Raw genomic sequence first — 57,671 nt, forward strand, 5'->3', positions numbered from 1 at the left:
CGGAACAGGCCCCATCAAGGGTTTTGCTACTACCCTTATCATCGGTATCGTATGCTCATTCTTCACTGCAGTGTTCCTTACCCGTCTTGTATTCATCGGATTTGGAAAGACCGCTCCCTTCCAGCGCTTGACATTCACCACCAAGCTCTCTCGCAATATGCTTACCGACACCAAGATCAACTTCCTTGGTCAGCGTAAGGTTTCATTTACCGTTTGCGGTATATTGGCACTGGTTGTTGTTGCGTCGCTCTTCCTTCGTGGAATGAATCAGGGTATCGACTTCTCGGGTGGTCGCAACTATGTAGTTCAATTTGATCATCCCGTAAAGACTCATGAGATTCAGAGCAAGCTTGCTCCCTCGTTCCCCAATGCATCACTTTCGGTAATCACCATCGACAATGACACCAAGGTGCGTATCTCGACCAACTATAAGATCAATGAGGAAACCGATGGCGTTGACCGTGAAATCACCGAAATCCTCTACAGTGGTCTTAAGGATGAGATAGGCAACATGAGCCTTGAGGACTTCTCGACAACCAATGAGAATGTTGGTATCCAGAGCTCACAGAAGGTAGGTCCTACAATCGCAGCCGACATGAAGAACGATGCTTACATCGCCGTTGTCCTGTCGCTCATCGCGATGTTCCTCTACATCTTGCTCCGATTCCACAATGTAGCATTCTCGGTAGGTGCTCTCGCCGCAGTTGCATTCACCGCATTCACTATCATCGGATTCTACTCGCTCTTCTGGGGCATACTTCCGTTCTCAATGGAGATTGACCAGACATTCATTGCGGCAATCCTTACCGTTATCGGTTACCAGATCAACGATACGGTGGTTGTGTTTGACCGTGTGCGTGAAAATACTCAGCTCTATCCCAAGCAGGATTTCTTCAGCATGATCAACATGTCAATTAACTCGACATTGAGTCGTACAATCATGACATCATGCTCTACGCTTCTTGTGCTTCTGTGTATCTTCATCCTTGGTGGTGAATCTATCCGCAGCTTTACGTTTGCAATGTTGTTCGGTGTAATCACCGGTACACTTGCCACTATCTACGTGGCAGCTCCGGTAGCTTATCTCACCGACCGTCGTCGCAATTCAGGCAAGAAAGCCGCATAATTCAACATTGATATAAATATCGAGAGGCCGTGTCAATTTTGGCACGGCCTCTTTTGTGTATATAACAGGCTGTTAATTATGATGATACGAGCGGGATGTGACAATAAAATCGATGTAATGAAAAATAACTACGAAAATTTCGTAGAAATATTTTGGCGGTCTACGAATTTTTCGTAGATTTGCGTTGTGTAAATTTAATATTGAATCATATTTATGACTCCACTCACTCATCAGGAAGAAGAAATCATGCGTTGCGTGTGGCAACTCGGCTTATGCAATGTAAAGCAGGCCATCGAATTGCTGTCGGTTCCGCGGCCTCCTTACACTACAGTGGCTTCAGTATTTAAGAATCTGGAGCGTAAAGGGTATGTAGCCTCCCGTCTTGAAGGGAACACCTACATATATCGCCCGGCCATTGACGAGCAGGATTACAAGCGCACGTTTCTCGGTAATGTCGTCGGCTCTTACTTCAAGAACTCCTACAAGGAGCTTGTCACCTTCTTTGCGCGTGACAATAAGATATCAAGTGACGAACTTCGTGAAATAATAGATTTGATAAACAAAGGCGAGGAGGATAAGTGATGAATGCAATCCTTTTATATCTGCTTGAGGTCAACATCATCGTCACGGTCGTCTATCTGGCCTATCGTTTGTTGCTGAGTCGTGACACACATTTCCAGTGGAGGCGTGCTTTTATGCTGGCAGGCGTTACGGTGGCTGTTGTGTTCCCGCTTGTTGATTTCGGCGTGACAGCCGAAAAGTTGGGTGGTCGTGTCGCTTATGTCGGCCCTGCATTGCAGGTTGTTCACGGCGCGGTCAGCAATGTCGTTGACAATGTCGCAATTGATGTGCAGTCGCTGCTCGTTGCGCTATATGTGTCGGTCGCTGCTGTTCTGTTGCTCTATCTTGTCGTGAGGGTGGGGAGTGTGTTTGCGCTTGTTAGCCGTTACGATGACATGACGGTTGCCGACCGAAAGCTCTTCGTGATGCCCGGCAATTCAGGCGCATTCTCCTTCTTCGGATTCATTTTTGTGAGCGAAGGCTTTATTGACGATGACAATGTGATATCGCATGAAGCGGTGCATGTCGATCAGCTGCATTCGGTGGATGTGCTGATGTCGGAATTTCTGTCGATATTGTGCTGGTTCAATCCTGTCGCATGGTTGTTGAGAGGCGAAATGCGTGACAATCTTGAATATATTGCCGATTCGCGTGTGATGACGCGTGACAACCGTCGGCAATATCAGATGAGTCTTCTTGCGATGACCGATAATCAGGCTATAGCAAAATTCTATAATAACTTTAATGTATCATCCCTTAAAAAACGAATCAAAATGATGAATCAAAAGAAAAAATCATCAGTGGCGCTTGTGCGCTACATGATTGCAATTCCTGCTGTGTTGGCATTGGCGTTTATATGCTCCAACTGGGCTGATGCCGCTCCTGTTTCCGCTCCTGACACTACCGAAGCATCGGCCACTGAGGAGGAAGTGCCCCAGTTTCCCGGTGGAATGGTGGAATTTCAGAAGTTTATGATGATGAATCTGCACTATCCTGCTGAAGCCTTTGAGGCTAATGAGCAGGGCACGGTAGTTGTGCAGATGTGCATAAATGCCGACGGTTCGGTGTCTGATGCCAAGGTGGTTAAAAGCGTTTCGCCGTCGTTGGATGCCGCTGCGTTGGAATTGATTTCCAAGTGTCCTCGATGGGAGCCGCTTAAAAAGTCCAAATCGGTGTGTGTGAATGTGCCGGTCACATATAAACTTAGCGTAAGTGAGCCTGCTGAAAAAGAGGAGAAGGAGGACGGCGCAGTTCCCGGAACGGTGGCCGTAAGATTTGAATAAGCATCTCGTCGCTACTCTGTAGTCAATACAGTGCGCCGCATCGAGCATGGTGAGGCGTGCTGTTTTGCGGGTTTCAGCAGGGACTTTCTTTTGATGATACATAAATATAAAAGGACTCGTCGGCAATGTCGGCGAGTTCTTTATGATTTTAATAGTTTTGAGTTTCTTATTTCCCCGGCTTCGGCGTTATTGAATTTGGAGCGCCGATGTTGTTCAGTGACTTGACATCCTGCTTTACATCTTCAGGTGTTGCGTCGCTGTAGTATGAATCTTCGATTCCCGGAAGTTCGTCAATGGGGTGGGTCAACTTTTTAGCGTTGATAGGTTGATTGTCAAAAGGCATGGTGTTGATGATTTAGATTAGTAATAGAGTTATATAGGTTTAACAATTGTGTGCCGTAAACGGTTCATTGGTTTAATAGAAAAGCCACGGGTCATCAAAACTCGTGGCTTAAGTAGCAAAGTAGAGATTTGGTAGCCCATAGGAGAATCGAACTCCTCTTTCAAGAATGAAAATCTTGCGTCCTAACCGATAGACGAATGGGCCATGAGAGTTTTGTGCCTTCTAATGGCGCAATCCTCTATTAAGCGTTGGCGAGCTTGTTTACGTGAAGTGCAAGCTTGCTCTTAAGGTTACCTGCCTTGTTCTTTGAGATTGTTCCCTTTGCAGCGAGGCGGTCGAGAAGTGAGCTTACCTTGATATAGGCTGCTGCAGCTTCTGCTTTGTCGGTCATTGCACGAAGACGGCGCACGGCGTTACGTGCGGTCTTGGCATAATAACGATTGCGGAGTCGGCGTGACTCAGTCTGACGGATTCTCTTAATAGATGACTTATGATTTGCCATTATAAAAAAACTCTTTTATACTTTGTGTTTAATTTAATTTGGTAGCCCATAGGAGAATCGAACTCCTCTTTCAAGAATGAAAATCTTGCGTCCTAACCGATAGACGAATGGGCCGACATGCGCTGTGCGCAAAAGCGAGTGCAAATATAGATACTTTTTTTTATTCTCGCAAATAAATCGCGATAAATAGCTCATTTAATGAAATTTTTCATGGCAATGACTATGTTTTTAGTAACTTTAGGGTCGTTTTATGACTGTAAATCCACTATGTTGACCCATCTGAATTGCATCGCTTTGCGCACTGTGAAGTACAGTGACCGCAATAATATACTCACTGCCTATTCGCGGGAAATGGGGCGCGTCGCGTTGTTGATGTCGGCCGGAGGCAGTCGCGAGGCTGTTCGACGCAGGGCTGTCACGATGCCTTTGACTCCCTTTGAATGCATCGCCGATGTAAGACCGGGGCGTGACATATACAATGTACGCGAACCACGGGCCTTGTTGCCACTACATGGGTTGCACTCCAATCCTGTAAAGGGCGCTGTGGCCATGTTCATGGCCGAGCTGCTCGGAACGGTGCTTACCGAGAGCCAGGAGGATGCGGCACTCTATGCCTTCCTGGTCGATTCGATAGAGCGATTTGACTCTATGTCACGCGGGGTGGCTAATTTCCATCTTGCGTTTCTGTATCGTCTTGGTCGTTACATAGGCATTGAGCCCGATGTGTCGACCTACGCTCCCGGGCGTGTGTTTGACATGGTTGACGGTACATTCCGCTCTTCACCGCCGCTTCATCGTCGCTTCCTTCCTCCCGAGGATGCTGCCACGGTGGCCTTGTTGTCGCGCATGACATGGGACAACTTGGCTGCGTTCCGCTTCAGTCGCAACCAGCGTAACTCGACTCTTACGGCTATCCTGGAATACTACACTTTACACTATGCGGCGTTGTCGGGGCTTAATTCGCTCGATGTTATGCGCAGGCTGTTTGATTAGCCTTGGCTATTGAGGGTCGCACTTGCATATTAATGTGGAAATGCTTAACTTTGTCGTGATTCAACCGATGGCCTGGTAGTTCAACGGATAGAATAGAGGTTTCCTAAACCTTAGATAGCGGTTCGATTCCGCTCCGGGCTACAATATCAAACATGTATTAACCGAATATCCGATTCTTGCTTCCATGAACATCATTCGTAAATCTCTCATCACTGCAATTTTGGCCTCCGGGCTTGCTTTCAACGCCACCGCATCATCGGCAGCTCCCGATGAAAAGGACTATGTGGCCTATCTGTTCACCTACTTTACGGGCAATCACATAAAGCAGGAGGCCGTGTGCTACGGCATAAGCCTCGACGGCTATAACTACTATGCCCTTAACGACAATAAGCCTGTGCTCGACTCAAAGGTCATCAGCTCTACAGGCGGCGTGCGCGATCCCCACATTCTGCGCGGTGCCGACGGAAAAACATTCTACATGGTTCTTACCGACATGGTTTCGGGCAACGGCTGGGACTCCAACCGCGCCATGGTGCTGTTGAAGAGTGACGACCTTATAAATTGGAAGAGCTCGGTAGTGAATATGCAGAAGCGTTATGACAACCAGGAAAAGCTTAAGCGAGTGTGGGCGCCTCAAACAATCTATGACGACAAGGCCGGAAAGTATCTCGTTTACTGGTCGATGAAATACGGCGACGGTCCCGATGTTATATACTACGCCTATGCCAACGATGATTTCACCGACTTCGAGGGCGAGCCGAAGCCTTTCTTCCTGCCCGCCGACAAGAAGTCGTGTATCGACGGCGACATTGTTTACAAGGACGGTGTGTACCACCTTTTCTACAAGACCGAAGGTCACGGCAACGGCATCAAGGTTGCCACAACCGACAATCTTACTTCGGGAAAGTGGACCGAGCAGCCCGACTATAAGCAGCAGACAACCGATGCCGTTGAGGGTGCCGGAACATTCAAGCTTATAGGGGAGGACAAATATATATTAATGTATGATGTCTACACCAACGGCCGTTATGACTTTACCGAAACAACCGACCTTACCAACTTCAAGAAGGTTGATTGCCCCGTGACTATGGACTTCCACCCGCGTCACGGTACGGTAATTCCCATCACCAAGGCCGAGTTTGATGCCGTGACATCACGTTGGGGGATGCCCGAAGCTCTTAAGAAGAAATAATGTGATGTGCCCGGAATGTCGGGTGTTCATATAATAAATAGCAGGCGAGAGCCGCAGCGAATATTGGAAATCGTTGCGGCTCTCGTGTCTTTTGTTAACAATAGGCATATTTTATCGGGCATTTTGTTAAGATAAATAATTTTATTTAGTACTTTTGCAAAATAATTTGCTGAATTAGCAGCAAAGGTTAAACAATATGTAAGGTATATAACGTTTATTTGTTGTCAAGAATAAAATAATATGTCAAAAGTAACCAAAGAAATGGCCCTCGAGTATCACCGCGAGGGCAAGCCGGGCAAAATCGAAGTAGTGCCCACGGTGCCTTATTCATCACAGCAGGATCTCGCATTGGCTTATTCGCCGGGCGTAGCTTATCCCTGCCTTGAAATTGAACAAAATCCCCAGGATGCCTATGAGTACACGAGCAAGGGCAATCTTGTGGCGGTGATTTCCAATGGAACAGCCGTACTCGGGCTTGGCGACATAGGCGCTCTTGCCGGAAAACCCGTAATGGAAGGTAAGGCGTTGCTGTTTAAGATTTTTGCCGGACTTGACTGTTTTGACATTGAGGTAAATGAGAAGGACCCCGAAAAATTCATACAGATTGTCAAGGCTCTGTCGCCCACATTCGGCGGCATCAACCTTGAGGATATAAAGGCTCCCGAATGTTTTGAGATAGAGCGTCGCCTCCGTGAGGAGTGTGACATCCCCGTGATGCACGACGACCAGCACGGCACGGCGATCATCTCGGCGGCCGGATTGATCAACGCCCTTGAGATACAGCAAAAGAACATAAGCGACATCAAGCTTGTCGTAAACGGAGCCGGTGCCGCCGCAGTGAGCTGTACGCGCCTCTATATCGCGCTCGGCGTGCGTCCCGAAAATGTCGTGATGTGCGACTCCAAGGGAGTAATCAACCGCAAGCGCACCGGATTGAACGCTCAGAAGCTCGAATTTGCCACCGACCGTGACATCGACACTCTTGAGGATGCAATGAAGGGCGCCGATGTGTTCCTCGGCCTTTCGGTAAAGGATGTGGTGACACCCGAGATGCTCAAGTCGATGAACGACAGGCCCATTGTGTTTGCCCTTGCCAATCCCGATCCCGAGATTGCCTATGATGTGGCAATGGAGTCGCGTCCCGACCTGATATTCGCTACAGGCCGTTCCGACTATCCTAACCAGATAAACAATGTGCTCGGATTCCCCTACATATTCCGCGGCGCTCTCGACTCGGGCGCTACCGTAATCAACGAAACGATGAAGCTCGCTGCCGTAAAGGCCATCGCCGCCCTTGCCAAAGAGCCCGTACCTTCGGTGGTAAATGCCGCATACGAGATGTCAAATCTGCGTTTCGGACGCGAATATATACTTCCCAAACCCCTTGATCCGCGACTCATCACAACTGTGGCTCCCGCTGTTGCACGCGGTGCCATGGAGTCGGGCGTGGCTCGTCGTCCCATCACCGACTGGGATGCCTATAACGACAAGCTCCGTCAGCTCATGGGCTACGACAACAAGCTCATGCGTCGCTTCACCGAGGAGGCTCAGCGCAATCCCAAGCGTGTCGTATTTGCCGAGGCCAATACCGACAACATGCTTCGCGCTGCCGTAAACGCTTACCAGGACGGTATCTGCATACCTATCCTGCTTGGTAACGAGGAGATGATTCAAAAGCGTGCCGCCCGACTCGGTGTCGACATCACCGGACTCGAGATCGTGAATCTGCGTCACGACCGTGAGGCCGACCGCCGTGCCCGTTACGCTATGAATCTCGCCGAAAAGCGTCAGCGTGACGGAATGACCTATCCCGAAGCCCTTGAGATGATGTTTGACCGCAACTACTTCGGTATGATGATGGTTGAAACAGGCGAAGCCGATGCATTTATCGCCGGAACCTATTCGGGAAGTCACACTCCCGCCGAAATAGCGCGTGAGGTTGTAGGCATACGCCCCACTTACAACCATTTTGCTACAATGCACATCCTCAACACCAAGCGTGGTGTGTTCTTCCTTGCCGACACGATGATAAATCACGAAATGGACGAAGAAACGTTGCTCGACATCACCCGTCTTGCACGTAATTCTGTTGAGTATTTCGCTCATGAGCCGGTAATGGCCATGGTGTCATATTCCAATTTCGGTTCCAACAAGGAGGTCGAGCCGCGACTTGTGCATAACGTTGTCGAAAAGATGCACAAACTCTATCCCGAGTTGCCTATCGACGGAGAAATGCAGGTGCACTACGCCATCAACAAGAAAGTGCGTGACTCCAATTTCCCGTTCAGCCGCTTGAACGGAAAGGATGTCAACACTCTCATATTCCCCAATCTCAGCGCAGCCAACACTGCCTATAAGATGATGCTTGAGATGGGTCTTGCCGAAGCCATCGGTCCCATCCAGATGGGTCTTAACAAGCCTATCCACTTCATCAATGTCGATTCGCCGGTGCGTGACATTGTCAACCTCGCTACTGTGGCCGTACTTGATGCCGCCGTACTTGAGAAGATAGGCAACGACCATGACAAATAATTATCGCTATAATTAAAAGGTCTCAAAAATAAGTGGGTACAGACGATTTGTAAAAACATCTGTGCCCACTTTGTTTGTTATATTCAGAAAAACAATTGCAATATGCGACTTAACGGACGACGCGAAAGCAACAACGTTGACGACAGGCGCGGACAACGCAGGATCGGAGGTATTCCGATGAAAGCCGGTGGCATGAGCATCGGAGCCATTGTGATAGTAGGAATCCTTACATGGATCATGGGCGGTAATCCGCTCGAAGTGCTCACCGGAAGTTCCGGCATGATGGGCGGCCAGGAGGCTACTGCATCCTACACGCCTTCGGCCCAAGAGGAGGAGATGGCTACATTCTCGCGGCAGATTCTTGCCGCTACCGAGGATGTGTGGACCGAGGAGTTCCGCAAGATGGGAAAGACCTATCGTCCGCCTACTCTTGTTCTCTTCACGGGATCCGTGCAGAGCGGATGCGGTAATGCATCGGCATCTACGGGCCCGTTCTATTGCTCGGCCGACGAGAAACTTTACATCGACCTTTCATTCTTTGAGCAGATGCGACAGTCAATGGGTGCGGGAGGCGACTTTGCCTATGCCTATGTGATTGCCCACGAAGTGGGACACCATGTGCAGCACCTGCTCGGAGTGCTCGACGATGCTCACTCCCAGATGTCGCAGATGAGCCAGTCCGACGCCAACAAGGTGAGCGTGCGCATTGAGCTGCAGGCCGATTTCCTTGCCGGAGTGTGGGGCTATCATGACAATCGCCTTTTCCAGTCGCTTGAAGAGGGTGACCTTGAGGAGGCTATAAACGCCGCCTCTAAGATCGGTGACGATTATCTTCAGAAACAGGCGCAGGGCTATGTAGTGCCCGATGCCTTCAATCACGGCCGTTCCGATCAACGCATGCGATGGCTGAAACGCGGATTGACTACAGGCGACCTTCGTCAAGGCGATACGTTCAGTATGTCTTATAATTCGCTTTAATTGGTGATTAATTTGGTCAAAAGTTCTTCTTTTGAATAAAAATAACCATATTTTCTCGCTCGATTTAAACGTTTATGGCATATTTGTATCTAATCCAGTAAAAGATTATAAGTCATGAAAAGATTAATTCGCATTTTTGTCATTGCCTTGGTTAGTATAGCTATGATGGTGCCCCCGATTGAAGCTCAATCGAGGACAACAGGCAATCGTAACGAAAGATCACACAGCACACAGAACTCGCGACCGAATAATTCCGGCCGCCCGAGTAACAGTTCCGGCCGTCCCGGTAATAACAATAACGGCCATCGCCCCGGCAACAACGGCCATCGCCCCGGCAATAACGGCGGCAGCAACGGTCATCGCCCGGGTAACAATAACCCCGGTCGTCCCGGCAACAACAATAACGGCCACCGTCCCGGCAATAACGGTCACAATCCCGGCCGTCCCGGTCATGGAGGATATAATCCCGGTCGTCCCCATCGTCCCGGTGGCGATTATCGCCCCAATCGTCCTCACCGTCCTACTGTGATTGTACCGCCTCATCGTCCCCATCGCCCGCCTATGCGTCCGTGGTCGCGTCCCGTTCCGCCTCCGTCATGGCGTCCTCGTCCCGCTGCTCCCGTAATCGCCTCAATCCTCGGCATTACTTTTGGAACGGCAATCAATATGTCGCTCGACTATCTGATCAATCGCGGTTATACAATCGACGGTTATGGTAACGATGCCGTATATCTTCGCGATGTCAACGAAATGTCATATTATTGGCCCGATGCCACACTCTATTACGGAGCAGGAGGGCTTGCCCGCTCGGAGTTCCTCTATTCGACAAGCTACCCTGACCCCATGCGTTACAATTCATTGTACACAAGGTTTAACCGCACCTACGGCCCGCCTATCAACATTGTTAGGACAGGAGGCGTATTGTCGGCCACTTGGTTTGCTCCCAACCGAGGTTATGTGACTATCGACTATCGCTCCCAATATTCATTGGGAGGGGATCTGCGATACTTCACCACACTCACCTTCGGACTCTAACTTTTGTTAATTAAATATTGTCGATTTTTGCCTCGAAAAGCTTCAAAAAGGCTTTTCGAGGTCTTTTGTCATAAAATGTTGGCATTTAATTGCAGTTTAGCTGCAAAATATAGCGATTATATGTATTTTTGTTGGTAAATTTGCACACTTGGTATAAATCATTTTACTGTAGTGGATGATGAATAAGAGGAAAAATCGTTTACAGGCTATACTTGAGTTGCTTTCAAGTAACAGCATAGGCAGTCAGGATGAATTGCTGCAGATGCTGGCTCTTCGCGGATTCATGGTCACGCAGGCCACGTTGTCACGCGATTTGAAGTCATTGCGCACAATAAAGGTTGCAACCGATCTTGGCGGTTATCGTTATGTGGTTCCGTCGGCATCGGGACATGCCAATGTAGACGATATTACCGAAAACATTCCATCTACGGTCCAGTCGGGAACGCATCAGGCAGTAATGTCCATGGCGATTTCCGGCAATATTGTGGTGCTGAAGACACGCACAGGCTATGCCAGCGGCCTCGCTTATGACATCGACCAACTTGCCGCGCCGTTTATACTCGGTACGATACCGGGTGCGGCCGACACCGTCATAGCGATAGTTGTCGAGGGCACTGACAGGGGTGAAATTTTTGAATATTTCCGAGGATTCCTTCCCGATGATGTGATTGATGCGGCACGCGATCAGTTTTTATGATTATCCTAATTATTAATTAATAAATATAGCAATACTTAAAGCAAGAAATGGTAGACCCATCTAAGATTGAAGTAGTCGTTGCTTCGGAGGAGCACATCAAGTATGTCGACGAGATTCTTGACACTATCAATCGCGCTGCCAAGGTGCGCGGCACCGGTATCGCGAAACGCTCTCCCGAATACGTGAAGCAAAAGATGCTTGAACGCAAGGCTGTGGTTGCTTTGTGCGAAGGCGAGTTTGCGGGATTCAGCTACATTGAGTGCTGGAGCAACAAGGAGTTTGTTGCTAATTCCGGATTGATTGTTGCCGATAAATACCGCGGAATAGGTTTAGCTACACGCATCAAGCGACGAATCTTCAGGCTTTCGCGAGAGATGTTCCCCGATGCCAAGATATTTTCTCTCACTACGGGAGCCGCAGTTATGAAAATGAATTTTGAATTGGGCTATCGACCTGTTACATTTGACCAGCTCACCACCGATCCGGCTTTCTGGCGCGGATGTGAAAGTTGCGTCAATTTCGACATATTGCAGCGTAACGGAGGACACAAGTGTTTGTGTACCGGACTGTTGTATGACCCAAAGGAAACACAGTATCATCGTAACGACAATGTCGAGGGCGAGTGACCCGTAATCACAGTTTTAAATAGTTATTAATTAAACATCTGAAATTTACAATTATGGAAAATAATAAGAAAGTAGTACTCGCCTTCAGCGGCGGCCTTGACACATCATTTGCGGTTAAGTATCTTAGCGAGGATTGCGGATACGAGGTGTACACCGCCATTGCCAACACCGGCGGCTTCTCGCCCGAGGAGCTCAAGTCGATAGAGGAGCGTGCGCTTGCTCTCGGAGCCAAGGCCCATGCCACACTTGACATCACTCAGGAGTACTACGAAAAGAGCATAAAGTACATGATATTCGGTAACGTTCTTCGTAACGGTACCTATCCCATATCGGTTAGCTCGGAACGTATATTCCAGGCTATCGCCATCATCGAGTATGCAAAGAAGATAGGCGCTCACTATGTGGCCCACGGAAGCACAAGCGCAGGTAACGATCAGGTGCGCTTTGACCTTACCTTCCAGATTCTCGCTCCTGAAATCGAAATCATCACTCCCACGCGTGACATGAACCTCACCCGCGAGTATGAGATAGAGTATCTTAAGAAGCATGGCTATGTAGCCGACTTCAAGAAGCTTGAATACTCCATCAACAAGGGACTGTGGGGAACATCGGTAGGTGGAAAGGAAACCCTCCACAGCAATGAAACACTTCCCGAGGAGGCCTATCCCACGCAGATGACTGCAACCGCCGACAGCCGACTCACTATCGACTTCGACAAAGGCGAAATCGCTGCCGTGAACGGAGTGCCGTTTGCCGATAAGGTAAAGGCAATTCAGCACATCGAGGAGATTGTCGCACCTTATGCTCTCGGCCGTGACATGCACATCGGCGATACTATCATCGGCATAAAGGGCCGCGTTGGATTTGAGGCCGGTGCTCCTATGGTCATCCTTGGCGCTCACAAGATGCTTGAAAAGCACACTCTCACCAAGTGGCAGCAGTACTGGAAAGATCAGCTCGGCACATGGTACGGCATGTTCCTGCATGAGGCTCAGTATCTTGAACCCGTGATGCGTGACATCGAGAAGTTCCTTGAGTCATCGCAGCGCAATGTTACCGGACGCGTCATCATCGACTTGAAGCCCTATCGCTTTATCCTTGTGGGAGTTGAGAGCGACTTCGACCTGATGAAGACCTCATTTGGCGAATACGGCGAAATAAGCAAGGGCTGGACAGCCGACGATGTAAAGGGTTTTACCCGCATCCTCGGCAACCAGATGAAGATATATTACTCGATTCAGGAGCGTAACAATAAAACTCGTGAAGTATGATAAAGGCCGGAATCATAGGAGGCGCAGGTTATACCGCCGGTGAACTGCTTCGACTGCTTGTAAATCATCCCGATGTGGAGATAGAGTGGGTCAACAGCTCAAGTAACGCCGGAAATCTTGTGACCGATGTGCATCAGGGACTTATCGGAGAGATGGATCTAAGGTTCATCTCCGATACTCCGCTAGATAAAATAGATGTGCTTTTCTGTTGTACTCCCCATGGCGAAACCCGCAAGTTCATGGATGCGCATGAACTGCCCGAGTCGCTTAAGGTGGTGGACCTGTCGACCGATTACCGTATAGAGGACGGCACTCATGACTTTGTCTACGGATTGCCCGAACTCAACCGCAAGCGCATTGTGCGCGGAGCCCGTCACGTGGCCAATCCCGGTTGTTTTGCCACGGCTATTCAGCTCGCCTTGCTGCCGCTTGCCAAGAATCTGTTGCTGAACAGCGACATACACATCACCGCTATAACAGGGAGCACCGGAGCCGGCGTGAAGCCATCGGCCACAAGCCACTTCTCATGGCGCAACAACAATGTGTCGATCTACAAGCCGTTCAAGCATCAGCATCTTGCCGAGATACGCCAGTCGCTGAGCCAGTTGCAGTCGAGCTTCAAGTCCGAGATTAATTTTATTCCGGTGCGCGGTTGCTTTGCACGAGGCATAATGGCAATTGTGTACCTCGACTGTCCGATTGACATCGAGCAGGTGCGCGCACTCTATGAGGATTACTATTCCGACCACAACTTTACTTTCATAACCGACAAGGCTCCCGACCTGAAGGATGTTGTCAATACCAACAAGTGCATCCTGCATCTTGAGAAGGTCGACGGCAAGTTGCTCATCACATCGGTGATCGACAATCTTGTCAAGGGTGCTTCGGGCCAGGCCGTACACAACATGAACCTGTTGTTTGGCCTTCATGAGCGTGTAGGCCTTCAGTTGAAGCCGTCGGCATTCTGATTCACCAATAACACTGAATGAAAAAATGAAACTTTTTGATGTATATCCCTTATTCGATATAGAAATAGTGGCTGGACGCGGATGTCATGTCTACGACAATAACGACTGTGAGTACCTTGACTTTTACGGCGGACATGCCGTTATATCGGTGGGTCACTGTCATCCTGTCGTGGTCAAGGCCATCGACGAGCAAGCTTCAAAGCTGATGTTCTACTCCAATTCGGTTATAAATCCGCTACAGGCCCGCCTGGCCGAGAAGCTTGGCAAGGTGTCGGGCTACGAGGACTACCAGCTGTTTCTTGTCAACTCGGGCGCCGAGGCCAACGAGAATGCCCTTAAACTCGCTTCGTTCCACACCGGAAAGTCGCGTGTCATCGCATTCGGCAAGTCGTTCCACGGCCGCACTTCGGCAGCGGTTGAGGTTACCGACAATCCCAAGATTGTGGCACCGATCAACGACAACGGTCATGTGACATTCCTTCCGTTGAATGATATCGACGCAGTGTGTCGCGAGCTTGCCAAGGGCGATGTCTGTGCCGTTATAATCGAGGGTATTCAGGGTGTGGGCGGAATCCGCATCCCCGACGATGACTTCCTGCGCGTGCTTCGCGAGGAGTGTGACCGTTACGGAGCTGTGCTTATTCTCGATGAAATTCAGTCGGGATATGGTCGCACGGGTCGTTTCTTTGCCCATCAGTATTCGGGAATACGCCCCGACATAATCACTGTAGCCAAGGGCATAGCCAACGGTTTCCCCATGGGCGGGGTCATTATCAGCCCTGAGTTTGTGCCCGCTTACGGACAGCTTGGAACTACCTTCGGCGGAAATCATCTCGCATGCGCCACGGCAATAGCAGTCCTTGAGGTGTTTGAGAATGAAAATCTGGTTGATAACTCGGCTAAGGTAGGTCAATATCTGCTTGATTGTCTTAAGGAGATTCCCGGAATAAAGGAAGTGCGCGGACGGGGCCTTATGATAGGAATCGAGATGGACTATCCCGTAAAGGATCTGCGCAAGCATCTCATCGAGGTAGAGCACGTGTTTACAGGTGCTGCCTCGACCAATATAATCCGTCTGCTTCCTCCCTTGTGCCTCACCAAAGCCGAGGCCGATGAATTTATAGTGCGCTTCAAGCGTGCCCTCGCAGCCAACGGTAAGCTATGAAGATAGGAATAATAGGTGGCGGAAACATGGGAGGCTCCATTGCGCGTGGCCTCGTAAGAAGCGGCTTTATGCCTGCCTCCGACATTGCCGTGAGCTCGCCTCGCAATGTAACGCTTGACGCGCTTTCAGCCGATTGCCCCGGACTGCAGGTGTCGACCGACAACAGCACTGTAGTGCAGGGAGCTGATGTCATTATACTTGCCGTAAAGCCGTGGCTCATAGGTAAGGTGCTTGATGAAATAGCCCCGCGTGTGGCATTTCGCGAGCAGATTATCGTGTCGCTTGCTGCCGGAGTGTCGCTGAGCGATATCGATGCCATGTTGCACCGCTACTCTTCGTCACGCACCCTGTTCAGGGCTATTCCCAATACGGCCATGCTCGTGGGAAGCAGCATGACATTCCTGTGCAGCGACAATGCTACTCCGCAGCAGGTCGACATGGTTAAGTCGATATTTGATGCACTCGGTACGGCCGCCGTGATTGATGAGCGGCTCATGGGTGCCGCTACTGCGCTGTGTTCATGCGGCATCGCTTATGCAATGCGTTACGTAAGAGCGGCTACCGAGGGAGGTGTCGAGCTTGGTATATATCCGCATAAGGCCAAGGAGTATGTCCTTGCCACATTGCGCGGTGCCGTGGAGCTGCTTGAGGCTACAGGCAACAACCCGGAGGTGGAGATCGACAAGGTCACGACCCCCGGCGGCATAACCATCAAGGGTCTTAACGCCATGGAGGCCCACGGCTTCACTACTGCGGTAATCGAGGGACTGAAGGCATCATCCAACGGATAACTGTATGTCGGTCAATAAGGTCATATTGATAGGTAACGTAGGACAGGACCCCGAGATACGATATATCGAAACTCGTCCCGTGGCTTCGTTTACGCTTGCGACTACCGAGCGGGCATATACTAACGCTGCGGGAGTGCAGATTCCCGAACGTACCGAGTGGCACCGCATCGTCATGTGGGACCGTGCCGCCGAAACCGCCGAGAAATATATACGCAAGGGTACCAAGCTTTATATCGAGGGGCGGTTGCGCACTCGTGTGTGGGAGGACCGCAATACCATAAAACGCTCGGTAACGGAGATATATGTCGATAATTTCGATATTCTTTCCCGCCCTTCGGCTCAATAAAGGATAATAGATGATATGAAACCGGATGTCGCTGTAGTGGTGTCGCAACTGGTCACGGGCTATCGTGGCCAAGGACATGACACGGTTGTGTCGGGCCCTTTCAGTGCGGAATTGCACTCAGGCGAGCTGACTTGCCTGCTTGGTCCCAACGGAGCCGGAAAGTCTACGCTGTTGCGCACGCTGTCGGCCTTCCAGACGCCGTTACGTGGCGACATATCCATTGTGGGACGCTCGCTTGATTCCTATTCCGAAACAGAACTGGCCAAGGTGATAGGCGTGGTGCTTACCGACAAGATCGGGGTCAACAATATGACGGTGGCTCAGCTTGTGGGTCTTGGCCGCAGCCCTTATACCGGCTTTTGGGGTACGCTCGGCGATGATGACCGTGAGGTTGTCGATGAGGCTATGACGCTTGTAGGCATTGCGGAGTTGCGTGATCGCGCCGTGCAGTCGCTCAGCGACGGTGAGCGGCAGAAGGCGATGATAGCCAAGGCTCTCGCACAGCAGACTCCCGTGATATTCCTTGACGAGCCTACGGCATTTCTTGACTATCCGAGCAAGGTTGAGATTATGAGGTTGCTGCACTCACTGTCGAGGTCGGGTGGCAAAACTATTTTCCTGTCGACCCACGACCTTGAACTTGCCCTGCAGATAGCCGACTGTATATGGCTTATGGATAAGAAGCTCGGCATCGTTACCGGCTCACCCGAAGATTTGTCGCTTAACGGCTCAATGTCACGATACTTTGAACGTGACGGCATTCGTTTTGACATGGACGCGGGAGTTTTCCACATCGACTACCGGCCCGGCTGTTCGGTTAAGGTGACAGGATGCGGTGCCCGTTGCAACATGGTGAGGAAGGCTTTGTTGCGCAATGGCGTAGGATGTGACGAAAGCAGCGATGATGTCGTTGTCGAAGTAGGCGACGACGATTATTCGGTTAATGGATGCAAGGTGGCGACGATAGCCGAGGTAGTCAATGAGGTGATGCGGCTGTGCTGACACTCGGTCGCTGTGTCAGATGTCCATCTCTATAACGCCTCCGTAGGGAGGTTGCATGTCAAATGCGTTTTCTTTGGTAGCTTGGCCTTGCAGCATCATGGCTTGAAGTATTGTGCCTCCGTGGGCGAATACGATGACGCATCGACATCCGCTTTCACGCAGGTCGTCGAGAAAGTCGGCCACTCTTGCCTGTTGGTCGGCAAATGACTCGCCACCCGTTGCCCTTACATTGAAAAAGTCGTCATACCATTCATTGATTCTCGGATCGGTTATCTCGTCAAACCGCTTCATCTCCCATTCTCCGAAATTAATCTCCATCAATCGTGCGTCACGTAATGCATCGCTGTAGCCGCAATGCTCGGCGAGCCTGACGCAGCGTGACAGCGGACTTGTGTAGACGCGGTCGGGAGCGTATCGGGCTATGCGTGACGCAACGGCTGCCGCCTCGACGGGAAATGACTCGCGAAGTCCTACATCGCTTTGCCCGTAGCATGTGCCGGGCGTTACATCGACCGATGTGTGTCGTACCATTATAAGTTTCATCGCAGGCTTCCGAATATTATCGTTACGCTTATATAGAACGACATTTCACTTATGAGGAACAAGGCTCCGCAGCAGTCGCCGGTGTAGCCTTGGATGCGGTGTCGCATCATGAGAACCAGCAGTAGGGTGGCTATGATGGGTGCCGCCGCGCTTATTATATATGTATAAGGGAGCAAAAGAAGTGACGGCAGGGCTATGAGCAGAGATATGAACCATGCCAGTGGTGACATGCGGTTGTATATCGTGTGGGCCTTTGACTCCTCCTCTTTTCGCGCGTATGGCAGGAGGTTGATGACCTGCGACGCGCAGAATTTGCTCCACACATCGCCTGCGATAAGCGTCATGCACGCGAGATGTAACGGCAGTGACGAGATGAGCGTCACGAAAAGCGTATAATATATAATGAGTGATATGACTCCGTAGGTGCCTATGTGCGAGTCCTTCATTATTGCGAGTATCCGCTCGCGTGATGTGCCGCCGCCAAATCCGTCGCAGAAGTCGGCCAGTCCGTCATCATGAAGTGCACCAGTCAGGATAAGTCGCGCAGCAATCGCCATCAATGCTGCGACAGTCGCAGGCAGAATCTGTGCCGACAGCCACATCGTCAACGCCATTACGCCTCCCGTCAGCCAGCCGGTGAGAGGCCACAGCTCCACGACACGCTTGAAATAGTGTGACGGCACTTCGACCATCCTCCACAACGGAAGCCGGGTGAAGAACATGAATGCAGCGAGCACGCGTTTCATGTCAGAAGTATTTTGTCACGGCCACATCGGCAAATGTGTCCATGTCGTTAATCATCTTTACGGCCGATTGCAGGATAGGGTAGGCGCACACCGCTCCGCTGCCCTCGCCAAGACGCAGGCTGAGGTGCAGGATGGGGTGCGCTCCGAGAGCCTGCAGCACGAGTTTGTGTCCCGATTCGTCGCCCTGATGTCCGAACACTGCATAGTCGAGCACTTCGGGATAAAGCTTCGATGCCGCAAGGATGCAGTTGGTCATGATGAAGCCGTCGACGATTATAAGCATACCGAGTTCGGCCGCACGTAACATTCCTCCCACGGCCATTACCAATTCATATCCGCCAAACCATGCCATAATGTCGGTGACGCTGCCGTCGCCACGATAGTTGTCGAGCGACTCCTTGAGCACCTCATACTTGTGGCGTATGCCGTCGTTATCGAGTCCCGCTCCGGCCCCGATGCAGTCGGCGAGGGGTATTCCGGTGAAAAGATGCATCCACATTGACGACGGAGAGGTGTTGCCGCTGCCCATCTCGCCAAAGCTGACGACATTGCAGCCTGAAGCGTGAACATCGCTCACCACTTCGGCTCCGCGTTGCAGGCACAGCTCCATCTCCTCGGTGGTCATTGCCGGCCCGTAATGGAAGTTGCGGGTCGACCGGCGCACTTTCATGTCGATGATGCCGTGTCCGGCAGGTATGTCGTAATCAACGCCTGCATCTACAAGAACGAGCTTGAATCCATGCTGATTGCACAGGAAGTTTATGCCCGCGCCCCCTTTGGCAAAGTGTCCGAGCTGCTGCCATGTCACCTCCTTGGGCGACACGCTCACGCCGTCGGCTATGATTCCATGGTCGGCTGCAAACAGGATGTTGTGGGGATTGCGCAATTCAGGTGACAAAGTGCCTTGTATCAGTCCTATCCTCAACGCCAGCTCTTCCAGCATGCCGAGTGAGCCCTTGGGCTTGGTGAGATTGTCGATTCGATTCTGTAGCGGCTCCTTTAACGATGCGTCGGGGCGCTTTATGTCAAATGTCATAGCGTGTTATTTTATTTTCATTGATATTCCGGAAATGAGCATGTAAACATCATCGGCCGATGATGCGATGTAACGGTTGATTGAACCTTGCAGATCAGTGAATGTGCGTTGCAATTTGTTGGCACTCGTGCCTCCAAGTCCTATTTCATTTGTTACAATAAGGTAGGTTGCGTCGTGAGCGGTAAACCGGTCAAATTCCTCCTTCATGCGTTTCAAGGCTTCTTGGCCGTCGCCTTCGCAAATGTGAAGCATATTGGAGGCCCACATCGTGACGCAGTCCACAAGCACCACTCGGTTGGTCATGTCGATGCTTCCGAGATGCAGCGGCTCCTCGACGGTTTTCCACTCATCGCCTCGTCGTGAACGGTGGATCTCAACCCTGTGGCACATCTCGTCATCGAGAATCTGTGAAGTGGCTAAATAGACCGGATTGTCTGAAAGGTCACGTGCGGTTTTCTCGGCAAATTCGCTTTTGCCCGAGCGTTGTCCTCCGGTCACCATTATTATTCGGCGTGACATGATTTTTGTGATGATTGGTTATTCTTATGCAAAGTTACTTATTACTTGCAACAAAATTCTCCTATAAGTTGCTTTTTTGGATTAAAAGGAGTAACTTGCACGTTGAAAATAACCAAAATAGGCCGATTAACTGCAAATAAGTGTAAAAAGTACACTTTTATGTTGTAAAACATAAATAAAAGGAGTAGCTATGTCGATTATAAGTGTTATTTTTACACCCAAAATAAAACCAACCATTTTAACAATCAAAAAACGCTATCATGAATTACTGGAAATCTTCCGCATTATGCGTGAGCATAGCTCTGGCTATGAGTGCTTGTGGTAACAAGCAGTCCGATTCACAACTAACAGCTTCAGGTTTGAATCCCGATGACTTCGTGACTGATGTCAACGGAAAGACAACCGGTCTTTACACTCTTACCAATGACAATGGCATGGAGGTTTGCGTTACCAATTTCGGCGGACGCTTAGTGTCGATCATGGTTCCCGACCGTGACGGCAAGTTCCATGACGTGGTGCTGGGCTTTGACAGCATCGCCGATTATCTTCCCCAGAACAATGCAAGCGACTTCGGTGCTGCAATCGGCCGTTACGCCAACCGCATCAACCAGGGACGCATCGTTCTCGACGGTGACACTGTTCAGCTTCCCCGCAACAACTTCGGTCATTGCCTGCACGGCGGTCCCACAGGATGGCAGTATCAGGTTTATGACGTGACTTCGGTTAACGACAGCTCAATCGTGCTCACCATGCATTCACCCGATGGCGACAACAACTTCCCCGGAAACGTAGAAGCTACCGTTACCTACACGCTTACCGCCGACAATGCAATCGATATCGATTACAAGGCTACCACCGACAAGAAGACTGTGATCAACATGACCAATCACTCTTACTTCAACCTCAACGGCGACCCCGATTCTTCAATTGTTGACAATATCCTCTATGTATGCGCCGACACATTTACTCCCGTTGACCGCACTTACATGACCACAGGCGAAATCGTGCCCGTAGAGGGAACTCCTATGGACTTCACCACTCCCAAGGCTGTGGGTCAGGACATCGCAAATACTGATTACGACCAGATTAAGTTTGGTAACGGTTACGACCACAACTGGGTGCTCAACACTGCAGGCGACGACTCACAGGTAGCTGCAAAGCTCGTTGCTCCTACAACCGGCATCACACTTGAAGTACTCACCGACGAGCCCGGAATCCAGGTTTATTCAGGCAACTTCCTTGACGGAAAGGTTACCGGTAAGAAGGGCAAGGTTTACAAGCAGCGTTCAGGCATCTGCCTCGAAACCCAGCACTATCCCGACAGCCCCAACAAGGCAGAATGGCCTTCGGTTGTGCTTGAACCCGGTCAGACCTACTCAAGCCACTGCGTATTCAAGTTTGGCGTAGAAAAGTAATGACTATCAAACAAATCAAACAGTATATTCTTAACTTAAATCGTAACTCTTTATGGCATTATTAGACTGGCTTGTCGTAGGACTATTCTGTATAGCCCTCATAGGCATCATAGTATGGGTGATGCGCCAGAAACAAAACAATGCGGAGGACTACTTCCTCGGAGGTAAGGATGCAACCTGGATTGCCATCGGTGCATCTATCTTCGCTTCAAACATCGGATCGGAGCATCTTATCGGACTTGCGGGCTCGGGTGCGTCCAGTGGTATGGCTATGGCTCACTGGGAGATTCAGGGTTGGATGATCCTTATTCTCGGTTGGGTTTTTGTACCGTTCTATTCACGAAGCATGGTAATCACCATGCCTGAGTTCCTTGAACGCCGCTATAACTCACAGTCACGTACCATTCTTTCGCTGATTTCTCTTATCAGCTACGTTCTCACCAAGGTTGCCGTTACAGTTTATGCCGGCGGTCTTGTATTCCAGCAGGTGTTCGGTATCGATACACTTTGGGGCATAGATTTCTTCTGGATTGCCGCTATCGGCCTTGTTCTCATCACCGCTCTCTACACCATATTCGGAGGTATGAAATCGGTACTCTACACATCGGTGCTGCAAACACCCATATTGCTGCTCGGTTCACTGATAATTCTTGTGCTTGGTCTTCGTGAACTTGGAGGCTGGGACAAGATGATGGAAATCTGTTCGGCTGTTGAGGTTAACCAATACGGCGATACAATGTCCAATCTTATCCGCGACAACCGCGATCCCCAGTATCCTTGGCTCGGAGCCTTGATCGGTTCGGCTGTTATCGGTTTCTGGTATTGGTGTACCGACCAGTTCATCGTTCAGCGTGTACTCTCGGGAAAAAATGAAAAAGAGTCACGCCGCGGTACAATCTTCGGCGCTTATCTCAAGCTCCTTCCCGTGTTCTTGTTCTTGATTCCCGGTATGATCGCATTTGCGTTGCACCAGACTCAGGGCGACTTCTTGCCTATGCTTGCCAACGGCAATCCCAATTCTGATGCCGCTTTCCCGACTCTCGTGGCCAAGTTGCTTCCCGCCGGAGTAAAGGGTCTTATCGTGTGCGGTATCCTTGCAGCTCTCATGTCATCTCTTGCTTCGCTGTTCAACTCATCGGCAGCACTCTTCACTATCGACTTCTACCAGCGTTTCCGTCCGAAGACCGACCCCAAGAAACTCGTTCGCATCGGTCAGGCTGCAACAGTGGTAATTGTGGCTCTCGGTATACTTTGGATTCCGGTTATGCGTTCGGTAGGTGATGTGCTGTATCTATATCTCCAGGATGTACAGTCAGTCCTTGCTCCCGGTATCGCAGCTGTATTCCTTATGGGTATCTGCTGGAAGCGTGCAACTGCCCAAGGTGGTATGTGGGGTCTTATCGCGGGTCTTGTGATAGGTATAACCCGTCTTTGCGCAAAAATATACTACAGCAATGCCGATGTAATTCCCGGCGGTGATACAAGCAACATATTCCAGTACCTCTTCTATGATGTTAACTGGTTGTTCTTCTGCGGATGGATGCTTGTATTCTGCTTGCTCGTAGTATTTGTAGTCAGCTTGTTCACCAAGGCTCCCGAACCTGAAAAGATCAAAGGTCTTGTATTTGGCACATCTACCGCTGAACAGCGTGCTGTAACCCGCGAAAGCTGGAACCATTGGGATATAATCCACACTGTCATCATCCTTGGTATCACAGTGGCATTCTACTGGTACTTCTGGTAATCATCTATTTTCATGCTGATCTGTCATGACTGATTTCTATAAAAGCAATCCGCAATTCTTTGTAGGTGTCGACTGTGTAATTTTCGGGCTCAACAAGGGCGAGTTGAGCATTCTGCTCGCCAAGCGTAACTTTGAGCCTGAAAAGGGTAAGTGGTCGCTTATGGGTGGCTTCGTGCAGGAAGGCGAGAGCGTCGATGACGCCGCCAAGCGCGTGCTCCTTGAGCTGACCGGACTCAACGATGTCTACATGGAACAGGTGGGTGCCTTTGGCGCTGTCGACCGCGATCCGGGCGAGCGTGTAATATCGGTGGCATATTATGCATTGATAAATTTCGATGAATACGACCGTATACGCGTGATGGAACACAATGCCCAGTGGATCAGCATCCACGAAATGCCTCAACTGGGCTTTGACCATCCGAGCATGATTGAAAAAGCCCGTGAGCTCATACGCCGTAAACTGACGCATGAGCCCATCGGGTTCAATCTGCTGCCCAAGCTTTTTACGCTTACTCAGCTCCAGTCGCTTTACGAAACGATACTGGGCGAGAATATTGACAAACGTAACTTTCGCAAGCGCATAGCCGAAAATTGCTGCATAGAGAAGACCGACCAAATCGACAAGACAAGCTCGCGTCGTGGTGCGTCGCTCTATAAGTTCAATGACAGGGCTTATCGCCGCGACCCTAAATTTAAAATCTAATAGAAAAATATGCTTGAAGATTTGAAACAAAAAGTGTTTCAGGCCAACCTCGACCTGGTGAAACACGGATTAGTAATATTCACCTGGGGCAATGTGTCGGGTATCGACCGTGAAAGCGGCCTCGTGGTGATTAAGCCCAGCGGTGTCGACTATGACACCATGAAAGTGTCGGATATGGTAGTCGTTGACCTCGACGGTAATGTCGTTGAAGGCGACCTTCGTCCTTCGTCCGATACTCCCACTCACCTTGCCTTGTACAAGGCGTTCCCTGAAATAGGAGGCGTGGTTCACACTCATTCAACCTATGCTACCGCATGGGCTCAGGCCGGCATCGACCTCCCGAACATCGGAACAACGCATGCCGATTATTTCCATCAGGCAATTCCCTGCACTGCCGACATGACCGAGGCCGAAGTAAAGGGCGAATATGAACTTGAAACAGGCAACGTGATAATCGAGCGTTTCAAGGGCATGAATCCCGTTCACACTCCCGGTGTCCTGGTTAAGAACCACGGTCCCTTTGCCTGGGGCAAGGATCCTCACGACGCTGTGCATAACGCCGTTGTGATGGAGCAGGTGGCCAAGATGGCGAGCATAGCCTATTCGGTAAATCACAACTTGACAATGAATCCTCTGCTGATCGAGAAGCATTTCAACCGCAAGCACGGTCCTAATGCCTACTACGGTCAGAAGAAGGCTTGATAATCAACCCAAAACAAACAATAAAACCAACAAAATACAAATACCTAAACTAAATTACAATGAAAGCTTTTGAAAACTTAGAAGTATGGTGGGTAACCGGTGCACAGTTACTCTATGGCGGAGATGCAGTAGTAGCAGTTGACGCTCATTCCAAAGAAATGGTTGACGGCCTGAACAACTCGGGCAACCTCCCTATAAAGGTGGTGTATAAAGGCACTGCCAACTCATCGAAGGAAGTTGAGGCTGTAATGAAGGCAGCCAACAACGATGAAAAGTGTGTCGGCATCATCACTTGGATGCACACCTTCTCACCTGCCAAGATGTGGATTCACGGATTGCAGCAGCTTCGCAAGCCCCTTCTCCACCTCCACACTCAATACAATGCCGAAATTCCCTGGGACACCATGGACATGGACTTCATGAACCTCAACCAGTCGGCTCACGGCGACCGTGAATTCGGTCACATCTGCGCTCGCATGCGTCTGCGCCGCAAGGTTGTTGTAGGTTACTGGAAGGACGAGGCAACCCAGAAGAAGATTGCCGTATGGTCACGTGTTGCAGCTGCTTGGGCCGATGCTCAGGACATGCTCATCTTGCGATTCGGCGACCAGATGAACAACGTAGCCGTAACCGACGGTGACAAGGTTGACGCTGAGCTCCGCATGGGCTATCACGTTGACTACTGCCCCGTAAGCGAGCTGATGGAACACTACAAGAAGGTGACCGACGCTCAGGTTGACGAGCTCGTAAAGGTTTATTTCAACTCTTATACTCACGCTCCCGAGCTTGAGCAGCCCGGAACCGAAGGCTACATCTCGGTATGGAATGCTGCAAAGGCTGAGCTCGCTCTTCGTTCAATCCTCACTGCCAAGGGTGCAAAGGGCTTCACTACCAACTTCGACGACCTCGGTACTCAGGACATCAACGATCCCAAGTTTGTAGGTTTCGATCAGATTCCCGGTCTTGCATCGCAGCGCCTCATGGCCGAAGGTTACGGTTTCGGTGCTGAGGGCGACTGGAAGTCGGCTGCTCTTTACCGCACACTCTGGTACATGAGCCAGGGTCTTAACGGCGGTTGCTCGTTCCTTGAAGACTATACCCTCAACTTCAACGGTGCCGAGAGCTCGATTCTTCAGGCTCACATGCTTGAGGTTTGCCCGCTTATCGCTGAAGAGCGTCCTCGTCTTGAGGTACACTTCCTCGGAATCGGTATCCGCAAGGCTCAGACCGCACGCCTCGTGTTCACTTCAAAGCCCGGTGCAGGCATCACTGCCACTGTCGTTGACATGGGCAACCGCTTCCGCCTCATCGTGAACGATGTAGAGTGCATCAAGTCAAAGCCGCTTCCCAAGCTCCCCGTAGCTTCGGCTCTCTGGATTCCGATGCCCAACTTCGAGGTTGGCGCAGGCGCATGGATTCTTGCCGGCGGTACTCACCACTCTTGCTTCTCTTACGACATAACTCCCGAATATTGGGAAGACTATGCCGAAATGGCCGGTATCGAGATGGTTCGCATCGACAAGGACACCACCATGCAGGGATTCAAGAAGGAACTCCAGCTCAACGAAATCTACTACATGCTTAACAAAGCTCTCGTATAAAAAACGACCGCAATGAAAGCAGAAGCAAAAGCAACCATAGAAGCGGGTAAGGCCATCCTTGGTATAGAGTTTGGCTCTACCCGCATCAAGGCAGTCCTTATCGACGAAAACAATCGTCCCATAGCGCAGGGCAGTCACGAGTGGGAAAACCAGCTTGTCGACGGTCTTTGGACCTATAGCATCGAGGCTATATGGTTTGGCGTTCAGGATTGCTACCGTGACCTTCGCGAAAATGTCAAGGAGCAGTATGACACTGAAATCGAAACATTGGCTGCGATAGGAGTCAGCGCTATGATGCACGGTTACATGGCATTTGACGAGAATCAGGAAATTCTCGTGCCTTTCCGCACATGGCGCAACACCAACACCGCACAAGCTGCGGCTGAACTCTCGGAACTATTTGTCTACAACATCCCCTTGCGCTGGAGCATATCACACCTCTATCAGGCCATCCTTAACGGCGAGGAGCATGTAAAGGACATCAAATTCCTCACCACACTTGCCGGTTACATCCACTGGCAGCTCACCGGTGAGAAGGTGCTCGGTATCGGCGACGCATCGGGTATGCTGCCCATCGATCCCGAAACCAAGAACTATTCAGCCGCAATGGTTGAGAAGTTTGACAACCTCGTTGCCCCCAAGGGTTACGACTGGAAGCTCATCGACATTCTTCCCAAGGTGCTCCTTGCCGGAGAGAATGACGGAACGCTTACCGAGGAGGGTGCCAAGCGTCTTGACATCTCGGGCCACCTGAATGCCGGTGTTCCCGTGTGTCCTCCCGAAGGTGACGCCGGTACCGGAATGGTTGCCACCAACGCTGTAAAGCAGCGCACAGGTAATGTATCGGCCGGAACATCGTCATTCTCGATGATCGTTCTCGAGAAGGATCTCAGCAAGCCTTACGAGATGATCGACATGGTGACTACCCCCGACGGAAGCCTCGTGGCAATGGTGCATTGCAACAACTGTACTTCCGACCTTAATGCTTGGGTGGGACTGTTCAAGGAGTACACCGAACTGATGGGAGTTCCCGTCGACATGAACGAAATCTACGGCCGCCTCTACAACAACGCTCTCAAGGGCGATACCGACTGCGGAGGCCTCGTGTCCTACAACTACTTCTCGGGCGAGCCTGTAACCGGTCTTGCCGAGGGTCGTCCCCTCTTTGTACGCTCGGTCAATGACAAGTTCAACCTTGCCAACTTCATGCGCGCTCACCTCCACGGTGCGGTAAGTGTGCTCAAGATAGGCAACGACATCCTCTTCAACGAGGAGAAAATCAAGGTTGACCGCATCACCGGTCATGGCGGACTGTTCAAGACCAAGGGCGTGGGACAGCGCATTCTTGCCGCAGCTCTCAATTCACCCATCTCGGTTATGGAAACTGCCGGCGAAGGCGGTGCATGGGGTATGGCGCTTCTCGGCTCCTATCTTGTAAACAACACCGGCTCGCGCAACCTTGCCGACTTCCTTGATCATGATGTGTTTGCAGGCGATGCCGGCACAAGCATCACTCCCACCAAGGAAGAAGTTGAAGGATTCAACGCCTATCTTGAAAACTACAAGCAGTGCTTGGGCGTTGAAATAGCAGCGGTAGAGTACAAGAAGTAACGAATTACTTGTTAAATCCTCATCATAGAAGAGCGGCTCCGCTATCATGCGCGAGGCCGCTCTTCGGTTATTTGGAGGCACCTATTGAATTTATTGGGGATTTATCGGGAATTTATTACCTTTGTAATAATAAAAATCTATATGTCTATGAGCGACATTCAGCAATCAATGCGCAAAATTCTCGAAAGTGAGAGTCGCGCCATCGCCAATATTCCGGTCAGCGATGCCTATGACCGTGCGGTTGAACTTATCGTAGAACATGTTTACCGTCGCGGAGGCAAGCTCGTCACTTCGGGAATGGGCAAGGCCGGGCAGATAGCCATGAATATAGCCACGACCTTCTCATCCACAGGCATTCCGGCAGTAAATCTGCATCCTTCCGAGGCCCAGCACGGCGACTTGGGCGTGCTTCAGCCCAATGATGTGATGCTGCTGATATCCAATTCGGGCAAGACATGTGAAATCATAGACCTCGTTCATCTTACCCATAACCTTTATCCGCAGGTGCCGTTGATTGTCATTACCGGTAATCCCGACAGCGAATTGTCGGCGATGGCCGATGTCACACTGGCCACCGGAGCCTCGCCCGAGGTGTGTCCGCTTGGCCTTACGCCTACTACTTCCACTACCATGATGACTGTGATAGGCGATGTGCTCGTGGTGAATGTAATGCGTATAACCGGGTTTACGCGTGAGGACTATGCCTTGCGCCATCATGGAGGTTATCTTGGACGCAAATCCAGAGGTTCGGAAAATTAAGAGCTTGTTAATTATATGAGAAAAATAATATCCATAGGCGAATCCTGTCTTGAGGTGCTTTTTCGAGGGGAAGTTCCGGTGAAGTCCTATCCGGGAGGAGAGCTGTTGAACGCATCGGCCTGTATGGGCTCCGACGGCGTTACGGTCGACTATGTAAGCGAAGTGGCTCGTGACCGTGTAGGTGACATCGTTTCAGGATTTCTTGAATCACATGGTGTAAGCGTAAAGTCAATCGACCGTTACACTGAAGGAACTACACCCTTGAACATGCTTTTCATGCATGATGACGGCACTTTTGACACAGTGCGTTACGGCCGTTATCCCGATTCAAGTTTTGATGTCGTGTGGCCGCGCATCGACCCCGACGACATTGTGATATTCGGCGGATATTATTCGCTCGATCCGAGGGTGAGGACACGATTGTTTGACATTGTGAAATATGCCGCCGAGCGCAAGGCCGTTATTGTCTACATGCCCGGATTTGAGCGTGACAGGGCACCACGCATCACACGCGTCATGCCTTCGATACTCGAGAACTTTGAGGTGGCGTCGCTCGTTGTTACATTTGACGGCGACATGCCTGCCATATTCAACGAGGATGATGCGGCAGCCTATCGTAATCACATCAGCTTCTACTGCAACAACTGCATAAACATCGACAGTAAGGCCGGAGCTATACGATTCTACAATCGACAGCTCACGCAATCGGTTGAATCGGCACCCGCCGCCAATTGCCTTGAATGGCGCGCTGCCGCTCTTGCCGGAGTGATCGAGGGACTGATTGACGGCAACGTGATGACGGCCGACATGGATGCCATCGACTCCGAAACAATGCTGCGAATTGTGGAGAGCGGCGTGAAACGTGCCTCCAATTCATAAACTGACATAAAACATTATTGATGCGACCTACTTCTCTCGAATCCAACTTCATAACCGTAACCGATGACTCGGTGGGGCGTTTGAAATCGCTTTTTGTGAATAAAGGTGACGCCGAGTTGCGTCACAAGCTCAAAAACTCACCGTTTAATGTGGCTTACGATGTGGTGCGCGGACGAGCCGCCGAACTTATTGCCGAAGGCGATGCCGACCGAGCCATAATGATGGGTCGACACATCAATGAACTTATTCAACGAAGTCACGCAACCTTCGACACCACGGTGCTTCATGCCGCTGTGATGCAGGTGCTTACCGCAGTGTTCGTCGCAACGGAGTCCTATGAGGCTGCGTTGTCGACCGCCGCCGATACGCTGACACTGCTCTCGCAGGAGCCGCGTCGCAAGGACGAGCCTTTCCTGCAGGTGCTGGGAGCGTTACTTTACGACCTCTCCTTCCTGCATATAGTAAGAAAGGAGTACAAGGCCGCCGAGCGCACGCTTGAAAAGTCGATGCGCGTCTTTGAACGCCTTGCCAAGATGAACCCCGACCGTTACGGCTCGGCTCACATAATGGCTCTTAACGCATCGACATCGGTCTATCGCTCGAGGGTGAAGCAGGTCAACCTGCTGGCCCACTTCCAGGTGGCCACCTCCACCTATCTTGAAATGGTCAACAGCGGCATTCATGATGCAATGGACCGCCTTATCGAGTCGCTGGCCAATGAAGGCGAGATGCTCATGCAGCTCGGGAAGTATCGTGACGCGGTGCAGTACTATTCGCGGGCGTTGAAGTATCTGTCAAAGCTCAGTCCCGAATTTTCGGAGCGTCACCTGAAGCTTTCGATTAAGTTGAGCGAGGCATTGTTGCACACCCGCTCTACACGCCAGAAGGGAGTGCATCTGCTCAACACCTTGTTGCAGAAGGCCGTCAGGATGAAGTCGGGTAAGTATGTCAAGGAGATTGAAACTCTGCTTGACGAGAAAACGACGGGAAAATTTGACATCCTCGCCCTGTGGCACAAGGCATTCCCGAAATAACGCATTTAACAACAATAAAATAGTAACTACATGTCAACATCACTATCGCATAGCGCGCCCGAAAGTGCGCTGCCCGCTATCCCCGAAACATCAAAGGTGGCCATCGTGACCGCCGAGTGGAACGCTCACATAACCGAAGCTCTCACCAAGGGGGCGGTTGACCTGCTTGAGAGCCGTAACGTAGAGTATGATGTCTACCATGTGCCCGGAGCCGTGGAGCTCACCTATGGCGCAGCCAAGTTGCTCGCCCACTACGATGCGATAATAGTGTTTGGATGCGTGATACGCGGCGGCACTCCCCATTTTGATTATGTGTGCCAAAGTGTCACTCAGGGCATTACGAAGCTTAACGCCGAGTTTGACACTCCCGTTATATTCGGAGTCCTGACGGTTGATAATGAGCAGGATGCGCTTGACCGTGCCGGTGGAAAGCTCGGTAACAAGGGTACCGAGGCAGCCGAAGCGGCAATAAAAATGATACATTTTACTTGCAAGGTAAACGAATTATGATTACCTTTGTGGCGCTTTAGTGTTTTGGGCGAATACCAGAGTGGCCAAATGGGGCAGACTGTAAATCTGCTGGCTTATGCCTTCGGTGGTTCGAATCCATCTTCGCCCACGTTAATGCGGAAGTAGCTCAGTTGATAGAGCATCAGCCTTCCAAGCTGAGGGTCGCGAGTTTGAGCCTCGTCTTCCGCTCATTAAAGGTCGGTCCGGCGAGGATGGACCTTTTTTGGTTTATGACGGCCGGCTTCGGTTGCCTGATCAACGTAATCAAGAAAACAAATAATAACAACACTCCTATGCGTATCGACATTTTGACCGTACTTCCCGAGATGCTTGAGTCGCCGCTTGGCTGCTCTATATTGAAGCGTGCCCAGGACAAGGGGCTGGCTCGGATTGTGGTTCACAACCTGCGTGACTATACCACCAACAAGCACCGCAAGGTCGATGACTATCCTTTCGGCGGTGAGGCCGGAATGGTGATGCAGATTGAGCCTGTGGACCGTGCCATCTCGCATTTGAAGAGCGAGCGTGACTATGATGAGGTGATATTTACATCACCCGACGGTGAGCAGTTCAGTCAGCCTATGGCCAATCGCATGTCGATGCTTGAAAACATAATCATTCTTTGCGGACACTACAAGGGCGTTGACTACCGCATACGCGAGCATCTCGTTACGCGTGAAATAACTGTGGGCGACTATGTGCTTACGGGAGGAGAGTTGCCTGCACTGGTGATAACCGATGCCATTGTGAGGCTTATTCCCGGTGCTATAGGCGATGAGCAGAGTGCGCTTAGCGATTCATTCCAGGATAATCTGCTTGCGCCGCCCATCTATACGCGTCCGGCTGAATATAAGGGATGGAAAGTGCCCGACATTTTGCTGTCGGGGCATCAGGCGCGCATCGACGAATGGCGCCATCAGCAAGCCGTGGAGCGCACGCGTCGCCTGCGTCCCGGACTCCTTGACGAGTAATGTGATATGCGTTAATGCGGTCACTCGTCGGCTCCAGGAGGAAGAACCGGCGGTTCGGGCTTTCTAAGCGGCAGTGTGTAGCTTAGCGAGAATGAGCCCGAGAAGCTTGAGCCTTTGGTCCCGTAACCGGGTATATACCACGGGTCGCCGTAGAGGTGAGTCCCCTGATGTGCGATTTTGTGGAATCGCAGGTCCCAGCCGAGCGAGAAATTCTTGTAGATCATCACCCTTATTCCCACCATAAACTCAACGTAACCGACTGTGGCGCGTTGCGATGGTATGTTTATCACTTCGTTATCGCCCCAATAGCCTTGGTCGACTATTACATCGTTTACTTCGTAGCTGAAGTTGGTAATGCCGTAACGCAGTCCGGCGTAAACCGAATAGTCGGGATTGGAGTTGTAAAGGAAGTTGTAGTTTACACCTATCTTGAAGAAAGGCGCTAAGGATGATTTATATTTGTAGTTGCCGTCGTCGGGTGTGTAGTTGGCGGTTCCTATGCCTGCCTCTACTATGGGTTTTATCCAGTTGTGCAGGCTCAGTTCGCCCCAGAATCCCACTCCCCCGTATTGCTGGCCGAAGCATCGCATAAGCGGATCCCATAGGTTTACACCCACCGTAACGGCATGGAATCGCGGATATATCAGTTTAGGCGCCGTAGTCAATATTGTGTCGCGATACTCTACTCCGAGTATTGTGTCGACCAATATCGTGTGACCTTCCATGTCCTGCATCTCTATTACGCTTGCAGGTCGCTCGCCGGGCTTGGTCACTTTTGTATTCTCGGTTGAATTCTTTGATTTGTTGTCGGGATTCTCCACGGGCGTGACGCGTCGCTGGGCCGTTACGGTCAGGGCGACGAGGCTTAGGAGTAATATTATACAGCGGCGCAACATCGTTTATTCGTTAGGTTTTTCTTCGGTTCTGAAATATATGCGTATGGTTTCTATGTCGGCATTCGTTATCAGCGAGTCAACGAGGCCCACCGAGTCGATGAGGTGGGTGGTGTAGTTGAGCTTTTCGATTGAGTAGCGGTACATGGCTCCGCACTCCTCCGAAGCGAAGTAGGGTATACGCTTGTATTTGAACGTTATTGTGTCGAATAGTTCGGGAAAGTTCAGCTTCTTGGCCTCATATCGTATGAAATATGAAGTCGAGTCCTTATTAGCACGAAATGGCAGATATATTTTGGATGCCGATGCCGTGTTAAGCAACAGTGAGTCGTTGATTGCTCCTACGCCGCCTACCGATATCGAGTCGACCGATATTTCACGCAGGGTGTTGTAGGAGTAGAACCCGGCAAGAGGTATCGAGCTTTGGTTGTCGGTACATCCTGATGTGTTGCAGCTTGACAGCGTTATGCTCAGCGCTGTGAGCAATGATGCTGTTACGTTTAGTATTTTCCCCATTTTACAATTTCGTCAAGAGGCTTGCGCTTTTTTTCGGGTACGGTGCCGTCGCTGTCGGGATAGCCCATAGGTATTATGGCTATAGGCTCCACATTGTCGGGAAGGTTGAGCCCTTCACGCACTATTGTGGGATCGAAGTTGCACACCCAGCACGTTCCGAGTCCGAGCGATGCCGCACCGAGGCAAAGGTGCTCTACGGCTATCGACACATCGACATCGGTGTGATCCTTTCCGTCAAAGCTTCTATGCCACGCTTCATCGTGAAGTCCGAGGGCCACGATGTAGACAGGGGCTTCCTTTATCCAGTCGCGGCTGTAGCTGCGTATCACTATGTCACGCAGTTCGGGGGTGTCGAGCACGAGGAATTTCCAGGGTTGCTTGTTGCAGGCCGACGGTGCGAGGCGCACAGTGTCGAGTACGGCCATTATAAGTTCGCGTGACACCGGTGCGTTGGTGTATTTGCGGCATGAGTAACGCTCGGCGGCAAGATGGTAAAATTCAGGATATGCGTTCATGTCTGTTGCGGTTGTGGATTAAACGTTATTATTGTCAGTGGGGGTAATCTCCTCGTCGATTTCATATTCGTTGCGGCGGTCGGAGTTGCGCACTACGAGCTCGCCAATGAATCCGGTGAGAAACAGTTGTGAGCCGAGCAGCATCAGCGTCAGCGCCATGTAGAAGTAGGGTGAATCGGTCACAAGTCGATAGGGGTTGCCGTGATTCATGTCATATAGCTTCCCGAAGCCCACTACGGCCACGGCTATGAAGCCGAGGATGAACATGAGGCTGCCGAGAAGACCGAAGAAGTGCATCGGTTTGACTCCGAACTTGGCGGTGAACCACAGCGTGGCGAGGTCGAGATAACCGTTTACAAATCGGTCGAGCCCGAATTTTGTCGTGCCGTATTTTCTGGCCTGGTGATGCACCACTTTCTCGCCTATGCGGTTGAATCCGGCGTTCTTGGCCAGATAGGGGATGTAACGGTGCATGTCGCCGTAGACCTCTATGTGTTTCACCACTTTGTTGCGGTAGGCCTTCAGGCCGCAGTTGAAGTCGTGCAGGTTGTGTATGCCGCTCACTTTGCGAGCTGTGGCATTGAACAGTTTTGTGGGAATCGTCTTTGACAGCGGGTCGTAGCGTTTTTGCTTCCATCCCGACACGAGGTCATATTTATCCTCGGTTATCATCCTGTAGAGTTCGGGAATCTCATCGGGGCTGTCCTGCAGGTCGGCGTCCATTGTGATGACGACATCGCCCTTGGCGCGGCTGAATCCGGTGTTCAAGGCCGGCGATTTGCCATAGTTGCGACGGAAGCTGACTCCGCGTATGTTGGGATTGTGTTCGCGAAGCTTGTTTATGACCTCCCATGAGTCATCGGTCGACCCGTCGTTGATGAAGAGGATTTCGTAGGTGAAGCCGTGTTGGTTCATCACGCGGCTTATCCATGCTTCAAGCTCGGGAAGCGACTCTGCTTCGTTATATAGCGGAATTACTACTGATATGTCCATTTCCGATAATTTGGTTACAATTTTTTAGGTTTGACCGAACGTGCCTGAACGAGAAGTGACATCAGCATCGACAGTATCGACCCTGAGAATACTATGAGCCACAGCATGTCGACGGCAAGCTCGATGGGGCGTGGTATGAGATGCTGGTCGCGTGCTCGCTGAAGCATCTCGGCAAACTCTTTCCCTCGCTCCCAGTCGGTGGAGTTGTAGAGGTCGATCATCATTGTCACTTGATGGTCAAGAAACTCGGGCTCGATCCATCGCATATACATTACTGCGATAAATGAGGCAATCATTCCTCCGCACAGGAATATCATGATGCCCTCCATCCAAAGCGATGAAAATAGTGTCTTGCCCAAGTCGGATACATAGGAACGCCGCAACATGATGTATATTACGACAGGAACGCCCGACATCAGCACTAAAGAGAGCAGTCCCAAAGGAGGTTGTGACATCGAGTAGGCCGTTGCAAAGAAGAGTGCGGTCAGATACAGGCCGAACCATACGCCGTAATCGGCGCCGCGGCGATAGGGTGAATGGAATATTTTCTTTGTCCCGTTCATACAGGTACAAAGGTATAAAATAAAACTGAAATATAGCGCATGTGAGGCTTAAATGTCCTTGTCGTAAGTCATCGTCGGCTCAGCTGCCATGGCATAATCCTCTTCGGCCTCGGGGCGCCGGTATTGCGACAGATAGGAACGGTTAAGCAGCGACTCGATTTCAAGCAGTGTGGCGTCACGCTTTGCGGGTCGCAACTGGCACTCCCACACTGTCATCACGTTCCATCCCATCTCTTTAAGACGCTGCTTGGCGCGATTGTCACGCTCCTTGTTGCGGTTTATCTTGTCACGCCAGAATTCTGAATTGGTCGACGGCATCTTCGTGTCGCCGTGTCCGTGCCAGAAACATCCGTGTACAAATATCGCTACCCTGTACTTGCGCAGTACTATGTCGGGCGTGCCGGGAAGGCCGCGCACGTTTTTGCGATAACGATATCCTCGTTTCCACAGGTAACGGCGCACTATCAGCTCGGGCTTCGTGTCCTTGCTGCGTATAGCGGCCATTATCGCCGATCGCTTATTTGAACTGAACGTATCCATCACGTTTGAATTGTTACGAAATTAGGGATTTTATGTCAATATAACAAATCCATGTCGGGTGACAAACAGTCAATTGCGATGGAAAAAAGTTGTAGATTGGTGAAGATTGTTTAATTTTGTCACTATCAAATCGATTTAATCGTTGTTTATATTATCAGGTATACTAAAATTAATCTATGATGGAAGTTAACTCCTTGAAAAAAATCGCGATATTACTTATCGTTTGCGTAGCCACGGTCATGTCGGGATGTGACAGCGATGTCCGTCTTCTCGACACGGTGCCGGCCGATGCGGCTGCTGTGGTTGCTGTCAACGCCGTCAGGTTGAATGAGGACCTTGACGGAGTGCGTAACGGTGGCAAGCTCACTGCCGATGAAACGCTTGACCGCCTGCTTGTCAACAGTACCGACCGAGCAAAGAAGCAGATAAAAACCGTGCTGATGTCGACGGCGATAGACCGCAACATGGTGGTGGCATTTGCCATTCATGACAAGGACGGTCTTCGCGGAGTAAAGGAGATGATTAAGAGCGGAGTCTATATACTTACGTTCAAGATAAATAACATAGCTGAATTGATTGAACAGCTTGAAGCCGGATCAAAGCAGTCGGTGGGCAACTTTGACGCTTATTCGCTCGATCACACCACTCTTTTTGTGAAGGGCAAGCAAGGTTGGATTATGGACGGCGACCCGCAGCGGTCGGCCAAGCTCCTCTCCGAGCAGCTTACGATAGCATCCAATAAGTCGATAGCATCGCTGAAGGGCGTAGGCAAGTTCCTTGAACGTAACGATGAGGTGATGCGCACAGTCGTTGCCATGACTCCGGCCAATGCCTCGGGTTGGACATGCGTCGATGCGTCATTCGGCAGTAACGCTACTCAAGTCGATGTCAATGCCATATATCTTAACGCCAACGGCGATGAAATCGACATGAATGCCAATTTGCAGAAGATAAACAGCAAATTGATTGACTATACGGCTCCGAGCGATGTCTTTGTGGCTGCGATGGGCCTGCGCTCCGATACTGACTGGGACGCAATTCTCGGTTATGTTCAGGCTGTTTATCCTCTCGATTATAAGCAGCGCACATTGATGGGATTGATTCTTCCTTATCTGCGACGCATCGACGGCACAATTATGGTGGCTGCCGGACCGATGGCCGATGCAACCATGTCGGCCGGAGATATTGAGAACCAAATCAGCTTTGTGGTGGCCATCGAGATGAACAAGGATAATATCAAGAAGACGATGAGCGATATAAACGGACTTATCTCCACCATGGGATTGTCGGCGTTACGTGACGGCAACAGTATCGTGTGGCAGATGGCTGGTTCTCCCGCAATAACTCTTACTGCCGAGGGAAATTGCCTCGTATTTGCCAACCGCTCGTTGAAGCAGCTCGGCAACGATGCCGCACGTGACTGCATGAAGGGCAACGTGGTGGCCGTGTGGGCCAATATCCCCGATTCGATGGGCGAGGTGACCTACGGAGGCCGCGGATTCAGCCTTGACATGGAGGTGTCGGACGATTTTGAGGCCGATTTCCGTTTCAACGGATCCAACGCTCCCATTCTTGAACAGTTTGCGATGTTGATGCAGGCCGATGGAAATGTCAATGTAGTTGATGATGACGACTACGACTCTCTTGGTTTCACTCCCATCGACACTATAAAGTGATGAGGATTGACACGATAGCTCTTGATGACGTTTTGCCCGATGTATTCGCGTCGGCGGCAGGCGATGCGTCGGTCCTCGACTCCGATGTGTGGTTGAGCGGCGTTACATTCAATCGCCCGGGGATATATCGCATAGAGGCGGAGTCGGGTACCGGAAAATCGTCGATGTGCAGTTTCATCTACGGAAACCGGAGTGACTATCGGGGGCGCATACTTTTCAACGGGCGTGACATAAGGTCGTTTTCGGTTAAGGAGTGGTGTGACATGCGCGTTTCCCACATCGCCTTGCTTCCTCAGGAGATGCGGCTGTTTCCCGAACTTACCGTGACCGAGAATATCGAGATAAAGAACCGACTCACCTCATTTAAGACACGTGATGAGATAACGGCGATGCTTGAACGCCTTGAGATTGCCGATAAAGCCGATGAACCGGCAGCGCGTCTGTCGATCGGTCAGCAACAGCGTGTGGCTATCGTTAGGTCGTTATGTCAACCGTTTGACTTCCTGTTGCTCGATGAACCGGTGAGTCACCTTGATGCCCGCAACAACACCTTGGTGTCGCAACTTATTCTCGATGAGGTCAACCGACAGGATGCGGCCGTCATCGCAACTTCGGTAGGATATGCCATTGACATAGATCCTGTAAAAGTTTTGTCATTATAAAGAGTGATTGTGTTATGAAGGATATAGTGTGGCGGTTGTTGAAGCGTAACATAAGTGCCGGACAACTCATCGGATATGCCGTCGCCAATTTTGTGGGACTGTCGATAGTGCTCACCGCGATTCAGTTTTATCGCGATGTCACGGCCGTGTGGGATGGCGACGATTCATTCATCTCGCGCGACTACATGATTATATCACGCAAGGTCGAAGGACTCGGCTCGCTTACAGGAAAGAGTGACGCGACATTCAGCGATGCCGACATAACTGAGATAGAGTCACAGCCCTGGGTGAGAAGGGTGGGTGAGTTCACCGCTTCGTCGTTCAATGTCGCCGCCTCGGTCGAGATGGGCGGACGCGGCATGTCGACGGCTCTATTTTTCGAGTCGATACCGTCGGAGTTTTTCGATGTCATGCCCTCGGAGTGGGATTTTGACCCTGCTGATCCGGTTGTGCCCATAATATTGAGCAAGGACTATCTGTCGTTATATAATTTCGGATTTGCATCGTCGCGCGGATTGCCTCAGTTGAGCGAGGCCATGATAGGGATGGTGCCGTTGAAGGTGTCGGTAAGCGGTAACGGACGGCAGCAGTGGTTACCGGCGCGTATCGTGGGATTTTCGTCACGCCTCAATACCATCGCCGTGCCTGAGCAGTTTATGGAGTGGGCCAATGAGCGGTTTGCCGAAGAACCGGTGTCGCCTCCTTCGCGCCTTATAATCGAAGTGAGCCGTCCCGGCGACCCTGCCATAAAGGAGTTCCTTCAGAGCCACGGTTACGAAAGTGCCGGCGACAAGGCCGACAATGGAAAGGCCGCCTACTTCCTTTCGGTAGTGACGGCCGTAGTGATTGTGGTAGGTGCTATAATAAGCCTGCTGTCGTTCTTCATCCTGATGTTGAGCATCTACCTGCTTTTGCAGAAAAATCGTACAAAGCTGCACGACCTGATGCTTCTCGGCTATTCGCCGGGCATGGTGTCGAGCCGCTATTGCCGCATGGTAGTGGCGATAAACATCATTGTGCTTGTCGCGGCGATTGCGGTAGTGCTTGTGGGGCGTCACCTTTGGGGCGGAGCGTTATCGTCGCTTGGGTTGTCGTCGACATCGCCTTGGCCGGCCATTGTCACGGGATTAGCCATAATGCTGCTGATTACCGTTGTCAACATCATTTCGATAAGACGCACCATGATGCGTTACTTCAAGGGTTGATGTCACAGTGTGCCTTTGGTCGACGGCAGCGTGAAGTGTAACGGATCACGCTTTATCGCCTGACGCAAAGCCCTTGCCAGTCCCTTGAATATACCTTCGATTTTGTGATGTTCGTTGATGCCCTCTGCGCGTATGAATAGATTCATCAGCGCGTTGTCGCTCAGCGACTTGAAAAAGTGCATGAACATTTCGGTGGGCATGTCGCCTATGTGCTCGCGCTTGAATTGGGCATCCCACACCAGCCATGGCCGCCCTCCGAAGTCAACGGCAACCGTACAGAGGCAATCGTCCATCGGCAGCACGAATCCGTAACGCTCGATACCGCGCTTGTCGCCCAATGCCTTGCGTAACGCTTCGCCAAGAGCTATCGCGGTGTCTTCGACGGTGTGATGTTCGTCGACATGGAGGTCACCTTCCACCGTTATGTCGAGGTCGATGCCTGAGTGTCGTGCTATCTGGTCGAGCATGTGGTCGAAGAAGCCTATTCCGGTTGTTATGTTGCCCTTTCCGGTTCCGTCGAGGTCGACGGTTATCTCTATTTTTGTTTCGGAAGTGACGCGGCTTACCGATGCGCGGCGCGTGCCTCCTTGGAGCGTGACCGTCACATCGTCCCACGACGGCGTTACGCGCTCCACAGCGTCACTTAGTCCGGCATCGGCAATCTCCTGCATCAATTCGGGAGTGGGCTCACGCAAGAGTATGGCCTTGCACCCGAGGTTGCGGGCGAGCATGACATCGGTCAGCCTGTCGCCTATAACCCGTGAACCTGACAAATCGTAGTCGCCCGACATGTATTTACCGAGCAATGCCGTGCCGGGTTTGCGTGTCGGCGCGTTATCTTCGGGCAGAGTGCGGTCGATGATTATGTCGTTGAATGTCACGCCTTCGTTGGCAAATGCCTTCAGCATCTTGTTGTGGGCCGGCCAGAAGGTATCCTCGGGAAAGAGCTCGGTGCCGAGTCCGTCCTGATTGGTGACCATGACAAGCTCAAAAGGCAGTCGTGACGCAATGAAGTGCATTGCACGCAGTGCGCCGGGCATTAATTCGAGCTTTTCAAGCGAATCGACCTGAAAATCCACGGGAGGCTCCACGATGAGTGTGCCGTCACGGTCGATAAAGAGTACTCGCGGTCGTTGGGTGTCAGCGTCGGTCATATTCCTCTATTTTTTCAATTAACAATCGATTTTCGTTGTCGCTGCCTACCGTGATCCTAAGGCATCCGGCACAAAGGTGTACACGGCAACGGTTGCGCACTATTACGCCCGCATCGCGCAGCCAGGCGTATAGAGCATCGGCGTCATCGACCTTCACGAGCAGGAAGTTTGCGTCGGAGGCATATACCTGCTTTACCGCCGACAGGGATTCAAGCTGCGATGCAAGCCTGTCGCGTGCCTCGACCAGCTCCTTGGTCACGGCGACAACCTTGTCGGCTCGGTCGAGTACATTCAATGCTTCACGTTGGGTGAGGATGTTGATGTTGTAGGGATATTTCACCTTGTTGAAGATGTCGATTATCTCAGGTGACGCATATGCTATGCCGAGCCTCATCGCAGCCGAGGCCCAGGCTTTGGAGAATGTCTGCATGACTATCAGTCGCGGCAATGTGTCGAGATACTTAACCATCGAACCTTTGTCCGAAAAGTCGATATAGGCTTCATCGATCACCGTTATGCCTTGGAACCGACGGGCTATGCGCAGCATGTCGTCGATTGGGAGCGCGTTGCCTGTGGGGTTGTTGGGCGAGCACATCCACAGCACTTTGGTGTTTTCATCGACGAGGTTGAACAGGTTCTCCTCATTGACCGTGAAGTCGTCGTTGAGGCTTGCCGCGCGATACTCTACATCGTTTATGTCGGCGCACACGCGATACATCCCGTAGGTGGGGTCGATGGCGACTACATTGTCGATGCCGGGACGGCAGAATACGCGATAGGTTATGTCGATGCACTCATCGCTTCCCACTCCGAGGAATATGCGGTCGGGCGTAACTCCGCGAATTTCAGCGAGGCGGCGCTTCACCTCCAGTTGCAGGGGGTCGGGATAGCGGTTAAGGCCGTCGATGCGGCTGTTTTCGTTGGCATCGAGCCATGCGAGAGCTTCGCCGGTGTATTCGTTGCGGGCGCATGTGTAGGGCGTGAGGCGCAGTATGTTGGGGCGCACGAGGCTGTCTAATGTCATGTTGCGTTATTTAGCGTTGTTTTCAATTGAGTTCAGTCGCAGCGTCACGGCGAGTTTGTGAGCCATGAGATCTTCATTCTCGGCCATCGTTTCTACCGCGTGACCAATCGACTTTATGCCTTCAGGTGTCAGTTCCTGGAACGTTATCTTCTTTGTAAAGCTGTCGATGTTGACTCCGCTGTAGCTGCGCGCATAGCCCGATGTGGGCAGGGTGTGGTTGGTGCCCGACGCATAGTCGCCCGCGCTTTCGGGAGAGTAGGGGCCTATGAACACCGAGCCGGCATTGGTGACGCGGCTGCAAAGCGAGCGAGCGTCACGATGATTTATGATGAGATGCTCGGGCGCATAGTCGTTGCTGAACTCCATCACTTCATCCATGTCACCGAGCAATATGATGCGGCTGTGTTCAAGCGAGCGGTTCATCATGTCACGGCGCGGTAGTGTCGACAGCAATCGCTCGATCACTTCGGGCAACCGGTCGGCAAGTCGGGGTGACGTGGTGAGGAGTATCGACTGGCTGTCGGGGCCGTGCTCGGCCTGAGAGAGGAAGTCGGCCGCCACAAATTCGGGATTGGCTTCGTCGTCGGCTATTACCAGCACTTCCGACGGCCCTGCCGGCATGTCGATGGCAACGCCGTGCATTGTCGCCTGCTGTTTGGCTTCCATAACGTAACGGTTGCCCGGACCGAATATCTTGTAGACTTTGGGGATGCTCCCGGTGCCGAATGTCATCGCCGCTATGGCCTGCGCACCTCCTGTCTTGTATATTCGGCTTACTCCGGCCGCTTTTGCTGCATAGAGTATGGCCGGATGTACTTTCCCGTCCTTCCCGGCGGGAGTGCAGAGGATTATGTCACGGCATCCGGCTATGCGCGCCGGGACGGCAAGCATCAGTACGGTCGAGAATAGCGGCGAGTTGCCTCCGGGGATGTAAAGACCCACGCGGTCAATGGGCACAGCACGCTGCTCGCATGTCACGCCCGGCTGTGTCGTCACCTTTACTGGTTGTGACATCGCCTGTGCGCTGTGAAACGCCGCGATGTTTTCCCTCGCTATTGCTATTGCGTCACGCAGCTCGTCGCTCACGAGGCTCTCGGCTTCGTCAATCTCCTCGGGTGTTACTTCAAGGCGGTCGAGGTGAGCGCCGGTGAACTTCATTTCGTAACGCATCAACGCTTCGTCGCCGTTACGCTTAACATCGTCCATTATCGATGTCACGGTATCGGTGACTTCACGCGCCTTGTCGGCAAGCGGTCGTTGCAGCAGTGCGTTTCGGCTGTCGCGCGACGGATATCTGATTATTTCCATATTGAGGTCAAAGTATCATTTTTTCAATGTCGAGAGCGAGTATCCCCTCGGCTCCGGCATTTTTAAGTTTTCCTATTATTTCCCACAGCTTTTTCTCTTCAAGAACTGAGTGAACCGAACACCAGTCACTGTTGGCCAGCGGCAGTATGGTGGGGCTCTTTATTCCGGGAAGCACCATGAGCACATCGTCGAGCTTGTTGCGTGGCACATTCATGAGAATGTATTTCTTGCCGTCGGCGGCTTTAACGGCTTCAAAGCGGAACAACAGTTCATCGAGCACTTCACGCTTTGATTCCGACAGGTGTCGGCTACGGGGGCTGATAAGTACGGCCTGTGACTCAACTATACGCTCGACTTCGACGAGATTGTTGCTGATTAGTGTCGAGCCCGATGAAACGATGTCGAAGATAGCGTCGGCCAGTCCTATACCCGGAGCAATCTCCACCGAGCCGGTAATCACGTGAATGTCGGCTCGGATGCCGTTACGCTCAAGGAAGTGTGACAATATGACGGGATAGGATGTCGCAATCTTGCGATTATTGAACCATGACAAGCCTGTGTAGTCCTCACGCTTGGGGATGGCGAGCGACAGGTGGCACTTGCTGAAGCCGAGTTCCTTTACCACCTCGACATCCTTCTCTTTTTCAAGGACTTCATTCAGGCCAACGATGCCGAGGTCGGCGGTGCCGTTGGCAACGGAATCGGGAATGTCGTCATCGCGCAAAAACAGCAACTCCACCGGGAAGTTGCGTGACGGAACAAGCAGTGTGCGCTTCACTGCCGTGAGCTTGATGCCTGCCTCGGCAAGCAGCTCCATTGTTTCCTCATAGAGTCGTCCTTTCGACTGGACGGCGATGCGTAGTTTGTTGTCCATATTGAGTATAGTTTTTATAGATTTCACAATAATAATTGAACCGACCTCCTGTGACGGGAAGCCGGCTCTATACATTTATTGACTTGTCGTAAGCGTCAGTCATCATGCACGCCTCATTGCTCCCTCACTGCGAGTAACGGAGATGATGATGGTGATGATATCGTGAGCTTAAAATTATCAACATATTATTCGTATTGTTGTTTCTGCAACAAAAGTAGTATAAATAAATGAATTTTGCTAACAAAAAGCGAAATTTCGTGCGGGAAATCGGATAATTTGTATTTTATACGGCTAATACCATGTCACACCGTTGGTCATCGACGAGCGCTTGTCATACTTCAGGTCCTGCAGGAGCGACGACTTCACGGCTATGTGGAAATTGTAGCTCTTGTAGGGACCTACGGGTATGAAGCTCGCAGTCATCGTGAAGCAGTGGAGGTCACGTGATATGTTGCAGTTCATGTAAGCTATTTTGTGGGTATCGAAGTTATAGCTTGCGCTGAATCCGAAGTTCCAGTTCTTGGTGGGCTGTATGTTGCCTGAGAAGCTGAGGTTCTGGGTTATCTTGCCGTCATACTCCATCTTCTTTTTGTTGAAGGCTCCGTAGCCGTAGTTGACCGAATAGTTGAATGTAAGACTCCACGGAACCTCCCAGGCCATGTAACCGTCGTCGTTAAGCTGCAGACCGCTGTCGGCGGTTTCGCTGTTGCCGGTGCGGTTGTTGCGGAAGTCGCCCGAGGTGTTCTCAAGCTCGTGGGAGTTGTCGGGCTCGTCGTCGACGCTTCCCGATTTCTTCTTGTCGTCCTTTTTATCCTTGCGCTTGAAGGTGTTGTTGTTGAAGGTGTAGGAGAAGGATGTTCCGGTGCTTGAGAGTCGTCCGAGTCCCTTTCCTGCTTTCCATCGAGGCACGTTTACGCGCACGGGGTTTCCTGCCGAGTTGAGCTGATAGGTGTAGACATCCCATGTAGCCGAGAGGCTCAGGTTGAAGTTCTTGACGAGTCGTAGCAGCAATGAGGTCTGTATGTTGCTCCAGTTCATCGAGTCGGCTGCGAAGTTGTAGCTTTGTGACACGCTGAAGTTCTCGATCAACGATATTTTCTTTTCACCTATACTGTCATTGTCGCTCTTTACCTTCATCTCGACATTGTTGGCGAGTGAAACGCTCACCACTCCTTGTCGTCCCTGTCCCGGCACACCGTAAAGGGCATTGGGGAAGAGCGAGTATTTCTTGGTGACGGTTTCACCCTTGGAGTCCTGATAGGAGTAGTTGCCGTAGTAACCGAAGAACGGCGACGAGAAGTCGGGAGCACCCGAGAACGATATTGTAGGAGTCAATACGTGGCGTATCATTTTTACCTTGTCGCCGAGGAATTTCATAGGCTGGAAGAAACCGTAGATTTTGGTGTCGAGTGACACTGACGCGTTGAAATCCCACACGTTATACAGGCTGTAGGTGGTGTCGCACACTTCGGCTGAGGCATTGGGGTCCCAGCTTCGGCGCACCTTTGAGGTGTACATTCGGTCGTTTAGCGATATCTGCGGAGTGAGGTTGATATATTTGAACAGGTTGAATGTAGCCGAGATGGGGATTGAGTGACGCATACCGTTGCGCCAATCCTTTATGAGGCTCTTCTTGAAGAACTGGTCCTGCTTGGCTGTCAGCGAGTTCTGGAACTGACCGGAGTAGGAGAGCTTGATTTTCTCATACCAGCGTTCGGCACCTACGGCGCGTTTGCGCTTGAAGGGATAGACCTGCGACAGCGACACCGTGAGGTTGGGGAATGACACTGCAAGTGTCGAGTCCTGGGTACGCTGCGATATGTTGGCGGTTGTTGAGAATGACCATTTTGAGTTGGGGATTCGATAGGTCATGTTGATGGTCGAACTCTTGGTATTCTCGGTGAACGAGTTGCTGTAGTAGCTGTTGAGGTCGTTGCGCGTGTAGCCGCTCGTCGAGAAATTTACACTTGCCGAGAGGGTCATGTTGGGGTTGGCCTTTGAGTCCTGCGAGTGGTTCCAGAGAATCTGGAAGTTGGTCTGCTTAGAGTAGTCGGGGTTGCCCTTTTCGCCGAAAATCGTGTTGATGTAGCTCAAGTGGAAACTACCCGAATACTTGTATCGTTTCACGTAGGCCGACTGTGCGTTTATACCCCACGAGCCTTTAGTGTATATCTCGCCGGTGAGCGCAAGGTCGATGTTGTCGTTTATGGCAAAGTAGTAGCCTCCGTTGCTTAGGTAGAATCCTCGGTTGTAGTCATCGCCGAACGAAGGGAATATTATACCTGAAGAGTACTTCTCGGAGAAGGGGAAATAGCCGAACGGCACTGCAAGCGGGAGCGGAAGTCCTGCAAGCACCATGTAGGCGGGTCCGGTGACCACATTCTTTTTGGGGATGACCTTGGCTTTGGTCAACTGAAAGTAGAAGTGGGGATTATCGTGATCGTCGCAGGTGGAGTATTTTCCGTCGGCGAGGTAATATTCGCCGCTTTCCATCATCTTGGTGCGACCTCCGGTCAGATAACCTTCGCCTTGCTCGGTGACGACATCGGTTATCATTCCTCGTTTTGTCTTGAAGTTGTAGCTCATTGTCTTGGACTCGTATTCACCGCTCTTGTCGGAGAATACAGGCGAGCCTTGCAATTCGCCTACCGAGTCGGGACGGCCTACGGCATAGACTACGTTGGTGGCCATGTCCATTTTTATTTCAGCGCCCTGCAGCTCCATGTCGCCATACTTGACTTCGCTGTCGCCATACATGAACGCGCTGTTTTTGCCTACAAGCACCAGTGAGTCTTTGGCCGAGAAGGTTACTACGTTGTCAAGATCGACCTTTTGGCGCTGGATGCGTGATTTGGTTTCCTCCTTGGGATGGAACACGGGGAGCGTGGAAGCCGCCACCGATTCGGGGACAGCCTCGCTGATGAGGGTGCGGCGCAACGGGTCGTAGGAATCGGGGATTGAATCGACCGATGTCGAGTCAAGGGCTACGACAGAGGAGTCGACACGCGATGGCAACGGGTCAGGATTGGCTCGTCGGGGCAGTGACGCGGCTCCGGCGCTTATAGCGCATAATAGCACCGATATTATTATATATAGGTGAGAATTTCTCAAAATAGTGATGAGTCGAAATGCAAAATCGTTGCAAAGATACTATTTGCGATGCGATTATGAAAATAATATCGCCAAGATTAGCAAATGTTAAAAACAAAAGATGTAACTTTATGTTATAAATCACAAAGGACTATTTATTTTGGGACACCTTATAAAAAATACAATCGTCAGGAGAATACTGAAGACATTAATGTGGGTATTGATTGTGATTTTACTGATACCTGCTCTTCTCTATGTGCCCTTTGTGCAGAATTTCGTCAAGGATATAGCACTGCGTGAGGTCGCCAAGTCATCGGGGATGACGATAGAGATTGACCGTTTTCGGCTAAAGTGGCCGTTGAGCGTTATGCTTGACGGAGTGAGAGTTATGACTTCGCCCGGCGACACAATGGCTGTGGTGGGAAATGCCGATCTTGATGTCGACATACTGCCGCTGCTGAAGCTTGATATACATGCGAGCGGACATATCAGCGATGTGCGCTATAAGATGGGGACCCCCGACTCGGTGATGTATCTTGTGGCCGATGTGAAGGATTTCAAGCTTGAACCGTCGCATTACGACCTTAAAAATTCGTTAATCGAAGTGAGTCATGCCGAGCTTGACGGAGGCGATGTTTTATTGTTGTTTAACGGTAGCGACACTACTGCGACACCGGTCGACACTACAGCATCGATGCCGTTGACCATCAAGGCGGGCTCGCTGTTGCTGCGTAATATCAGCTACCGGATGTCGATGATGCCCGTCATCGACTCGTTGTCGGCAACGGTTCCGCTGGCTGTGCTGCGTGACGGATTTCTCGATCTCGCCACCCGCCGCATTCATGCCCGTTCATTGAGCGTCGACAGTGTCAGCGCAATGTATCTCACGCCTTCGGCCGAGTATCTTGCTGCACACCCTGCCGACACTGTGACTACAGTCGATGAGCGTCCTACTCCGCTCGACAGCATGTGGGTGATTACCGGCGACACGGTGAGGCTCACCGGACAACGTGCCGTATATGCCATGCGTGGCGCCGTGCCGCAACCCGGACTTGACATGAATTATCTGCAAGCCGACGATATAGACATTCGCGTCGATTCATTTTACAACCGAGGAGTCGAGATAACGGTTCCGCTTAAACGGCTTGCGGCGACCGAGCGCAGCGGTGTAAAGCTTGACGCTTCGGGAACATTTGCCATGGACACGGCCGGAATGGAAGCCCGCAACTTCGACATAACCACCCTGTTTTCGGCGATAAAGTTCAATGCCTACATGGGAATGGGCGACATGACGACCAATCCCGACCTGCCTCTGCGACTTAAGGCGGCGGCAAGGATAGGGGTGCATGATGTGGAGATGCTGATGCCGTCGCTCGTGCCGATGCTGAAGACAATTCCGCGTTACAATGACATAAATCTGCAAGCCGATGCCGAAGGAACAGTGTCGGCAATGCGTGTCGAGAAAATATATGCGGCTTTGCCGGGATATATGAACATGGAGATGCGCGGCGAGGTATATGACATGCTCGACATCGATAAGATAAGCGGCGAGATACTGCTTGACGGCGAACTCAAGAACGTGAACTTCATAAAACCCACGGTGCTTGAAGCAAAGCTTGCCAAGCAGCTCAACATTCCGCCCATAAAGCTTGAAGGCCGTGTGGAAATGGAATCGGGCGCCTACAACGGAATGTTGCGTGCCGTTACCGGTAAAGGCGAGGTGCTGCTTTACGGTGACTGGAACGGCCGTGCGGAATCCTATACAGCCGACCTTAACCTTGATGAATTCCCTATAAGCTCATTCATGCCCGAGATGGGAATAGGCGATTTAACGGCCAATGTGAAGGTGAAGGGGCGCGGCTATGACCCGATGTCGGTCAAGACCACGATTGATGCCGAAATGGCAATAGACAAATTAGTATATGACAGCATAGCTTACTCCAACATGCGGGCGTGGGCCAAGCTTGACACCGGCGTAATAGACGCAGGCTTGATGTCGATGAACCATGACGCCAACTTTGACATGACGATGTCGGGTAAGATTGACGGCGACAACATCAATGTAGAGTTTGAAGGCGATGTGCGTAACTTCGATCTTAAAGGACTGCATCTTTCCACAACCGAGAACAAGGGATCGTTCAGCATCGACGGAAAGGCCGTGGTCAATCCCAAACGCAATTACTACAACGGTAATGTCAATGTGACCGACCTTGCGTGGTCGATGCCCGACATGGAGATTGCAACCCCGGCTATAAACACGACACTCGATGCCACCGACTCTTCGATGGTGGTGACGCTTCACAATGAATCGCTTGTGGCGGGACTTATGGCCAAATGCCCGATTGACACGTTCATGACACGTGTCACAGGTACGATGACGTTGCTTGAAAAGCAGATGGCCGACAAGCGTGTCGACATAATAGCGTTGCAACATGCGCTGCCGCCGTTTGCTCTCGACCTCAATTCGGGGGCCAACAGCGTGATATCCGACTTCCTGGAACCGGTCAAAATGTCGTTTAACTCGCTTAAGTTCAACATGAGCACCGACACCATCATAACCATGAATGCAGCTGTCGACGGGTTCAAGACCGGAAACACGCAACTCGACTCGATCGCGTTCAATGCACTGCAACACGGCAAGTTCCTTGTGTATAAGATCAATGTCAACAACCGACCGGGAACGATGGACGATTTCGCACATGTGAACGCTACGGGATTCCTTGCCAACGAGAATTTCTCGCTCTTCCTGAACCAAAGCAACATAAAGGGCGATACGGGATTTAAGATCGGTGTCAATCTCACCGGCTCCGACTCGCTGCTTACAATGCGACTTGTGCCGCTTAAACCTGTCATAGGCTATAAGACATGGTCGCTGAATCAGGACAACTTCATAAGCTACAGCTTCGGGTCAAGGCATCTTGACGCCAACCTCGACTTGTCGAACGGTGACAGCCACCTGCGCATATTCACCGAACATTCCCATAACGACTCGGTGATGGGACAGGAGGATGTAGTGGTGAACGCATCGGGCATACAGCTTGCCGACTGGCTCGCGCTGTCGCCATTCGCTCCGCCGGTCAAGGGCGTCGCGGGAGTCGATATGCGCATCCGCTGGGATGCCGAGGCTAAGTCACTGTCGGGTACGGGAAATGCCACGCTCGACGACTTGAGCTACGGCGGCGACAGGGTGGGCTCATTCCTGCTCGACCTCGGACTGTCGACTACCGCTTCAGGGGTCATAAAGGCTTCGACATCGCTTATGGTCGACAGCATCAAGGTCATCACGGCTTCGGGTTCGCTCAACGACAGCACGGCCGCGCATCCGTTTGCTCTCGACTTCTCGATGATACACTTCCCGCTCCGCATAGTCAATCCGTTCCTGCCTCCGGGAGTTGCCAAGCTTCACGGAATGCTCAACGGCGAGATGGACATAACGGGAACGATGGCCAATCCGGTGTTTGACGGATTCCTCGATTTCGACTCCACCGATGTGCTCGTCGACATGGTGGGAACTTCGTTCAAGTTCTCCGACGAGAAGATACCGGTCGACAGCAATATCGTGCGCTTCAACAACTACACCATCAAGGGCATCAACGACAATCCACTCTATATCAACGGAACTGTTGACATGACAAGTCTTGTGTCGCCGCGAATCGACCTCGACATGAAGGCGCGTGACATGCAGATAGTGGGTATCGACCGCGGAAAGGGACATGATGTCTACGGACGCGGATTCATAAATCTTGACGCCGATGTCAAAGGCAACATGGATTTCATGTCGGTAAACGCCAAGCTCAATCTACTTGAAGGCAGTAATGTGACCTACGTGCTCGACATGGCCGCCGATCAGCTGTCGGAAGGCGTGGGAGCGGGTGACATGGTGCGGTTTGTCCAGTTCAGCGACACCGCAGCCGTGCTCCAGGCCGACTCGCTTGAGTCTACAGGCATGTCACTGATGCTGAATGCCCAGGTCATCATTTCGGAGGGCTCGACAATCAATGTTGACATATCGTCCAACGGCAAGGACAAGGCGCAGATTCAGGGTTCGGGTAACCTTAACTTCACCATGTCGCCGTTCAGTGACATGCGCATTACCGGACGCTACACCATCGACAAGGGATTTGTGCGTTACACACCGCCGTTCATGAGCCAGAAACTCTTTGACTTCGAGAGCGGAAGTTATGTGGCGTTCAACGGCGACATGTTGAATCCCATTCTAAACATCCATGCCACTGAAACGCTTAAGGCCAACGTGACCGAGGAGGGGCAGAACTCCCGTCTTGTCAACTTCATAATAACGCTGAATGTCACCAACACGCTTTCCAATATGGATGTGTCGTTTGACCTGTCGACCAATGACGACATCACCATTCAGAATGAGCTGCAGACGATGAGTCCCGAGCAGCGCGCCAATCAGGCGATGAACATGCTGCTTTACAATATATACACGGGCCCGGGCACGAAGGCTTCGTCCAATCTGTCGGGCAATATGCTATTCTCGTTCCTGACATCCAAGCTCAACACGTGGGCGGCCAACAATATAAAGGGAGTCGACATAACGTTTGGCGTCGACCAGTATGACCGCACTTACGAAGGCGCTACTTCCACCACTACAAGCTACAGCTACAAGGTGAGCAAGACTCTGTTTAACGACCGCATAAAGATTGTGATAGGAGGAAACTACTCGACCGATGCCGACAATGACGAGAACCTGTCGCAGAATCTGATAAATGACATTTCATTTGAGTATATGCTCAACCGCAGCGGCTCGATGTATCTGCGACTGTTCAGGCACGAAGGCTACGAGAATGTGCTTGAGGGCGAGGTGATACAGACCGGTGTCGGATTTGTCTACAAGCGCAAGCTTAGCTCGCTCAGGGATTTGTTCCGCTTCGTGGGTCACCGCAAGGAGTCGCCCGAAGCCCCGGAACCGGCTGAATCGCCTGCCGGAACATCACCTATAAACAAGAATAACGATGATGCGGAGAAGAATTGACATTACATATCTGTGGCTGGCCGTAATCGCGGCGTTGGCCGTGAGCGTGACATCATGCTCGACCACACGTAGGCTGGGTGCCGACGATGTGCTCTACACCGGTGTTAAGAAGATCGACATTGTGCCTTCGGAAGGCGAAAAGGTGCCTTCGGGAGTTGCCGAAGAGGTGAAGAATGCCGTGAATGTCAGACCCAACAACAGTCTTAGCTGGCTGTCGCCCTATTACCGTTATCCTTTCCCATTGGGATTGTGGGTCTATAACAATTGGAGCAATCCACCCAAGGGCTTTAAGCACTGGCTCTATGAGAAGCTTGTCGAGGAACCTGTGCTGATAAGCGATGTGAGGCCGCATCTGCGCACGCGTATGATCGAGAACAATCTTGATGACGCGGGCTATTTCCGAGGAACGGCCTCCTATGAGCTGCTCTATAACAAGAAGAACAAAAAAAAGGCTCAGATCATATATACGGTACACACCGGGCCGGCCTATCTGCTCGACTCGATAGAGTATCTGCCCGACACATGTCACCTTTACCACAAGATTGACTCGGTGGCGATGAGCAGCACCTATTTCCGCAAGGGAATGCGTTATTCTACCGACTCGTTGAGCATCGAGCGCAACCGCATCACCAACGTGCTGCGTGACCAGGGTTACTATTTCTTCCGTCCCGAGTATATAGAGTATCTTGCCGACAGTACCATAACGCCACAGCGAATAGCGTTACGCATCACTGTGGCGCGTAACATTCCCAAGTTTGCGCTTCAGCGTTACCGCACCGGCAACGTGACGGTGTTCATCAGCCGAAATGACGGGGGAGGTACTCCCGACACTACGGTGACGCGGCGCGGCACGGTGATACAGATGATGCCGTCACGCTTGCGCAAGGGGTTGATTCCGGGGTGCATCACGTTCCGTAAAAATCGCATATTTGCCGTGAGCGAGATGAACCGCACGCAATCCTATCTGTCGCGCCTCGGCATATTCAACTACATAAACATCGATGCGTTCCCTGACACGACGAGCGCCGAGCCCCGCCTTGATGTGGTCATCCAGTGTACATTTGACAAACCACTTGAGGCGAGCATCGAGGCCAATGTGTCGTCGAAATCCAACAGTTACCTCGGCCCGGGATTGTCGCTGTGGGTGACCAACCGCAACCTCTTTGGCGGCGGCGAGCAGCTGCGTGTGGGCCTTACGGGTTCCTACGAGTGGCAGACGGGACACGACCGCTCCTCGGTGTTCAACAGCTACGAGGTGGGTATCAACTCTTCGCTCTCGTTTCCGCGCATGCTTGCTCCGAGGTTCTTCCCGTTGTCGCGACGCAATCTCAACTGGACGCGCTTCACGTTGAACGCCGACCTACTCAACCGTCCGCACTACTTCAACATGGCTCAGTTCAGCGCGTCGATGAACTACGACTGGCAGACACGCAAATACTTCTCCTATACGTTTACTCCGCTCAAGCTATCCTATGTGAAGCTTTTGCGCACCACTTCGGAGTTTGACTCAATCATGGCGGCCAATCCGGCAGTTGCGGTGAGTTTCCGCGACCAGTTCATTCCGCAGATGGGCTTCACCATGATCTATGACCGCGTGATGAACCGTGACAACCTGCTCAATGTTCAGGCTACGGTTCAGGAGGCGGGAAATATATGCTGGGGTATATGGCGTCTTGCAGGAGTGAAGGGCGAGAAGCGACTGTTTGGAATGCCGTTCTCGCAGTTCATAAAGGGCACGGCTCAGATTGTCTACTCGCGAAGGATCAAGGGTGAGCACTGGTTTGTGGCGCGAATGTTTGGCGGCGTGGCTCATGCCTACGGCAACGGTCACGAGGTGCCTTACAGCGAGCAGTTCTATGTGGGTGGTGCCAACTCGGTGCGTGCGTTTACCGTCCGCAGCATCGGTCCGGGCAGTTATCATCCCGATAAGGACGATGTCAACAGCAATTTCGATGAAACCGGTACCTTTAAGTTTGAGTGCAATGCCGAGTACCGTTTCCCGATATTCGGTCCCGTTCACGGCGCTTTCTTCCTTGATGCCGGCAATGTGTGGCTGCTGAAGAACGACCCCAACCGACCGGGCGGAAAGCTTGAGGGACGCACATTCTTCCGCGATTTGGCCGTGGGTACCGGAGTGGGTTTGCGCTTCGACATAAGCATGCTTGTTATACGCGGCGACCTCGGTATAGGTATCCATGCGCCCTACGACACCGGTCATGGTGGCTACTATAACATGGAGTCATTCAAGAAGTCGCTTGCCTTCCACCTTGCCATAGGCTATCCTTTCTGATTTTTGTTGACCAATATATAATCCGCCGGTAATTTTTTATCGGTGGATTTTTGTGTGTTAAGGGGCGTTTGTGAAATTTTTTGAAAAAAAGTTGTAATTTGTGTGAACCTTTTTAGCCCCCTCGGTGTTTATAGAACGATTAGATAGAGTCTGCTATTATTTATGATGAATAATTTAAGGTTGCATATTAATTGCAATCCAGCCGTTAAAACATGATATTCAGTGTGATATGCCGGCCCCGATTTAGGGCCGGAGATTCACATGTATATGGACTAAAGCCAAAAAATTTAGGTCACGAATGACCTAAAAATAGAATAGGAGTTATATTATTTCAAAAGTGAGAAGTAGTTAGTACTCTTCTCGAAAAGTGAAACTAAAGATATCGCACAATCAACATTCACTAATTTTTCCGGGGAAGCCGTAGTTGTGAAACTGCGGCTTTTCATTTTTTTGTCACGGCCTCCCCGGTCGGGGCGGTTACTCCAGGAAGGTGTTGAAGGAGTGGGGGGCGAGGGTGGTGTTGATGTAGCGGTCGCCGAGCTTGAGGCTGAAGGGGGCTTCGCTGTCGGCGAAGTTGCCGGCGATCACCACGTGCTTGCCCTGCGGATTCACTGCCACGAGCACCGGCATGGTGCCTTTCTGGTCGCCTTTCCAGCCCACGATGCGCGAGCCTTTGGGGAGGAACTGGCAGTAGTGTCGCGCGGCATAGTACTCGGGCGTGAGGGTGGCCTTGCGCTCCTTGGAGTCGACGCGTATCAGCGCGTTCTGCTTCCATCCCCAGGGACTTTCGCCGTTGTCGGCCAGGATGAAGTTCCAGAAGTTGTATTCGTTGCATCCGTTGCCCAGATAGTGGTTGATGAGCTCGAATGTGTGTTCGGCTGCCGGCCAGTCAAAGCTTCCCCAGCCGCATTCGCTCTCCGAGCAGATGTAGGACCAGTCGGGGTGCTGTGCCCTGATGGCGGCGAGTATGTCGCGTCCTTCCCACTGGAAGCCCATGCCCGAAATCGACTTGTTGAGCTCGCTGTCGCTCAGCACCTTCTCCACATGGTCCTGACGGTTGGTGTTGAACGTGCCGAGATAGAGCTTCACCTCGGGATGGTTGCGCTTAAGCGCGGGGGCGAGATAGTCGCGGTTGAAGCGTATCGTGCCTTCGGCGGTCCAGGCGCATCCGGGGTAGGGGGTGTAGCTGTAGGCCTCGTTCTGATACATAACCATGTCGATGGGTATGCCCTGCTCCTTGTAGGCGTCGATGAAGCGGCAGAAGTAGTTGGCGTAGGCGCGCAGGTAGCGCGGATCCTGTATCATGTAGTCGGTCGTGGCGAGCTGACGCGGAAACACTCCGTCGCGGGCGCCGGTGAGCTTCATCTCGTCCTCGTCGATTTCGGCCGACTCGGTGCCGAAGAGCAGATAGTTCTGCTTCTCCGAGAGGTTGTTGTACTTGCTGCTCACCACGGGGTAGTCGCCGTTGATTTTCATCCAGCTCGGCGGACACCACGGCGATATCCAGCAGGTGATGTCGGGGTTATACTTCTGCGCGGCGCGTATGAAGGGTATTATCGCCTGCTTGTCGCGGTCGATGTTGAAGTGGTTGAGGTTGAAGTCGCCCTCGACCTCGTCGCAGCTGTACCATGAGCGGGCGTAGTCGTTGGCTCCCGGCGATATGCGTCCACGGGTCACGCGCAGGTCGCCGTCGGGGGCGAATACGCGGTGCAGAATCTCATCCTGCTCCTCGCGGGTAAGCATCGACAGCGCGTCCCAGTCGAGCTCGTTGAAGGTGATGCCCCATGCCTTGAATTCATGCCCCTTGGCGTCGCGTGCCACTTCGAGCACGGGTGCTGTGACGGCTTTCTTATCCATTTTGCCTTTGGTGCTGCTCCACTCGTTGCCTTGGGTCGACGAGATGTGGGTGTAGGACTGTGCCGACATGTCGGCGGCCGCTGTCGCAATCAGTGCCGACAGCGCTATTGCGGTGATTCGGGCGTTCATTGTTATGATTGGTTTATGGTGTTGATATTGTGGATTTTATGCTGTGTGAATCAGCGGGTGGGGACTACCGGCTTTATCGAGCCGTCGGGATTGAACTCCATGCGGTCGATGCACACTTCGCGGTGCCAGCCCGGGCCTTTGTCGCGGTCGATGTAGTCCTTGTTGATGCGGTGGTACACGATGCACCACTCGTCGCTGCCGGGGATGTTGAGTACCGAGTTGTGGGCCGGGCCGTAGATCTCCTTGTCGGGACGCTGGATGAGTATCGTGCAGGGGTCGGCCACCTTGATGGGGCCGAGGGGGCTGTCAGATGTTCCGTAGGCCACGTGGTAGTTGGGCGAGCCCGTGTCGTCGACCGACCATAGGAAGTAGTAGATGCCGTTGCGGTAGAACACGTAGGGAGCTTCGCGGAAGGCGTAGGTTTCCAGTGTGCCGCCCTGCGGGGTCATCACGGTTATCGTTTCCTCCTTCAGCGAGGTCATGTCGTCGTTGAGTTCGGCGCCGGCCATGTAGCCGTTGCCCCAGTAGAGGTAGTATTTGCCCGAAGCCGGGTCGCGGAACACATCAACATCGATCTGCTGTCCGTGTCCGGCGGGGGAATCCTTCACTATCGGTCGGCCGAGGTCGACAAATGGGCCTGTGGGGCTGTCGGCCACGGCCACGCCTATCTCCTTGCGGTTGTCCTCGGGTGAGTGTCCGCTGTAGTAGAAGTAGTATCGGTAGCCGTCGCCCTCCTTGCGCTCGATAATGGCGGGGGCCCATGCGTTGCCGCTGGCCCAGGGCACCTGCTCCGATTTCACGTCGAGCATTATGCCGTCGTCGTGCCAGTCGGTGAGGTTGTCCGATGAGAACACATGGAAATACCATCCTCCCCAGCCCGGCTGTCCGTCAGTGGTGGAGTAGATGTAGTAGCGACCCGTGTTTTCCGAGTATAGGATTTCGGGGTCGGCATGAAATCCGGGTAAAATGGGGTTGTGGGCCCGGTCGGATAATGTGTGGGCCGAGGCCGACATGGCGGCCGCGACGCAAAGTGACAATAAGATAGTTCGCATATACAAGAAACGGATATTTGATAAAGCCAAAGATAGCCAATAAATTCCATCCGTGCAAATTCCGTCGGCCCCCGGGATGATGGCGAGGGCGGGCGATGGGTGTTGGGAGGTATGCGCGTTAGCGCCGGAGCTGCGATAGCTGCTCAATAG

At 51.6% G+C, this 57,671-nt stretch carries 49 protein-coding genes, 5 tRNA genes and 2 pseudogenes (1 of these 56 only partly in view); 35 read left to right on the top strand and 21 right to left on the bottom strand.

The genetic code is table 11. The features are described 5' to 3' along the window. The 3 genes from secD to E5354_RS04835 form a co-directional block, all read left to right on the top strand. Nucleotides 1-1,126: the 3' portion of a protein translocase subunit SecD gene (secD, locus tag E5354_RS04825; RefSeq protein WP_123395455.1), read on the top strand. The gene continues 1,766 nt to the left of window position 1, outside the view; only the last 1,126 of its 2,892 coding nucleotides appear in the window; the start codon falls outside the window, past its left edge; it ends in the stop codon at nucleotides 1,124-1,126. 213 nt (nucleotides 1,127-1,339) lie between these two features. Then, nucleotides 1,340-1,708, top strand: coding sequence for a BlaI/MecI/CopY family transcriptional regulator (locus tag E5354_RS04830; protein ID WP_123395456.1), 369 nt, complete (start codon nucleotides 1,340-1,342; stop codon nucleotides 1,706-1,708). After that, on the top strand, nucleotides 1,708-2,970 hold the full coding sequence (locus E5354_RS04835) for a M56 family metallopeptidase (protein WP_135946633.1): 1,263 nt from the start codon (nucleotides 1,708-1,710) through the stop codon (nucleotides 2,968-2,970). Before E5354_RS04830 ends, E5354_RS04835 begins: the two co-directional genes overlap by 1 nt. Before the next feature lie 166 nt (nucleotides 2,971-3,136). On the opposite strand, the gene E5354_RS14175 is transcribed toward E5354_RS04835, so the two are convergent. The 4 genes from E5354_RS14175 to E5354_RS04850 form a co-directional block, all read right to left on the bottom strand. Then, the gene (locus E5354_RS14175) at nucleotides 3,137-3,313 is read right to left on the bottom strand and encodes a hypothetical protein (protein WP_168353828.1); all 177 of its coding nucleotides are present in this window, start codon (nucleotides 3,311-3,313) and stop codon (nucleotides 3,137-3,139) included. Nucleotides 3,314-3,442: 129 nt separating this feature from the next. Further along, nucleotides 3,443-3,517, bottom strand: a tRNA-Glu gene (locus tag E5354_RS04840). Between the two features lie 37 nt (nucleotides 3,518-3,554). Then, complete coding sequence (gene rpsT, locus E5354_RS04845) at nucleotides 3,555-3,815, bottom strand: 30S ribosomal protein S20 (RefSeq protein WP_123395458.1); 261 nt, start codon at nucleotides 3,813-3,815, stop codon at nucleotides 3,555-3,557. A 39-nt stretch (nucleotides 3,816-3,854) separates the two neighbouring features. Then, a tRNA-Glu gene (locus E5354_RS04850) sits at nucleotides 3,855-3,929 on the bottom strand. A 153-nt stretch (nucleotides 3,930-4,082) separates the two neighbouring features. Here E5354_RS04850 and recO point away from each other — a divergent pair. The 14 genes and pseudogenes from recO to E5354_RS04920 all read left to right on the top strand — a co-directional run bounded on the left by recO (nucleotide 4,083) and on the right by E5354_RS04920 (nucleotide 17,411). Then, nucleotides 4,083-4,808, top strand: a complete 726-nt coding sequence (gene recO, locus E5354_RS04855; protein WP_168353829.1) for a DNA repair protein RecO — start codon at nucleotides 4,083-4,085, stop codon at nucleotides 4,806-4,808. A 69-nt stretch (nucleotides 4,809-4,877) separates the two neighbouring features. Next, a tRNA-Arg gene (locus E5354_RS04860) sits at nucleotides 4,878-4,949 on the top strand. 43 nt (nucleotides 4,950-4,992) lie between these two features. Next, a pseudogene (locus tag E5354_RS04865) lies at nucleotides 4,993-5,982 on the top strand (glycoside hydrolase family 43 protein); the annotation flags it as partial. A 258-nt stretch (nucleotides 5,983-6,240) separates the two neighbouring features. Continuing rightward, entirely contained in the window at nucleotides 6,241-8,532 is a 2,292-nt protein-coding gene (locus E5354_RS04870; protein ID WP_135946635.1) for an NADP-dependent malic enzyme, read from the top strand. Between the two features lie 102 nt (nucleotides 8,533-8,634). After that, on the top strand, nucleotides 8,635-9,510 hold the full coding sequence (locus tag E5354_RS04875) for a neutral zinc metallopeptidase (RefSeq protein ID WP_123395462.1): 876 nt from the start codon (nucleotides 8,635-8,637) through the stop codon (nucleotides 9,508-9,510). Nucleotides 9,511-9,624: 114 nt separating this feature from the next. After that, nucleotides 9,625-10,545, top strand: coding sequence for a hypothetical protein (locus tag E5354_RS04880; RefSeq protein WP_135946636.1), 921 nt, complete (start codon nucleotides 9,625-9,627; stop codon nucleotides 10,543-10,545). A gap of 175 nt (nucleotides 10,546-10,720) precedes the next feature. Beyond that, nucleotides 10,721-11,242: an arginine repressor gene (locus E5354_RS04885; RefSeq protein ID WP_123395464.1), complete on the top strand. Its 522-nt coding sequence runs from the start codon at nucleotides 10,721-10,723 to the stop codon at nucleotides 11,240-11,242. Nucleotides 11,243-11,289: 47 nt separating this feature from the next. Next, entirely contained in the window at nucleotides 11,290-11,868 is a 579-nt protein-coding gene (locus E5354_RS04890) for a GNAT family N-acetyltransferase (protein WP_123395465.1), read from the top strand. Nucleotides 11,869-11,921: 53 nt separating this feature from the next. Beyond that, complete coding sequence (locus tag E5354_RS04895; RefSeq protein WP_123395466.1) at nucleotides 11,922-13,139, top strand: argininosuccinate synthase; 1,218 nt, start codon at nucleotides 11,922-11,924, stop codon at nucleotides 13,137-13,139. Next, nucleotides 13,136-14,107 carry an N-acetyl-gamma-glutamyl-phosphate reductase gene (gene argC, locus E5354_RS04900; RefSeq protein ID WP_123395467.1) on the top strand — a complete coding sequence of 324 codons (972 nt, stop codon included), beginning with the start codon at nucleotides 13,136-13,138 and terminating at the stop codon, nucleotides 14,105-14,107. Before E5354_RS04895 ends, argC begins: the two co-directional genes overlap by 4 nt. 25 nt (nucleotides 14,108-14,132) lie before the next feature. After that, nucleotides 14,133-15,272 (top strand): aspartate aminotransferase family protein, encoded by a 1,140-nt coding sequence (locus E5354_RS04905; protein ID WP_123395468.1) that lies wholly within the window; start codon nucleotides 14,133-14,135, stop codon nucleotides 15,270-15,272. Continuing rightward, entirely contained in the window at nucleotides 15,269-16,063 is a 795-nt protein-coding gene (proC, locus tag E5354_RS04910; protein ID WP_123395469.1) for a pyrroline-5-carboxylate reductase, read from the top strand. The genes E5354_RS04905 and proC overlap by 4 nt, the downstream gene beginning before the upstream one ends. A 4-nt stretch (nucleotides 16,064-16,067) precedes the next feature. After that, nucleotides 16,068-16,391: pseudogene (gene ssb, locus E5354_RS04915) on the top strand (single-stranded DNA-binding protein); the annotation flags it as partial. A gap of 33 nt (nucleotides 16,392-16,424) precedes the next feature. After that, nucleotides 16,425-17,411, top strand: coding sequence for an ABC transporter ATP-binding protein (locus E5354_RS04920; protein WP_123395471.1), 987 nt, complete (start codon nucleotides 16,425-16,427; stop codon nucleotides 17,409-17,411). A gap of 15 nt (nucleotides 17,412-17,426) precedes the next feature. On the opposite strand, the gene cobC is transcribed toward E5354_RS04920, so the two are convergent. The 4 genes from cobC to cobU are packed head-to-tail and all read right to left on the bottom strand — an operon-like array spanning nucleotide 17,427 to nucleotide 20,255. Then, a complete protein-coding gene (gene cobC / locus E5354_RS04925; RefSeq protein ID WP_123395472.1) occupies nucleotides 17,427-17,954 on the bottom strand; it encodes an alpha-ribazole phosphatase in 528 nt (175 codons plus the stop codon). Continuing rightward, nucleotides 17,951-18,700 carry an adenosylcobinamide-GDP ribazoletransferase gene (gene cobS / locus E5354_RS04930; protein WP_135946637.1) on the bottom strand — a complete coding sequence of 250 codons (750 nt, stop codon included), beginning with the start codon at nucleotides 18,698-18,700 and terminating at the stop codon, nucleotides 17,951-17,953. Before cobS ends, cobC begins: the two co-directional genes overlap by 4 nt. 1 nt (nucleotide 18,701) lies before the next feature. After that, on the bottom strand, nucleotides 18,702-19,736 hold the full coding sequence (cobT, locus tag E5354_RS04935) for a nicotinate-nucleotide--dimethylbenzimidazole phosphoribosyltransferase (RefSeq protein WP_135946638.1): 1,035 nt from the start codon (nucleotides 19,734-19,736) through the stop codon (nucleotides 18,702-18,704). A gap of 6 nt (nucleotides 19,737-19,742) precedes the next feature. Then, nucleotides 19,743-20,255, bottom strand: coding sequence for a bifunctional adenosylcobinamide kinase/adenosylcobinamide-phosphate guanylyltransferase (cobU, locus tag E5354_RS04940; protein WP_135946639.1), 513 nt, complete (start codon nucleotides 20,253-20,255; stop codon nucleotides 19,743-19,745). Between the two features lie 260 nt (nucleotides 20,256-20,515). On the opposite strand from cobU, the gene E5354_RS04945 reads away from it, so the two are divergent. The 13 genes from E5354_RS04945 to trmD all read left to right on the top strand — a co-directional run bounded on the left by E5354_RS04945 (nucleotide 20,516) and on the right by trmD (nucleotide 32,184). Further along, nucleotides 20,516-21,670, top strand: a complete 1,155-nt coding sequence (locus E5354_RS04945) for an aldose epimerase family protein (protein ID WP_123395476.1) — start codon at nucleotides 20,516-20,518, stop codon at nucleotides 21,668-21,670. A 52-nt stretch (nucleotides 21,671-21,722) separates the two neighbouring features. Then, a complete protein-coding gene (locus E5354_RS04950) occupies nucleotides 21,723-23,414 on the top strand; it encodes a sodium:solute symporter (RefSeq protein WP_123395477.1) in 1,692 nt (563 codons plus the stop codon). A gap of 25 nt (nucleotides 23,415-23,439) precedes the next feature. Next, nucleotides 23,440-24,117 carry an NUDIX hydrolase gene (locus E5354_RS04955; protein WP_123395478.1) on the top strand — a complete coding sequence of 226 codons (678 nt, stop codon included), beginning with the start codon at nucleotides 23,440-23,442 and terminating at the stop codon, nucleotides 24,115-24,117. Nucleotides 24,118-24,126: 9 nt separating this feature from the next. Further along, on the top strand, nucleotides 24,127-24,819 hold the full coding sequence (locus E5354_RS04960; RefSeq protein WP_135946640.1) for an L-ribulose-5-phosphate 4-epimerase: 693 nt from the start codon (nucleotides 24,127-24,129) through the stop codon (nucleotides 24,817-24,819). A gap of 59 nt (nucleotides 24,820-24,878) precedes the next feature. Then, nucleotides 24,879-26,420, top strand: coding sequence for an L-arabinose isomerase (gene araA, locus E5354_RS04965; protein WP_123395480.1), 1,542 nt, complete (start codon nucleotides 24,879-24,881; stop codon nucleotides 26,418-26,420). Between the two features lie 12 nt (nucleotides 26,421-26,432). Then, complete coding sequence (locus E5354_RS04970) at nucleotides 26,433-28,031, top strand: xylulokinase (RefSeq protein WP_135946641.1); 1,599 nt, start codon at nucleotides 26,433-26,435, stop codon at nucleotides 28,029-28,031. Nucleotides 28,032-28,199: 168 nt separating this feature from the next. After that, nucleotides 28,200-28,790, top strand: a complete 591-nt coding sequence (locus tag E5354_RS04975; protein ID WP_369698982.1) for an SIS domain-containing protein — start codon at nucleotides 28,200-28,202, stop codon at nucleotides 28,788-28,790. A 15-nt stretch (nucleotides 28,791-28,805) separates the two neighbouring features. After that, nucleotides 28,806-29,669 (top strand): carbohydrate kinase family protein, encoded by an 864-nt coding sequence (locus E5354_RS04980; protein ID WP_135946642.1) that lies wholly within the window; start codon nucleotides 28,806-28,808, stop codon nucleotides 29,667-29,669. Nucleotides 29,670-29,689: 20 nt separating this feature from the next. Further along, nucleotides 29,690-30,703, top strand: a complete 1,014-nt coding sequence (locus E5354_RS04985; protein WP_135946643.1) for a tetratricopeptide repeat protein — start codon at nucleotides 29,690-29,692, stop codon at nucleotides 30,701-30,703. Between the two features lie 30 nt (nucleotides 30,704-30,733). Further along, a complete protein-coding gene (ribH, locus tag E5354_RS04990; RefSeq protein ID WP_135946644.1) occupies nucleotides 30,734-31,213 on the top strand; it encodes a 6,7-dimethyl-8-ribityllumazine synthase in 480 nt (159 codons plus the stop codon). Nucleotides 31,214-31,239: 26 nt separating this feature from the next. Continuing rightward, a tRNA-Tyr gene (locus tag E5354_RS04995) sits at nucleotides 31,240-31,322 on the top strand. A 7-nt stretch (nucleotides 31,323-31,329) separates the two neighbouring features. Beyond that, nucleotides 31,330-31,402: transfer RNA gene (locus E5354_RS05000), tRNA-Gly, on the top strand. 104 nt (nucleotides 31,403-31,506) lie between these two features. Next, on the top strand, nucleotides 31,507-32,184 hold the full coding sequence (trmD, locus tag E5354_RS05005; RefSeq protein WP_135946645.1) for a tRNA (guanosine(37)-N1)-methyltransferase TrmD: 678 nt from the start codon (nucleotides 31,507-31,509) through the stop codon (nucleotides 32,182-32,184). A 20-nt stretch (nucleotides 32,185-32,204) separates the two neighbouring features. Here trmD and E5354_RS05010 read toward each other — a convergent pair whose 3' ends face one another. Genes E5354_RS05010 through E5354_RS05035 form a run of 6 tightly spaced genes read right to left on the bottom strand, consistent with a single transcriptional unit; the run spans nucleotide 32,205 to nucleotide 36,204 of the window. Continuing rightward, complete coding sequence (locus tag E5354_RS05010; protein ID WP_135946646.1) at nucleotides 32,205-33,080, bottom strand: DUF6048 family protein; 876 nt, start codon at nucleotides 33,078-33,080, stop codon at nucleotides 32,205-32,207. Between the two features lie 3 nt (nucleotides 33,081-33,083). Further along, complete coding sequence (locus E5354_RS05015; protein ID WP_123395487.1) at nucleotides 33,084-33,593, bottom strand: DUF6452 family protein; 510 nt, start codon at nucleotides 33,591-33,593, stop codon at nucleotides 33,084-33,086. Next, nucleotides 33,578-34,108 (bottom strand): nitroreductase family protein, encoded by a 531-nt coding sequence (locus tag E5354_RS05020; protein ID WP_123395488.1) that lies wholly within the window; start codon nucleotides 34,106-34,108, stop codon nucleotides 33,578-33,580. Before E5354_RS05020 ends, E5354_RS05015 begins: the two co-directional genes overlap by 16 nt. A gap of 18 nt (nucleotides 34,109-34,126) precedes the next feature. Next, nucleotides 34,127-35,101, bottom strand: coding sequence for a glycosyltransferase family 2 protein (locus tag E5354_RS05025; protein ID WP_123395489.1), 975 nt, complete (start codon nucleotides 35,099-35,101; stop codon nucleotides 34,127-34,129). 14 nt (nucleotides 35,102-35,115) lie between these two features. Next, nucleotides 35,116-35,664, bottom strand: coding sequence for a DUF4199 domain-containing protein (locus tag E5354_RS05030; protein ID WP_123395490.1), 549 nt, complete (start codon nucleotides 35,662-35,664; stop codon nucleotides 35,116-35,118). A gap of 48 nt (nucleotides 35,665-35,712) precedes the next feature. Next, on the bottom strand, nucleotides 35,713-36,204 hold the full coding sequence (locus tag E5354_RS05035; RefSeq protein WP_123395491.1) for a very short patch repair endonuclease: 492 nt from the start codon (nucleotides 36,202-36,204) through the stop codon (nucleotides 35,713-35,715). Nucleotides 36,205-36,380: 176 nt separating this feature from the next. Between E5354_RS05035 and E5354_RS05040 the strand changes: the two genes are divergently transcribed. The 3 genes from E5354_RS05040 to E5354_RS05050 are packed head-to-tail and all read left to right on the top strand — an operon-like array spanning nucleotide 36,381 to nucleotide 39,747. Further along, complete coding sequence (locus E5354_RS05040; RefSeq protein WP_135946647.1) at nucleotides 36,381-37,880, top strand: hypothetical protein; 1,500 nt, start codon at nucleotides 36,381-36,383, stop codon at nucleotides 37,878-37,880. A gap of 5 nt (nucleotides 37,881-37,885) precedes the next feature. Next, entirely contained in the window at nucleotides 37,886-38,542 is a 657-nt protein-coding gene (locus E5354_RS05045) for an ATP-binding cassette domain-containing protein (protein WP_123395794.1), read from the top strand. A 14-nt stretch (nucleotides 38,543-38,556) separates the two neighbouring features. Beyond that, nucleotides 38,557-39,747 carry an ABC transporter permease gene (locus tag E5354_RS05050; protein WP_123395493.1) on the top strand — a complete coding sequence of 397 codons (1,191 nt, stop codon included), beginning with the start codon at nucleotides 38,557-38,559 and terminating at the stop codon, nucleotides 39,745-39,747. Between the two features lie 2 nt (nucleotides 39,748-39,749). On the opposite strand, the gene hisB is transcribed toward E5354_RS05050, so the two are convergent. The 5 genes from hisB to E5354_RS05075 all read right to left on the bottom strand — a co-directional run bounded on the left by hisB (nucleotide 39,750) and on the right by E5354_RS05075 (nucleotide 47,218). Further along, nucleotides 39,750-40,901, bottom strand: coding sequence for a bifunctional histidinol-phosphatase/imidazoleglycerol-phosphate dehydratase HisB (hisB, locus tag E5354_RS05055; protein WP_123395494.1), 1,152 nt, complete (start codon nucleotides 40,899-40,901; stop codon nucleotides 39,750-39,752). After that, complete coding sequence (gene hisC, locus E5354_RS05060) at nucleotides 40,888-41,925, bottom strand: histidinol-phosphate transaminase (protein ID WP_135946648.1); 1,038 nt, start codon at nucleotides 41,923-41,925, stop codon at nucleotides 40,888-40,890. Before hisC ends, hisB begins: the two co-directional genes overlap by 14 nt. Nucleotides 41,926-41,931: 6 nt before the next feature. Continuing rightward, nucleotides 41,932-43,233: a histidinol dehydrogenase gene (hisD, locus tag E5354_RS05065; RefSeq protein WP_135946649.1), complete on the bottom strand. Its 1,302-nt coding sequence runs from the start codon at nucleotides 43,231-43,233 to the stop codon at nucleotides 41,932-41,934. A gap of 7 nt (nucleotides 43,234-43,240) precedes the next feature. Beyond that, nucleotides 43,241-44,107: an ATP phosphoribosyltransferase gene (gene hisG, locus E5354_RS05070; RefSeq protein ID WP_123395497.1), complete on the bottom strand. Its 867-nt coding sequence runs from the start codon at nucleotides 44,105-44,107 to the stop codon at nucleotides 43,241-43,243. Between the two features lie 291 nt (nucleotides 44,108-44,398). Next, complete coding sequence (locus E5354_RS05075) at nucleotides 44,399-47,218, bottom strand: putative LPS assembly protein LptD (protein WP_246863746.1); 2,820 nt, start codon at nucleotides 47,216-47,218, stop codon at nucleotides 44,399-44,401. Between the two features lie 205 nt (nucleotides 47,219-47,423). Between E5354_RS05075 and E5354_RS05080 the strand changes: the two genes are divergently transcribed. Then, nucleotides 47,424-52,193, top strand: coding sequence for a translocation/assembly module TamB domain-containing protein (locus tag E5354_RS05080; RefSeq protein ID WP_168353830.1), 4,770 nt, complete (start codon nucleotides 47,424-47,426; stop codon nucleotides 52,191-52,193). Next, complete coding sequence (locus E5354_RS05085) at nucleotides 52,174-54,483, top strand: BamA/TamA family outer membrane protein (RefSeq protein WP_246863747.1); 2,310 nt, start codon at nucleotides 52,174-52,176, stop codon at nucleotides 54,481-54,483. The genes E5354_RS05080 and E5354_RS05085 overlap by 20 nt, the downstream gene beginning before the upstream one ends. A 477-nt stretch (nucleotides 54,484-54,960) precedes the next feature. On the opposite strand, the gene E5354_RS05090 is transcribed toward E5354_RS05085, so the two are convergent. Beyond that, the gene (locus E5354_RS05090) at nucleotides 54,961-56,469 is read right to left on the bottom strand and encodes a glycoside hydrolase family 30 protein (protein WP_370649243.1); all 1,509 of its coding nucleotides are present in this window, start codon (nucleotides 56,467-56,469) and stop codon (nucleotides 54,961-54,963) included. Between the two features lie 50 nt (nucleotides 56,470-56,519). Further along, nucleotides 56,520-57,482: a family 43 glycosylhydrolase gene (locus E5354_RS05095; protein WP_246863753.1), complete on the bottom strand. Its 963-nt coding sequence runs from the start codon at nucleotides 57,480-57,482 to the stop codon at nucleotides 56,520-56,522. Nucleotides 57,483-57,671 lie beyond the last annotated feature (189 nt).

This window comes from Muribaculum sp. NM65_B17 (genome assembly GCF_004793735.1).
Lineage (GTDB): Bacteria > Bacteroidota > Bacteroidia > Bacteroidales > Muribaculaceae > Muribaculum > Muribaculum gordoncarteri.

Bases quoted from the DNA above. Each gene is read 5' to 3' on its own strand.
- E5354_RS05020 (WP_123395488.1), bottom strand. From the start codon at position 34,108: ATGAACGCATATCCTGAATTTTACCATCTTGCCGCCGAGCGTTACTCA.
- E5354_RS05025 (WP_123395489.1), bottom strand. From the start codon at position 35,101: ATGGACATATCAGTAGTAATTCCGCTATATAACGAAGCAGAGTCGCTT.
- E5354_RS05095 (WP_246863753.1), bottom strand. From the start codon at position 57,482: ATGTCGGCCTCGGCCCACACATTATCCGACCGGGCCCACAACCCCATT.
- E5354_RS04980 (WP_135946642.1), top strand. From the start codon at position 28,806: ATGAGAAAAATAATATCCATAGGCGAATCCTGTCTTGAGGTGCTTTTT.
- hisD (WP_135946649.1), bottom strand. From the start codon at position 43,233: ATGGAAATAATCAGATATCCGTCGCGCGACAGCCGAAACGCACTGCTG.
- E5354_RS04970 (WP_135946641.1), top strand. From the start codon at position 26,433: ATGAAAGCAGAAGCAAAAGCAACCATAGAAGCGGGTAAGGCCATCCTT.
- E5354_RS05090 (WP_370649243.1), bottom strand. From the start codon at position 56,469: ATGAACGCCCGAATCACCGCAATAGCGCTGTCGGCACTGATTGCGACA.
- E5354_RS04870 (WP_135946635.1), top strand. From the start codon at position 6,241: ATGTCAAAAGTAACCAAAGAAATGGCCCTCGAGTATCACCGCGAGGGC.
- E5354_RS04885 (WP_123395464.1), top strand. From the start codon at position 10,721: ATGATGAATAAGAGGAAAAATCGTTTACAGGCTATACTTGAGTTGCTT.
- argC (WP_123395467.1), top strand. From the start codon at position 13,136: ATGATAAAGGCCGGAATCATAGGAGGCGCAGGTTATACCGCCGGTGAA.
- trmD (WP_135946645.1), top strand. From the start codon at position 31,507: ATGCGTATCGACATTTTGACCGTACTTCCCGAGATGCTTGAGTCGCCG.
- cobC (WP_123395472.1), bottom strand. From the start codon at position 17,954: ATGAAACTTATAATGGTACGACACACATCGGTCGATGTAACGCCCGGC.
- E5354_RS05010 (WP_135946646.1), bottom strand. From the start codon at position 33,080: ATGTTGCGCCGCTGTATAATATTACTCCTAAGCCTCGTCGCCCTGACC.
- E5354_RS04830 (WP_123395456.1), top strand. From the start codon at position 1,340: ATGACTCCACTCACTCATCAGGAAGAAGAAATCATGCGTTGCGTGTGG.
- E5354_RS05030 (WP_123395490.1), bottom strand. From the start codon at position 35,664: ATGAACGGGACAAAGAAAATATTCCATTCACCCTATCGCCGCGGCGCC.
- E5354_RS05015 (WP_123395487.1), bottom strand. From the start codon at position 33,593: ATGGGGAAAATACTAAACGTAACAGCATCATTGCTCACAGCGCTGAGC.
- E5354_RS04950 (WP_123395477.1), top strand. From the start codon at position 21,723: ATGGCATTATTAGACTGGCTTGTCGTAGGACTATTCTGTATAGCCCTC.
- E5354_RS04890 (WP_123395465.1), top strand. From the start codon at position 11,290: ATGGTAGACCCATCTAAGATTGAAGTAGTCGTTGCTTCGGAGGAGCAC.
- E5354_RS05050 (WP_123395493.1), top strand. From the start codon at position 38,557: ATGAAGGATATAGTGTGGCGGTTGTTGAAGCGTAACATAAGTGCCGGA.
- E5354_RS04880 (WP_135946636.1), top strand. From the start codon at position 9,625: ATGAAAAGATTAATTCGCATTTTTGTCATTGCCTTGGTTAGTATAGCT.
- E5354_RS05085 (WP_246863747.1), top strand. From the start codon at position 52,174: ATGATGCGGAGAAGAATTGACATTACATATCTGTGGCTGGCCGTAATC.
- E5354_RS14175 (WP_168353828.1), bottom strand. From the start codon at position 3,313: ATGCCTTTTGACAATCAACCTATCAACGCTAAAAAGTTGACCCACCCC.
- hisG (WP_123395497.1), bottom strand. From the start codon at position 44,107: ATGGACAACAAACTACGCATCGCCGTCCAGTCGAAAGGACGACTCTAT.
- E5354_RS04920 (WP_123395471.1), top strand. From the start codon at position 16,425: ATGAAACCGGATGTCGCTGTAGTGGTGTCGCAACTGGTCACGGGCTAT.
- E5354_RS04945 (WP_123395476.1), top strand. From the start codon at position 20,516: ATGAATTACTGGAAATCTTCCGCATTATGCGTGAGCATAGCTCTGGCT.
- E5354_RS04960 (WP_135946640.1), top strand. From the start codon at position 24,127: ATGCTTGAAGATTTGAAACAAAAAGTGTTTCAGGCCAACCTCGACCTG.
- rpsT (WP_123395458.1), bottom strand. From the start codon at position 3,815: ATGGCAAATCATAAGTCATCTATTAAGAGAATCCGTCAGACTGAGTCA.
- recO (WP_168353829.1), top strand. From the start codon at position 4,083: ATGTTGACCCATCTGAATTGCATCGCTTTGCGCACTGTGAAGTACAGT.
- E5354_RS04975 (WP_369698982.1), top strand. From the start codon at position 28,200: ATGCGCAAAATTCTCGAAAGTGAGAGTCGCGCCATCGCCAATATTCCG.
- E5354_RS04875 (WP_123395462.1), top strand. From the start codon at position 8,635: ATGCGACTTAACGGACGACGCGAAAGCAACAACGTTGACGACAGGCGC.
- E5354_RS05035 (WP_123395491.1), bottom strand. From the start codon at position 36,204: ATGGATACGTTCAGTTCAAATAAGCGATCGGCGATAATGGCCGCTATA.
- cobS (WP_135946637.1), bottom strand. From the start codon at position 18,700: ATGAAACGCGTGCTCGCTGCATTCATGTTCTTCACCCGGCTTCCGTTG.
- E5354_RS04835 (WP_135946633.1), top strand. From the start codon at position 1,708: ATGAATGCAATCCTTTTATATCTGCTTGAGGTCAACATCATCGTCACG.
- ribH (WP_135946644.1), top strand. From the start codon at position 30,734: ATGTCAACATCACTATCGCATAGCGCGCCCGAAAGTGCGCTGCCCGCT.
- E5354_RS04895 (WP_123395466.1), top strand. From the start codon at position 11,922: ATGGAAAATAATAAGAAAGTAGTACTCGCCTTCAGCGGCGGCCTTGAC.
- cobT (WP_135946638.1), bottom strand. From the start codon at position 19,736: ATGACATTTGACATAAAGCGCCCCGACGCATCGTTAAAGGAGCCGCTA.
- hisC (WP_135946648.1), bottom strand. From the start codon at position 41,925: ATGACATTAGACAGCCTCGTGCGCCCCAACATACTGCGCCTCACGCCC.
- E5354_RS04955 (WP_123395478.1), top strand. From the start codon at position 23,440: ATGACTGATTTCTATAAAAGCAATCCGCAATTCTTTGTAGGTGTCGAC.
- araA (WP_123395480.1), top strand. From the start codon at position 24,879: ATGAAAGCTTTTGAAAACTTAGAAGTATGGTGGGTAACCGGTGCACAG.
- E5354_RS04905 (WP_123395468.1), top strand. From the start codon at position 14,133: ATGAAACTTTTTGATGTATATCCCTTATTCGATATAGAAATAGTGGCT.
- E5354_RS05040 (WP_135946647.1), top strand. From the start codon at position 36,381: ATGATGGAAGTTAACTCCTTGAAAAAAATCGCGATATTACTTATCGTT.
- proC (WP_123395469.1), top strand. From the start codon at position 15,269: ATGAAGATAGGAATAATAGGTGGCGGAAACATGGGAGGCTCCATTGCG.
- cobU (WP_135946639.1), bottom strand. From the start codon at position 20,255: ATGTCACGCCGAATAATAATGGTGACCGGAGGACAACGCTCGGGCAAA.
- E5354_RS04985 (WP_135946643.1), top strand. From the start codon at position 29,690: ATGCGACCTACTTCTCTCGAATCCAACTTCATAACCGTAACCGATGAC.
- hisB (WP_123395494.1), bottom strand. From the start codon at position 40,901: ATGACCGACGCTGACACCCAACGACCGCGAGTACTCTTTATCGACCGT.